This window comes from Kibdelosporangium banguiense (genome assembly GCF_017876405.1).
Lineage (GTDB): Bacteria > Actinomycetota > Actinomycetes > Mycobacteriales > Pseudonocardiaceae > Kibdelosporangium > Kibdelosporangium banguiense.
This window is the reverse complement of record NZ_JAGINW010000001.1, coordinates 6,420,294-6,477,040: the sequence shown is the minus strand read 5'-3', so window position 1 is coordinate 6,477,040 and position 56,747 is coordinate 6,420,294. Positions and strand designations below refer to the sequence as shown.

Below are 56,747 nucleotides of genomic sequence, written 5' to 3'. Positions count from 1 at the left end.
CACAGTAATCTTTCGACGCCGCGGACAGCCGGGTTTGGCCGCTCGGGGATACTGCCCGGTGTGATCGAGCACATCGGGATCAACACAGCTCAGGGCCGGTTCGACGCACTGGCCGCCGGTCCGGCCGACGGCCGTGGGGTGCTTCTGCTGCACGGTTTTCCGGAGGCGTCGCTGCAGTGGGAGCACCAGCTGGCGATCCTGTCCGGGGCGGGCTGCCGGGCGGTGGCGCCCGACCAGCGCGGCTACTCCCCCGACGTGCGGCCGGAACGGGCCGAGGACTACCGCATCGAGGACCTCACGCAGGACGTGCTCGACATCGCCGACGAGCTGGGCTGGCCGAAGTTCGACCTGGTCGGCCATGACTGGGGCGGCAACGTCGCGTGGCATGTCGCGGCTGAGCACCCCGACCGTGTCCGCACGCTCACGGCGGTCTCCACGCCGCACCCAGGCGCGTACGCCCAGGCCCTCAAGACCGATGAGGACCAGCAGCAACGCTCGTCCTACGTGCCCACGCTCCAGAACGTCCGCGGCGCGGAGAAGCAACTCCTGGCCAACAACGCGGCGGCCCTCAAGCAGATGTACGAGGGTGTCATCCCAGGTGACCACGTGCGTGAGTACGTCGAGCGGCTGTCCGAACCGGGCGCGCTGGCCGCCGCGCTGAACTGGTACCGCGGCGTCAAGTTCAGCGGCCGGACCGGGAAGGTGAAGGTCCCGACGCTGTATGTGTGGGGCACCGAGGACGTCGCTTTCGGGTCGGTCGCCGCGATCGGCACCGAGGAGTGGGTCGAGGGGCCGTATCGCTTCGAAATGCTCGAGGACATCTCGCACTGGCTGCCCGAGCAGGCCGACGAGGGCCTGAGCCGGTTGCTGCTCGAGCATTTCGTGGCCCATGGCTGACGTCGCGGGGCTGGTCCTGGCCGCGGGCGCGGGCAGGCGTTACGGCATGCCGAAGGCGCTGGTCCGGTTCGAAGGCCGGCTGTTCGTCGAGCGGGCAGTGCAGATACTGCAACAAGGCGGGTGTGCGCCCGTGCTCGCGGTGCTCGGCGCGCAGAGTGAGCAGGTCCGGGCCGAACTGCCGGATCTCAACGCGGTCGACAACCCGGACTGGCCGCAGGGCATGGGTTCGTCACTGCGAACCGGTCTCGACGCGATCACGGGTGACGCGGTTGTCGTGTTGCCGGTCGACACGCCGGGCATCCGGCCCGAGGCGGTCCGCCGGCTCGTCGCGCTCGCCGGCCGTGGCGCGTTGCTCCGGGCGAGCTATCACGGTGAGGCCGGCCACCCGGTGCTGATCGGCCGTGATCACTGGGAAGGCGTGTACGAGCTGGCGACCGGGGATGCGGGCGCTCGGGAGTACCTGCGCCGCAATCGGCCGGGACTTGTTGCCTGCGAGGACATTTCGGACGGCGCCGATGTCGACCGGCCCGGCGATCTGCCCGCCTGACGGGTCCTCTTGACGGGCCCTGCCCAGTGGTATAGACCATTGCGGGGCCTATGAGGAGGTACGTGAGCATGACGGCCGAATTCGGCGACCTGGTCAGAGATCACCTGACGAAGGTCGAGAAGCACAACGGCGACGCGCTGAACAACGTGGCCGAGCTGTTCCTCGGCAGCATCAAGGCGGGCGGCCTGATCCTGACCGGGGGCGCCGGGCACTCGCTGGCGGCCGTCGCCGAGACGTTCTACCGCGCGGGCGGCCTGTCCTGCGTGTACCCGCTGTACCACCCGGACATCCAGCCGCTGCACGGCGGCCGCGCCAGCACGAGCGCCGAGCGGCTGACCGGGCTGGCTGACGAGGTGTTCGCCCATGTCGGGCTGAGCGGCGACGACGTGCTGGTGGTCTTCTCCACCTCCGGCGTGAACCCGTACCCGGTCGAGCTCGCGATCGCCGCGCAGAACGCCGGCATGCCCGTGGTGGCCGTGACCTCGAGCGCGGCCAACGCCGTGGCGCCCCGGCGAGCCGACACGACGCTCGCCGAGAACGCCACGATCGTCCTGGACACCCTGGTGGCGCCCGGCGACTCCAGCTACCCGCCGGACAACCCGGTGACCTCGGCTCTGTCCACTGTAGCCAACGCGTTCCTCTGGAACGATGTTCTGGCCCGACTTTCGGACAAAGCCGCCGCCGAGGGCGTGGAGGTGCCGTTGTGGCGCAGCTCCAACGTCCCCGGCGGCGACGAGGCCAACCAGCGGTACCTAGACCTGTACGGCCCCCGGGTCCCGCAGCTCTGATTTCTGCGAGGCGAACTGGGTGTTGTGCAGGGCGGCGTACCGGCCGTCCTGGTTGAGCAGTTCGGCGTGGGTACCGCACTCGACGATCCGGCCACCCTCGACGACGAGGATCTGGTCGGCCGCGCGGATCGTCGACAGCCGGTGCGCGATCACCACCGCTGTACGGCCTTCCAGCGCGTGCACGAGCGCTTCCTGGACTGCGGCCTCGGATTCCGAGTCCAGGTGCGCGGTGGCCTCGTCGAGGATCACCACGCGCTGGTTGGCCAGCAGCAGCCGGGCGATGGTCAGCCGCTGGCGTTCCCCGCCGGAAAGCCGGTACCCGCGCTCGCCCACGACGGTGTCCAGCCCGTCGGGCAGTGACGCGATCAGCTCGGTCAGCCGGGCGCGCTCCAGCGCCCACGTGATCTCCTCGTCGGTCGCCGACGGCCGCGCGTAGGCGACGTTCGCGCGGATGGTGTCGTGGAACAGGTGCCCGTCCTGGGTCACGACACCGACGGTGTCCCTGATCGAGTCGAACGACAGATCGCGGACGTCCACCCCGGACAGCCGCACCGCCCCACTGTCCACATCGTACAGACGCGGAATCAGGGACGCGATCGTCGACTTGCCCGCACCGGAGGAACCGACCAGGGCGACCATCTGCCCTGGCTCGGCCCGGAAGCCCACGCCGTGCAGGATCTCCTGTCCGCCACGGGCATCCAGCGCGGCAACCTCCTCCAACGACGCCAGCGAGACCTTGTCGGCCGCCGGATAGGCGAAGCGCACGTCGTCGAACTCCACCGCCACCCCGCCGGTCGGAACCTCGACGGCGCCCGGCTTTTCCTTGATCATCGGCTGCAGGTCGAGCACCTCGAACACCCGCTCGAACGACACCAGCGCGGTCATCACATCGACCCGCACGTTGGCCAACGCGGTCAGCGGCGAGTACAAGCGCGTCAACAGCAATGCCAACGCGACCACAGTGCCGGGCGCGAGGTCCCCGGTGATCGCCAGCCAGCCGCCCAGGCCGTAGACCAAGGCCGTGGCGAGCGCCGACACGAGCGTCAGGCTCGTCATGAACCACCGGGTCGCCATCGCGTTCTTCACACCGATGTCGCGGACCCGCCCCGCCTTGGCGCCGAACTCCTCGGCCTCCATCCGCGGCCGGCCGAACAGCTTCACCAAGGTCGCGCCGGGCGCGGAGAACCGCTCGGTCATCTGGGTCGTCATCGCCGCGTTCAGGCCCGCCGCCTCACGCTGCAGGTCGGCCAGCCTGCGGCCGACCCGGCGGGCAGGCAGCACGAACACCGGCAGCAGCACCAGCGCCAGCGCGGTGACCTGCCAGGACAACGTCACCATCACAGCCAGCGACAGCACGAGCTGGATCACATTGGCGACCAGACCGGACAGTGTGGACGTGAACGCGCGCTGCGCCCCCATTACGTCGTTATTCAACCGGCTGACGAGCGCGCCTGTGCGGGTCCGGGTGAAAAACGCCACCGGCATCTGCTGGACGTGCCCGAAGACCGCCCGGCGCAGGTCGTAGATCAGGCCTTCACCGATGCGCGCGGACTGCCAGCGTTCGACCACACCGAGCCCGGCGTCCAGAATCGCCAGCGCGGCGATCAGCACCGCGAGCCAGACGACCAAAGAAGCGTCTTGCTTACCCACAATGGCGTCGACAACCCGCCCTGCCAGCAATGGTGTCGTCACTGCGAGCACCGCCGAGGCGACCGTGAGTATCAGAAAGGCGACAAGCAACTTCCGGTGCGGTTTGGCAAATCGAAAGACCCTCCGCAAAGTTCCTTTCCGCACACCCTTCGGCGCGTCCGCACTGCGCGCCGCACCCATCAACAGACTCCAGCTACCGTCCACAGCCACCTCTTCTCTCGGCGGAGTCAACACCCCTGCGGGCCGTCTGCTTCCCGATCGGTAGTCTTTTCGCTGTGGGCGATCGGGGACGGCGGGTTCTGGGGGCCGATATCGCCATCTACTCCGTATGTGCGGTGTTCGCCGTCGCGACGGCGTTGTGGTCGGAGTTCTACGGCTATCGGGTATGGGGAAACTTCGCGTCGGTGGCCTATCTGTTCGGCGCCGCGCACGCGGTGTGGCTGCTGATCCGGCCCACCGGGGTCGGTTGGTTCAGATCACGCTGGCTGCCGGTCGGCGCCGTGGCCGGGCTCGGCATGATCGTGCCGCTGGCGATCCTGGTGTTCCGCCGGCTGACCGGCACGGACTGGCTGATCACGCCGTGGTCGTGGGCTGCGCAGCCCGAGGTCTGGGTGATCGAGCGGTCGGCCCGGCTGCTGTTCAGCACCGGTACGCCCTATGTGGACATCGACACGCTCGGCCGGGCCGCGGAGGTCAACGACTACACCCCCTACGGCCCGATCATGGCCGTTTTCGGTATACCAAGGCAATTGTTCGGCGGTGCGCTGACCGACGCGCGGATCATGTTCGCGATCACGACCGTGGTCACCATCGGGCTGGCCCTGAAATTGCTTGCATGGCCTAAAGTTCCGCTTCGTGCCGCACATTTGGCCGTAGTCAGCCCGTTGACCGCGCTGACGTTCGCGGTCGCCGGTCCCGACCTGGCGATCATCGGCCTGATCGTGCTTTCCGGCGCGCTGGCGGCCCGCCGCAGGACCTTCTGGTGCGCGGTCGTGCTGGCGGTCGTGGTCAGTATGAAACTCAGTGCCCTGCCCGCCGTGGTCGTGATCGTGTTCTACGTGGTCACCACCAGGGCGAGCCGGGTGGAGCTGGTCCGGTTCTTCACCGCGATCGCCGCAGTCGTGGCCGTGCTGAACATCCCGGTGCTGATCGTCCATCCGGGAGCCTTCGTCGAACATGTGATCAAATTCCCGGCGGGCCTCGGGAGGATCACGTCACCCGCAGCAAGCCCGTTGCCAGGTCACCTGATCGCGAGCATCGGCCCGGTGGGGCACGTACTCGCCCTGGTGCTGCTCGGGCTCACCGCGTTGGCGCTCACCGTCTGGCTGTTCGTCACTCCGCCCGCGACCGGCTCGGACGCGATGGCAAAAGCCGCAATCGGCCTCGGCGCCGCGATCCTCATGGTTCCTGCCAGCCGATACGGCTACCTGGTCTACCCACTTGTGTTGTGGGGGGCCGCAATGACATTCGCGGTGGCCGAGCGGGCCGCGTCCCGGCCGGCCACCTCGCAGGATCCCGCACTCGGGCCCAAAGTCGGGGAGGCCCGGTAGAGAACGCTGGGATACGACAACCAGTGGCGTCGCTTACTTCTTCTTGGTCCGCGTAGCGCCACCACGCCCTCGAAGTTGAACGCCGGACTCGGACAGAACCCGGTGCACGAAACCGTAGGAGCGGCCCGTCGACTCGGCCAAAGCGCGGATGCTCGCGCCCTTTTCGTACTTCTTCTTGAGATCAGCGGCTAGCTTGTCGCGCGTACTACCTGTAATGCGCGCGCCTTTCTTGAGGTCAGCCACGTCTCCGCCTTCCGTAGCGAGTAACTAGGGTCACAAGCGACCCCTGCGCCCGCAATGATCGAACACGGAAGCGCGGAACGCCAGGCGAGTTGGAAAAATCATCTTGAAGTCGCCCACTCGCACTACTCCATCCGAGTGGATCACCGAAGATCAAGGCTCAGAAGTACGGGATTCAGGCCAACTGGACCAACTCGAGATAGTCTGCTGACCAATGATCTTCGGTACCGTCCGGTAGCAAGATCACGCGCTCGGGCTCGAGGGCTTCGACCGCACCCGGGTCGTGGGTCACGAGCACGACCGCGCCGGTGTACCGGCGCAACGCGTCCAGAACCTGTTCCCGGCTGGCCGGATCGAGGTTGTTGGTCGGCTCGTCGAGCAGCAACACATTGGCAGCGCTGGACACCAGACCGGCCAGGGCGAGCCTGGTCTTCTCCCCGCCCGACAGCGTGCCCGCGGGCTGGTCCAGCTGCTCGCCGGTGAACAGGAACGTGCCGAGCAGGGTGCGCAGCTGCTGCTCAGGGGTGTCCGGGGCGGCGTGCCGGATGTTCTGCCAGACGCTGGCCCCATGATCGAGGGTCTCGTGTTCCTGGGCGTAGTACCCCAGCCGCAGGCCATGTCCCGGTTGGACAGTGCCGGCGTCGGCCGGTTCCATCCCGCCCAGCAGCCGCAGCAGGGTGGTCTTGCCCGCGCCGTTGAGCCCCAGCACGACCACCTTGGAGCCGCGGTCGATCGCCAGGTCCACGCCGGTGAAGATCTCCAGCGAGCCGTAGCTCTTGCTCAGGCCCTCGGCGGTCAGCGGAGTCTTGCCGCACGCCGCGGGCTGCGGGAAGGTGATCCGGGCGACCTTGTCGGCCTGACGTTCCTGCTCCAGGCCCGACAGCAGCTTCTCGGCGCGTTTGGCCATGTTCTGCGCGGCGACGGCCTTGGTGGCCTTGGCGCGCATCTTGTTGGCCTGCTCCATCAGGGCGCCGGCCTTCTTCTCGGCGTTGGCACGCTCGCGGCGGCGGCGCTTCTCGTCGGTCGCGCGGGCCTCGAGGTACTTCTTCCAGCCCATGTTGTAGAGATCGAGCTCGCTGCGGTTGGCGTCCAGGAACCAGACCTTGTTGACCACCGCTTCCAGCAGCTCGACGTCGTGGCTGATCACCACGAGCCCGCCGTCGTGCGACTTCAGGAAGCCGCGCAGCCAGTTGATCGAGTCGGCGTCGAGGTGGTTGGTCGGCTCGTCGAGCAGCAGGATCGTGCTCGACTTGCCACCCGCGCCCGCGTCGGACGCGGCGAACAGGATCCGCGACAGCTCCACGCGGCGGCGCTGGCCACCCGACAGCGTGCGCAGCGGCTGCGCCAGCACCCGGTCGGGCAGGCCGAGGTTGCTGCAGATCCGGGCGGCCTCGCTTTCGGCGGCGTACCCGCCCAGCGCGGCGAAGCGCTCCTCCAGCCGGCCGTACTTGGTGACCGCGGCCTCCCGGGCCTTCTCGTCCACCAGCTCGGCCATGGCGCTCTGCGCCTTCTCCATCTCACGAAGCAGCTGGTCCAGGCCGCGCGCGGAGAGCACCCGGTCCTTGGCCGTCACCGAGAGGTCACCTTCGCGGGGGTCCTGCGGCAGGTAGCCGACCTCGCTGGTGCGGCGGACCGCGCCGCCGTACGGCTCGCCCTCACCGGCCAGGACACGCAGTGACGTGGTCTTTCCGGCGCCGTTGCGACCGACCAGGCCGATGCGGTCGCCTGGCTGAACGCGCAGCGTCACGTCGGACAGCAGAATGCGCGAGCCGGCCCGCAGCTCAAGATCGATTGCAGTGATCACCAGTAAGCTCTCCGTGAGTGGGTGGCTCGCGAAGTGGCGACCACGCCATCCGATTGTACTGACCCGGGCTAACGAGTTTCAGGCGTCCCGCACCACGATCTCCACTGACCGTGCCCGGCGGGCCGCCTCCTCGAGGGTCGAACGCCGTGGTTCTCCCACGTCGAGCACCCACGGTCGCGCCCGTTGGAAGATCTTAGCGAGCCGCCGGTCGGCCCGCAGAAGCTCCAGTGCGCGCTGGTCACCGCCGAGCACCACCGCGTCCACAGTGGATAGAACGGGGAGCAGGACCTCGGCCGCGTCCTGCGCGGCGGCCTGGAGTGCTTGCCGGGCTTGGCCTTCACGGCGACGGGCGAACCGCTGCTGCGACCACCCGCCGGCGGAGTTCCTGCCGTGCACCGGATTTACGGCCGGTACGCGAGAGCACGACCCGCTCCCCCTCAGCCACTCCCAGACTGTGCCCACCCAGGCGGACCAGCAGCAACGCGATCCGCCGCGGTCGCAGAACGTGATCGACGAACCCCGCCAGATCGGTGGCCGCCAGCGGCCCGAACGGCACCTCAGCGCTCGCTTCAGCGCCGTCGGCGGCTGTCACCCGGACGAGGTCAGGCGTGATCTCTGTGCCCGCGATACCGCCGTGCCGGGCGGCGAACCGGTCGTACCAGCCGGCCAGCCGCTCCGGCTCCACCTCGACCGCACGCCCGCCACCTGCGGTCATCCTGGTTCGGCTCACGCGCAGACGCTATCGGCACCGTGTATGAATTCGGCCATGAGCAAGCCGCTGCGCTCCCGGATGGAGCGAATCGGGGAATCGGCCAATGCGACCACCCTGGAACTGTTCTTCGACCTGGTCTTCGTGTTCGCCCTGACGCAGGTCACGGCCCTGATGGCCGAGACACCGACCTGGCACGGGCTGCTCCGGGGCACGTTGCTGCTCGCGGTGATCTGGTGGCCGTGGATCGGCTACTCCTGGCTGTCCAATTTGGTCAAGGCCGACGAGGGCACCGCCCGGGTGGCGATGCTCGTCGCGATGGCCGCGATGTTCCTGCTCGCTCTGGCCATCCCCGAGGCGTTCGACGACCTGCCCGGCGAGCTGGACGGCCCGCTGGTGTTCGCGTTCTGCTACCTGCTGGTGCGGGTCGTGCACCTATGGCTGTTCTGGATCGCCGCGGAGGACGACGAGGGCCTGCGCGCCCAGCTGCTGAGGTTCCTGCCGTCCGTGGTCGGCGGGACAATGCTGCTGGCGATCGCCTCGCAGACCTCAGGCGTGACGCAGACCGCGCTGTGGGGCGCCGCGGTGGTCGCCGACTACGGCGGGACGTACCTGAGCGGCACGAAGGGCTGGCGGCTGAACTCGGCCAAGCACTTCGCCGAGCGCTACGGACTGATCATCATCATCGCGCTGGGTGAGTCGATCGTCGCGATCGGTGTCGGTGTGACGCATCTGCCGATCTCGTGGCCGATCGTGGTGGCCGCGGTGCTCGGCCTGACGATCGCGGGCAGCCTGTGGTGGTCGTACTTCGACACGCACGTACTGCTCTGCGAGCGGGCCCTCACCCAGGCCGAAGGTGACGAACGGGTTCGGATGGGGCGCAGCGCGTTCACCTACCTGCACCTGCCGTTGCTGATCGGCATCGTGATGCTGGCGCTCGGGCTGAAGAAGGTCCTCGGGTACGTCGGCGGCGAGAAAGGCCACACGCTGGCCGATCCGCTGTACGGGCCGCCGCTGTGGGCGATGTACGGCGGGGTCTCGCTGTTCATGTTCGGCTACGCCGCCGTGGCCTGGCGCTGCATGCGCAACCTCAAGGTGCAGCGCGTGGTCCTCGGGGTCGTGCTGCTGGTGTTGGTTCCGCTGGTGTCGTACATGCCAGCGCTGGGCAGTCTTGGCGTCCTGACGCTGCTGCTGACCGGGCTGATCGGCTACGAGTGGGTCAAGTACCAGGAGTTGCGCGGCGCGATCCGGCACGCTGCCCACGAATGACAGAGGGGGTGGGCCGGGACACGGCCCGGCCCACCCCCATCATGATCAGCTGCCGGTCACGAAGCCCGACACGTGCAGGGAGAACGCACGGAGCGTGCCCGTGTCGACTCCTGCGGTGTCACGCACGTTCAGCGTCCAGGTGCCGTCAGCGGCACCGAGAACGTTGCTGAGCGCCGTCTCCGGCCGCCAGGTGCCGGTGTACGGCGCCAGGTCGGCACTGATGCCCTTGAACGGCGCGGCGGCGCGGTCGTCGAAGACGACCTTGCACATGTTGTTGCCGTTCGAGCCGCTGCCCGCGAACAGTGTCGCGGTCGCACCGGTCGGCGAGCGCAACGTGCCGACGAGATCGCCCACGAAGGTGTGGTCGATGCCGACGGTGGTGGCGCCTGCGTCAGTGGTGCAGGTGGTGCCATCGACCGAGAGCGTCACGCGGGATGCCGGACCGATTCCGCTGACCTGGACCGGGACCGTGACGCCCGTCGGGTCGTTGTCCGGGATCGCCAGCGGTGCACCCGCGTAGGCGAAGTCGTGCACAACGGTCGACGGCTGGCCGATCGACACCGGGAACCGGGCCGTGGTCGGCGAGGTGGCCCCGGAGTAGGTCACCTTGGCGTCCAGCAGCACGGGCGTGCCCAGCGGGTGGTTGGCCGGCACGGTCAGCGTGAAGGTGTTGCTGCCGGTCTGGCCCTTGTCGATCGTGCCGTAGAACTTCGAACGCGGCGAGATGGTCACACCCGCGGTCGGCGAGGTGAGCACGACGCTTGTCGAGGCGGCGATGCCGTCACCCCGGTTGGTCACCGGCAACGTCACCGTCGCGGTGTCACCCGGGTCGATGAACGCGCCACCGTCGTTGGCCCGCACGGTCGGGGCCTGTGCCTCGGCTAGCGGCTGCGGACTGGCGCCGGTGTAGGCCAGCACCCGGTCGGCCATGACGATGCCGTTGCCCGACCGGTTGTCGAACCCGGGCTTCTCCAGGTCGATCGCCGTGTTGATCAGCGCCTCCCGGACGTCGGCCGGGGCGAGGCCCGGGTTGCCCGACAGCACCAGGCCGGCGATGGCCGCCGCGTGCGGAGCCGCCGCCGAGGTGCCGAAGAACGTCTCGAAGTCCGGCACGGTCGTGGTCACGCCGTCGGCCGCGGTGATCTCCGGCTTCTGCCGCACCACACCACCGGTCGAGGACACGTTGCCCGGCGTGATGGCAGTGCCGTCCGCGTTGTAGATGATCCGGCGCGGGCCGTCCGAAGTGAACCGCTCCACCTTGGACGCTCCGGTGAACGCACCCGGGAACGGGCCCTTCGGGTTCGCCGGGTCACCGGGCTCCAGGTCGAACGGCAACGCCGTTGCCGCAGGCGCCGCGGCGACCGCGAAGGCGTCCTTCGCGGCGGCGTGGCCGAAGATCTCGCCCTGGGTGACGTAACCGGTCAGCACACCCGCGGTGTCCTTGAACCGGCTGCGCAGCGCCGACAGCGAGAGATACCGGTTCTCACCCTTGAACTTCACGATCGCCAGCCGCAGGCCGCTGCCGCCGAAGTTGGACGTGTTGACCCGCTCGTACGGATCCTGCGTACCGGTCTGGTAGTTCTGGCTGGCCGAGATGACGTTGCCGTTGCGGTCCAGCAGGTACAGGTCGTAGTCGTTGGCCGAGGCGCCCAGCGGGTCCGACCAGTTCAGCAGCACCGGCACACCGGCCGAGGACGCGTCGGAGATCGGCTCGTAGATCTGCACACCGCTGCTGCCGGCGAAGTTGTGGGCGGTGCCGCCCCACTTGCCGATCGACTGCCCGGAGTCGACGAAGTCGCCCTCCCAGTGCCCCGAGGTGCCGTCGCCGACGTTGCCCTCGTTGCCCGCCGAGGAGAAGTACAGCGCGCCTGCCGCGGTCACCTCGTTGACCGCCTGCGCGATGATCCAGTCCTGGAAGACCGCTTCCTTGAAGTAGACGACGTCGTCGACGATGATGTCGCAGCCGGCCACCGAGCGCAGCTTGCGGATGTTGTCGGCGAAGCTCGCGTCGGAGCGGAACGCCGTGGCGAAACCGAGTTCGGCGCCGGGCGCGAGGTCGTGGATGATCTCCAGCATCGCGGTGCCCTCGTCACCGCTGCCGGCCTCGCCGGGAAGCACGTCCACAGCGGGAAGTTCGCCCGCGGCCCGGGATGCGGACAGCGAGTCGACGCCGTCGGACAGGGCACAGATCTTCACACCGATACCCGTGACACCGTATTGCTGACGGGCCTTGTCGGCGTTGTGCGCGCGGTCGCCCTCACTGACGGCGTCACCGGCCTGGACCGAGGCCAGCGCGCGCTTGGTGCGCTCGGCGACCTGCTTGGCCTTCTCTTCCTTGGTGGGCTTCGGTTTCGCCGGCTTGGCACCAGGGCCGCCCGTCGGGGTGGCGAGCTGACGGGCGGTCATCGCGCCGACCGCGGGCTCGACGAGCTTGACGTCCTTGCGGCCCGCGATGCCCGCCAACGCGGCCACCGGTACCTCGGCCCGGATCGAGCCGACCGTCTCCGACACAGCCCGGATTCCGGCACCGATCTTGCGCAGGCTGTTGAGCAGGTCCTCGGACACAGTCGCCCGGATGTCGACCGTGACCCGGTCGGACGTGACACCCGTCTGCAGCGACGGCACCGCCGAGGCGACGCCACGGCCGGCCTTCGAACGGGCCGCCAGCACCAGCGAACTGTCCAACTTGGATTCAGCGGCGGACTGCGAGACCTTGACCGCCTGCAGGGCCTCGATCTGACGGTTGGCGTTGTCCGCGGCGGCCCTGCTCACCGATGTCTGATCACGATCCGGCGGTGCCGCCGCGGCAGGCGTGACGATGCTCAGCGCGAGTAACACTCCAGCTGACGCTGCTATGAATCTTCGATTCACCCGATTGGGTGCGCGCACTAGACCCCTCCAGCGTTGTTCGCGTGCCCTCACACACGCGACCGGTCCCGGTCAACCCGGGGTGCGCTGACGCTATGGCGCGAATCACTTGGGGAATATCAGCCGTCTGAGTGACTCCATTGCCACATGCAGTCACAGAACGAAATCAACTGACCAACGATCACCGCCGGAGGCGGACAAACCGTCCACGAAGGACCCGAACCAACTGGCAGGCGGTGACACAGCGAAGTCGATCAAGATGTCGACCGCCGAACAGCGCAACGCGTCTACTCCATCTCCGCACACTGAGGTGTGCCCCCAAAGTGGCGTTCGGAGCGTTCAGTGCTCCGAACGCCACTTTGGGGGCACACCTTTCAGGCCGAGGCGCCTATGCGACTACCTCATGACTTGATGAGTTGGATGTATTTGCTTCATCCATAGAGCCGTACCGAGACTGGATCAAGCATCGGAGAGGGACATCTCAGGCGGCCAGGCCTGGGCACCTCGATGCGGAGTCACCCGGAACGAGGAGAACAAGCGTGAACGGCATTGCCGGCAGGTCCTGGGCGTGGGCGCGGGTGGGCACACTCGCCCTGCTGTGGGGATCGACATTCCTCTGGATCAAACTGGCCCTGGCCGCGCTGTCTCCCGCTCAGCTCACCTTCGCCCGCTGCGTGCTCGGTGCGCTCACCCTGACGGCGTTCTGTTTCGGGACGCGTCAGCGCCTGCCCGGCGGGCGCCGGATCTGGGGACACCTTTTCGTCGCCGCGTTCTTCTGCAACGCGCTCCCCTTCTCCCTCTTCAGCATCGGCCAGCAGACCGTCAGCTCCGGCGTGGCCGGCGTGCTGAACGCGACCACTCCGTTGTGGACACTGCTGGTCGGGGTCGTGCTCGGCACCGAACGCGCGATCCGCCCGACCCGCCTGGGCGGAGTGCTGCTTGGCTTCGGCGGAGTCGTGCTGATCTCCGCGCCATGGCAGAGCGCCGGATCTGTCGGCTGGGGATCACTCGCCATCGTCGCCGCGGCGGCCAGCTACGCCATCGGCTTCGCCTACATGGGACGAAACCTTGCCGGCAAGGGCATCCCCACGATCTCGCTGTCCGCCGGCCAGCTCATCGCGGCGACGGCACTGACGGCGCTGACCTTGCCGACCGGCGGCCCGCCACCGGTCCACATCAGCCAGCAGGGCTTGATCGCCGTCGTCATCCTGGGGATCTTCGCCACCGGCATCACCTTCCACCTCACCTTCCGGATCATCGCCGACGAGGGCGCGACCAACGCCGCGACAGTCGGCTACCTGCTGCCGGTGGTCTCCGTACTGCTGGGCGCCATCGTGCTGGGCGAGGGATTCAGCATCCGGGTCGCCATCGGAATGGTCGTCGTGCTCATCGGCGTGGCCATGACCCGCCTGCGCAAGCCGACCGTCGAAATCCCGCAGCCCACAGAAAAAGAGAGCGTCCGTCAGTGACAACAGTGACCGTAAGCACCTGCCCAGCGCCGTCGTTACGGGCGGACGCCATCGTGATCGGTGTCGTCGAAGGGCCTCAGGGGCCACTGCTCGCGCCCGGCACGAAGGCGGTAGCGGAAGCGTTCGACGGCGCGCTGATCGAGATCCTCGCCAAGCTCGGCGTGACCGGCGCTCAGGGCGAGGCAGTCAAGCTGCCCTCCCCCAACGGCGTCGAGCCCGGATCCGCGGTACGAACCCTGGTGCGGCTGGCGGAGGATGCTGTTTCCTGGCCGACGGGCGAGCGCGAATGAGAATCCTGTACCAGGTCGACGCCTTCACCACGACGCCGTTCACCGGGAACGCGGCCGGTGTGGTCCTTGAGGCACAAGGCATGACGGACGCCGAAATGCTCGCCGTGGCACGCGAGCTCAACAACTCGGAGACGGCCTTCGTGCTACCGGCGGATGCCGCTGACCACGATGTGCGAGTGCGCTTCTTCACCCCCACGACGGAGGTTCCGACATGTGGGCATGCCACCGTCGCGGCGCACTTCACCCGCGCGGTCGAATACGGCCTGCCATCCGGCTCACTGGCGCAGAAGACAGGCAGCGGCCCGATCCAGATCGTTTCGACCGGACACTCCAAAGTCCTGGTGGAACTGCGGGACCACGCCGCGGTGGACACCTTGCGGCCGGATCCCGCCGCGTTGACAGCACTCAGCCATGAAGTGGGCAGCAACGGCTTCTTCGTCTTCACCCGTGCCACCGGCGACGCGAGCCTGCTCACCTGGTCGCGGATGTTCGCCCCGGCGATCGGCATCGTCGAGGACCCGGTGACCGGCAACGGACACGGCCCGCTCGGCGCATACCTGGTGCGGCACGGGCTCGTCCCGGCTCTGGACGGAAAACTCTCCTTCACCGGAAGGCAAGGGGAGGCGATGGGCCGGCCCGGCGATGTCCGCGTCACCGTCGAAACCCGGCCCGGCGACGAGCTTCATGTGTCCATCACAGGTGACGCGGCAACAGCGTTCCGGGCTGAACTGGCCGTCCCCCGGGTCAGGAGCTGACGGCGGCGATCAGGTTGGCGGCCGGTTGATCGGCTGCCACGCCCCGGACGTGGTTCATGACGTAGCCGAACGCCAGACCTGTCCCGGGGTCGGCGTAGCCGAGCGAACCGCCGAGGCCGGAGAACCCGAACGCGGACGGCGAGTACCAGGCGGCGTCCGGGGTGGGCAGGCCGAAACCGAGGCCCACCTGGAACGGCAGGCGAGTGACCAAATCCGGGCCGGCCGTGTGCTGGGTGGTCGCCGCCGTGAGCATGCCGGGAGTCAGGATGCGGTGGCCGATCAGCGCGGCGTAGAAGCCGGCCAGCGCTCGGGCAGTGCACATGCCGTTGGTGGCAGGCAACTCCGCGGCCTGCTCGTCAGGGTCGTTGTGATCGAACGGAGGCTCCACACAACTGTAGGCGCGCCGGGTCAGTGAGGCCGGGTCGGCGAACGCCGCGGCGAGTTCCCGCATCGGTTCGGGAATGTCGTCGAGGTTCATCGCCGCGGGCGGGGACTGCACCAGCCTGCTCGCCCGCTGCTGTTCGGCTTTGGGCAGGCCGATGTGGAAGTCGAGGCCGAGCGGCCCGGCGATCTCCTCGCGGAAGAACGTGCCCACACTGCGCCCGGACACCCGGCGGACGATTTCGCCGACCAGCCAGCCGAAGGTCAGCGCATGGTAACCGTGCTGGGTGCCCGGCTGCCAGAGGGGGCGTTGCGCGGCAAGCGCTTCGGTCATCGGGTGCCAGGCGAGGGCGTCGGCGCGGGCGACCGGCCGGTCCAATGCCACCAGTCCCGCCTGGTGCGTGAGCAGCCAGCGCACCGGCAGGTCCTGTTTGCCCTCGGCAGCGAACTCGGGCCAGTAGGTGGCCACGGGTGCGTCCAGATCCAGTTCGCCCCGTTGCACGAGCAGCAGTACGCAGGTCGCCGTCGCCGCTTTGGTGGTGGAGTAGACAACCTGCAGGGTGTCCCGCTCCCAGGGCCGGCCGGTCTCCGGGTCGGCGGTCCCGCCCCACAGATCGACCACCGGCCGGCCGTGTAAGTACACGCTTACCGCGGCGCCCACCTCCAAGCCGTCGGCGAAGTTCGCCGCGAACGCGTCGCGGACCGCTTCGAATCCGGCAGCGACCTGTCCGTTGATCTCAGGCATTCGAGTTCCTTCACGGTTTTGCGACGGCGAAATGGCACAGCTCGGCCATCTCACGGGTGTAGGCGGCCATGTCGAGATCCGGCGTGACGAGCAGGCGCAGCAGCGCACCGGAAAGCAGATCCCGGATGATCACCGCGACCGTGTGCGTGGGGAACTCGCGGAACTCCCCATCGCGCTGGCCGCGGGCCAGCACCTCCTCGATCCCGGCGAGCTCGGAAGTGTTGGGCGCGTCGAACCAGCGCTCCCGCGCCTCCGGATGGCCGTTGAGGATCTGCATCAACGCCCGCATGTACGAACGGTGCGTGTCGTAGAAGGCGATGCTCCCCTCCACAAACGACCGCAGCGCGTCAGCGGCCGTCGCGACGTTGTCGGCCCTCGGACGGATCAAGGCGCCCCCCGTGGCATAGACCTCGGCCACGACCTGCCCGATCAATTCATCCTTGTTGGCGAAGTGATACGAGATCAGTCCTGGACTGCTGAGCCCCGCCCGCTTCGCGATCTGCGCGAACGACGCACGCACATAGCCAAGCTCGGCGATGACCTCGATCGCGGCCGCGACGATCTGCTTGCGCCGGGCAGCCTCGGTGAACGTCAGACCACCCCGTTTAGGTTGCACAACCTAAAGTTAGTACACCCGTCAACCCAGATGGCCGCAGCCATCACACTCACGAGCTATCGACACCGAAGTGGGGCGCTGGTGAGGTGGGGTGCATGAGTCGGCTACGCCACGTAATGATCACGGTACTGACGGTCGCGGCCTTCTTGGTGCCGGCAGCGCCGGCCGTGGCCCGTCCGCTCGGCACAACCGAGTGTTCGGAAACCCTCTTCCAGGACGACCGGCGGCTGGGCCCCGAGGTCCTGCCCAACCGAGGCATCCTCGCCCACCAGTTCACCGGCTACCGCCGTACCGGACCACTCACCCAGCAACAGTTCTTCGCCCAATACTGGGACCCGGCCGCGGCCTGGTGGATCTACCCGCCCGCCGACGGCTACATCATCGGCCCCGACGGCAAACCGTTGATCAGCCGCACAAAACTCCAGCCCGGCTGGCTCATCGACCGCTACGGCAGCGAGTTCGGCCAATACCTCGCACCTCTCGGCTCCTCCTACGCCAGCCGCTCAATTCCCCCGCAGAGTCTCGTGAGTGTGCCCGCCGCCTACTGCAACTACCGCGCATACAAGGTCCTGAAACAGTTCACTGTGGACTCAGGACCGATCGCCCCATGGTTCGGCCAGCCCGGCCACGGCTGGCAGTTCCAGCTCAAAACCGAGCACGTACCCGGCGCTCCTTCACCTCTCACCGTGAAATGGTTGCTGGACAACAGCTACCTACAGAGGATCATCGGCCCCGCCTAAAGAACGAAGGCGTCGGACCAGGGTTGGGCGCCGCGGCCGGAGAGGGCGTCCAGCAGGGATACGGCTTGCTTGTCGGTCAGGGAGGCTACGAAGTCGATGACGGCGCGGCCGCGGGCCAAGGCGTGGACGGCGTCGCGGCCCTGTGGGGCTTCGCCTGTGGCGCCTATTAACACTGCGGGTTCTGAGCGGGCGAGGGCTTCGTATTCGGCTGTTGCCAGTTCGACCAGGTCGTGGAGGCGGCGGGGCAGGCGGTCGGCTTCGTGACGGTCGGCGAGCCACTGGTCGAGGGCGTCGACCAGGCTGGTCACCAGTCTGGCCTGGCCGCGCTGGTGCAGGGCCAGGTCTGGGCGCAGCAACACGAAGCGGCGGTGGACGAACTTCAGGACCTGGACTTCGTGCCACTGTTCGCGGCCCAGCAGAACGTGGCCGGAGCGGGTGGAGGGTTTGTCCACTACGGACATCTCCTCGACCAGGCGGGAGGTCCAGCGCATGGAGAAGCGGGCCACGGCTTGCTCTGCTTCGACGGAGCCGTCGAAGGGGGTGGCCAGCAGTTCGTCGACGAGTTCGGAGCGGACGCGGGCCACCGCCGCGTGGAAGGTTTCGTCGTCGACTGTCCAGGAGTCCTTTTCGTGCATCCGGCGGCGGAACAGTTCCAGTGAGCGGCCGGGCAGCCTTTCCTGGCGGCGGACCTCTTCGTCCGACAGCCAGGCCAGCGTTGCCGCGTTGGCTTGCCACTGGCCGAGTTCCGCTGCCACTGGGGCGTGCTGCAGGACTCCGATCCGATGGAAGTCCGTGATGTCGTGGATGGCGTACGCGATGTCGTCCGCAGTGTCCATTACGGACGCTTCGACGGTCTGCTGCCAGTCCGCGAGACGGCCCTCGAACGGCGCGCGGGCCTCTTCGAGGTCGTCGAGTTCCGTGACATATGCCGAGAATTTGCCGGAGCCTGTGCCTGGGGCCTCGGTGGGTTCGCCGGCGCCGCGTGGTGGTTCGGCCATGAAACGTGGGTGTGGCTCGGGGTGGTGCAGACGTGTCCACGGATACTTCAGCATTGCCGCGCGTACCGCCGCGGTCAGGTCCAGACCGACCGCGGATGGGCCGCCGACGTCGGTCGTGGTGACGATCCGGAAGGACTGTGCGTTGCCTTCGAATCCGTCGGCCAGGCCGAACCTGTGCCGGGCGAGCCTGTCCAGGACCTGCTCCCCCAGGTGCCCGAACGGTGGGTGGCCGAGGTCGTGGGCGAGCGCCGCGGCCTCGACGACATCCGGGTCGCAGCCGCCCAACGTGTCGAGCAACTCCGCGTATTCGGGGGTCGCGCGTAGCCGTTCCGCGATCGCACGCGCCACCTGCGCGACCTTCACGCTGTGGGTCAGCCGGTTGTGCAGCAGGCCGGAGCCGCTCGCGCTCACCACCTGGGTCACGCCGCCGAGCCGGGCGAAGAACGGCGACCCCGCGATCCGGTCACGGTCCACCCGGAACGGACTGGACGCAAGGTCGAACGCGCTCGCCGGCGCTCCGTGCGAACGCCGTTCCTCACGCGGATCACTCATGGGTGAAATCTACTCGCCAGGCTGCCGCCCGGCTGTTGGACACGCATATGGTCCAATCGGAGCATGCCCGATGTCCTGATCGCGGGCGCCGGGCCGTCGGGGTGGGCGCTCGCCGCGCACTGTTCCCGGCTTGGGCTGCAGACCGCGGTCGTCGCGCCCAGCCCGTTGCGGCCGTGGCCGGCGACATATGGACTGTGGGGCGACGAGCTCGCGATGCTGCCGCCGGACGTCACGGCCGCGGAGCCTACGGTCATCCATGCGTTCACGACCAAACCGCATGTCGTGGCGCGCAGGTACGCGATTCTCGACAATGAACGGCTCCTCGCTGCGCTCACCAAAAACGTCACTGTCCTTACTGGCCGTGTCGTCAGCACTACGCAGGACAGCGTGGAACTCGCCGACGGCCGGACGCTCAAAGCACGGACTGTCGTAAACGCAATGGGATCGCGTGGGGGTACGGCCGAACAGACGGCGTACGGAATCGTGGTTCCGGAGGAAGTCGCGGCACCGATTGTGGCACCTGGCGAAGCCGTCTTCATGGACTGGCGGTCCAATCACAACACTTTCCTTTACGCGATGCCGTTGGGCGGTGGCCGGGTCCTGCTGGAGGAGACGTCACTGGCCCGGCGGCCCGCCGCCGGCTACCGGATTCTCCGGCAGGCACTGGCCGAACGCCTCGCGCCGTACGGAATCCCCTTGGAAGGCGGGCAAATCGAGCGGGTCCGGTTCCCGTTGGACGTGCCACGGCCGAGACGCGACCGGGTGCTGCCATTTGGCGCAGCGGCGGGATTCGTCCATCCGGCGGCGGGTTACAGCGTCGGCGAGGCGTTCCGGCTCGCGCCGCGGATCGCCGCCGCGATCGCGGCGGGCGAGGATCCCTGGCGCACGCTCTGGCCGGGTCGCGCGCGAGTGGTCCATTTCCTGCGGCACCGCGGGCTGGAAACGTTGCTGTCACTCTCCGCAGCCGAGACAAGACAGTTCTTTCAGTTATTCTTTGACCTACCGCCCGACGCACAGCGTGGATATCTTTCCGGGCGGGACGATCCCGGCGCGACCACCGCCGCGATGCTCCGGATCTTCCGGAAAGCACCCGGACGGCTGCGTCTGAAATGCGCCAAATCGGTGATGGTCCGCGTCCACCATGTGAACAGTGGGTGACCGAATCTTCAAACGGGTGATTCTTTGGGCAGAATGGTGAGTGTGTCCGCGAGCCAAGAAGTGAGCTTCGCGTTCCAGCCGTTGCTCAGCACCCGCACCGGTCGCGTGATCGCCGTCGAGGCGCTGCCCATGCCCTCGACCGGCACGATCCACACGCTGTTGAAGGCCGCGAGCCGGGCCGGTCAGCTGACCCAGACCGACGTCGCGCTGGCCGGGCACGCCGTGCTCGCCGCAGAGGACCAAGACCCCGCGGTGCCGCTGCACATCAACGTGCTGGCGTCGACCGCCGCTCACCCAGACGACCTGTTGAAGTACCTGGCGCCCGCGCTGCGGCATTCCGGGCGGCACAGCCGGGACGTGACGCTGGAGATCGGTACGCCGTTCTGCCAGGCCCGCCGGGTGGACCTGCTGGCAGGCATCGCCAAGCTGCGGGCCGAGGGCTTCCGGATCGCGCTGGACGGCATCGGCGACGGCGACGTCCCGCTGGCGCTGCTGGCCGAGGCCGCGCCCGACATGATCAAGATCTCGTCCAAGCTGCTCGCCGGGCTGCCGGACGACCCCGCGGCGCTGGCCATGCTCGACGCGCTCGCGCATCTGGCCATCCGCACCGAGACCAAACTCGCCGCGGTCAACGTCGGCAACAACATCCAGCTCGTGGCCCTGAGCCGCCTCGGTGTGCGGGTGGCGCAGGGCGAGTACCTGGAAGACAGCATCGAGGACACGGGCCTGATGAGGGCGCTGGCCGAGGCCGCGGCCAACCGGGTGACGGCTGTGAAGCCCCCGCGCGTGACCGACTTCCTGAACCCCGCCATGATGCTGCCGGTCACCGCGACCGCCGACGAGGTCCGCGAGACGTTCGCCAACCGCCCTGACATCAACGGTGTCGTCCTGGTGGACGAGGCATGGCGCCCGCAGTGGTCCATCGACCGCAGCCGCTTCCTGCTCATCGTCGCCGGGCCGTACGGCCACGCGCTGCACGCGAAGCGAGGCGCGGCCAGGCACGCCGACAAACCACTGCTCATCGACCGCGAAGCGACCGGTATGGAGCTGCTGGAGCTGGTCGGCGACACCGACTGGGAGCGCACCGGTGACGACGTGGTGGTCACCGACGAGGCGGGCCGTTGTGTCGGTGTCGTCCGGGTGACCGAGGTGATCCGGGGCGTTGCCGACATGAAGGTCGAACAGGCCGCCTCGCTCAACCCGCTGACCAGGCTGCCCGGCACCGACGCGGTGGCCCGTGAGGTCGACCGGCGCATCCAGGACGGGCAGATGTTCGTCATCGCCTGGCTGGACGTGGACTCGTTCAAGACCGTGAACGACAGCCTGGGCTTCGCCGCGGGCGACGACCTGATCCGGGCGTTCGGCCGCACAGTGGCCGAGGCCGCGGTCAACATGCCCAGCGTGATGGTCGGGCACGTCGGCGGCGACGATTTCCTTCTGGTCACAGATCTGGACGAGATCTCGTCACTGGCGACCACGCTGCTGGACACGGAATGGTCTGCCGAGGGCATGCCGGTGACCGTGTCGCTCGCGTCATTGGTCTGCGGCACGAACAGCGTAACGTCGTATCGGGAGGCATCACAGCTGCTAGCGCCGCTGAAGCAGCAGGCAAAGGCCGTGTCCGGATCGAGCTGGGTACTCGGCCGTCCCGGCACCGACCGGGTGGACATCCTGCGCGGCCGGGCTGCGCCGAGGGGGCCTCAGCTCAGCTCCGCCTGAGACAACTCTTGGTTAAGTGCTAACGAACCCACACGAAAACCGATCAGTGTGGAAAAGGTTGGCACGAGCAGGAGGAGTTTTGGCCTGAACACGGGGCCATTCAGGGGGAGTAATGGACCGTTTGACCGACGGCTCCGACCTCGTCGAGGTACTCGGCGACTGGACGAGCACGTCAGCCGGGCGGGCGCCGCTGTACCGGCGGTTGGCTGAGGCTGTACGCCGAGCCATCCACGCAGGTGACCTGCATGCTGGAGAGCGGCTGCCGTCCGAACGTGATCTGGCACGGGCACTTGCGGTCAGCCGCGCGACCGTGGTGTCGGCATACGACGAATTACGCTCGATCGGCCTGGTCGACAGCAGGCGGGGCAGCGGCACCCGGGTGGTGCGGCCGCCGGGATTCCGCCCGAGCGTGGACGGCCGGTCGTTCGGCCGGGCGACACCGATCATCAACCGGCCGGCCGAGGGCCCCGGCGAGATCATCTCGCTGGCCAGGGCGTTCGACCCGGGTGCGCCGCATCTGCGGGGCGCCCTGCTGGACCTGGTGCACGCCGACTTACCGGCGTTGCTGACCGGGTCGGGCTATCACCCGGCGGGGCTGCCGGAGCTGCGTTCGGCCGTGGCCACGCACCTCTCGGCGACCGGCCTGCCGACGGAACCGAAACAAGTCGTGATCACCACCGGCGCCCAGCAGGCGATCGGCCTGATCACCCAGATGTACCTGCGCCGCGGCTGGACCGCGGTCGTGGAGACGCCGAGCTGGCCGGGCTGCCTGGACGTGTTCCGCGCGACCGGCGTGAAACTGGTCGGTGTGGAGCTGGACGCCGAGGGCATCCGGGCGGACCTGCTGTCGCGGGCGATGGCCGAACATGGGCCTGACCTGCTGTATGTGATGCCGACGTACCACAACCCGACCGGTGTGCTGATGTCCACGGCCCGCAGGCGGCGGATCGTGGAACTGGCCGCGCGGTACGCGGTTCCGGTGGTCGAGGACCACGCGTACTCTGTCGGCGCCGGTGAGGGCTTGCCGCCGCCGATCGGGGCGTTCGCGGGAACCGGTGCGGAGGTGCTGACGATCGGCTCGCTGGCGAAGTCCGTGTGGGCGGGGCTTCGCGTCGGCTGGGTCCGGGCGTCGATCGAGACCGCCGAGCGGCTGGCACGCCACAAGGCACTGGCCGACCTCGGCAGTCCGGTGCTGGATCAGGCGCTGGCCGCGCGGCTGCTGCCGCAGTTGCCGGAGCTCAACAGCGCACGTGCCGGTGAGCTGCGGGAACGGCTGGGGCGGGCCAGGGAACTGCTCACCCAGAACCTGCCGGAGTGGCGCTGGCGTACCCCGGACGGCGGCTCGGCGTTGTGGATCGAACTGCCCAACACCGATGCGCGGATCTTCGCGCAGGTCGCACTGCGGCACGGCGTGGAAGTGGTGTCAGGCGCGACAACGGACCCGTCCGGCGCGCACGACAGCCACATCCGGTTCCCGTTCGCCTACCCCGACGATGTGCTGACTGAACTGGTGCATCGGCTGACCAGGGCGTGGGCGGAGACGAGACGTTAACCAGGGATGACGAACCCCGATTCGTAGGCGGTGATCACAGCCTGGGTGCGGTCCCGGGCGTGCAGTTTGGACAGCACGTTGCCCACGTGCGTCTTGACTGTCTGCACACCGACGAAAAGCTGTTCCGATATCTCCACATTGGACAATCCGGTGGCCATCAGGCGGAGGACCTCCGCCTCTCGGTCGGTCAGCCCGGCCTCGTCGAGGCCGGACCGCCTGGGGTCACCGCCGTGCTGTGCCGCCAGTGCGCGGATCTTGGCCGGGAACAGCAGGGAATCCCCGGCCACCACGACCCGGATCGCCCGGATGATCTCGGTAGGCCTGGCCCGTTTCAGCAGAAATCCGTCGGCGCCCGCACGAAGCGCGTCGTAGACGTAGTCGTCGTTCTCGAATGTGGTCACGACGATGATCTTGGGCGGGTCCGGCATTCTCCGGAGAATGTGGCGGGTCGCCTGGATTCCGTCGACCGCGGGCATTCTGACGTCCATCAGCACGACATCCGGCAGATGCCCGGCCACCAGGTCAAGCGCCTCGGCGCCGTCCCCGGCCTCGCCGACCACCGTCAGATCCGGCTCGGCGTCGATGATCGCCCGCAGGCCCGCGCGGATGAGTTCCTCGTCATCGACAAGCACGACCTTGATGCTCAACCGATCTTCCCCGTTCGCAACGGTATCCACGCCTTCACCTGCCATGCCCCGGCCTGCGCCCCGGCCTCGATTCGTCCTCTCAGGACAGTGACCCGCTCTCGCATGCCCGCCAGGCCCCGCCCGCCCGGGCTCTTGCTCAGCTGCTGTCCCAAAGGGTTGCGCGCCTGGACTTCCAGGGCCTCGGCGGTCGCGTTGATCGTCAGGACGACAGTGACCTTTCCCGCGTGTTTCAAGGCATTCGTCAGGCATTCCTGCACGATCCGGTAGGCCTCCACGGACACCGCGAACGGCAGGTTCGCCAGGTCGCCGTCGATCCGCGGCCGGATCTCGATCCCGGCCAGCCGCATGGTGCCGATGAGCCCGTCCACGTCGGCCAGCGTGCGCCGCGGAGTCGTGGCCGGCTCGTCCTCCCTGAGCAGGCCGAGAACATGGTCCAGGTCGGCCAGGGCGCCCCGCGCGGCCTCCTCGATCGCCGAGAGCGCCTTGTGCGCGAACCGCGGGTCGTTGTCCAGCACGCGGCCCGCGGCGCTGGCCTGGATGGTGACCACGCTCAGCGCGTGGCCCACCGAGTCGTGCAACTCCCGCGCCAGCCTGTTGCGCTCAGCCAGTTGTTCGGTGCGCCGCTGCAGTTCGGCCAGGTGGTCGGCCGGAGTCGGGCCCAGCAGAATCTGCGAGAGCCAGGTCAGCAGCAGGCCCGCCCAGTTCACCACGTGGGTGAGGGCAACCGCGGCGATCACGCACACCACGGGCACCCACGCCGACTGCCAGCCTGTCGGCACCAGGATCCGCTGGTCCCCGAACTCCAGCCACCGTCCGGTGAACGGCGCGGCGAACGACAGCACGAGCCCGAGCGGAATGACCAAGGTCAGCACGCCGATGAAGCAGCCAACCAGGATGTGCACCAGAAACCATTGGCACGTCTTCCATCGCGCTTCGAGGTTCCCCGCAGGCACAGAGGCCTGCGCGGGCACCTCGGGCCCCAGCAGTTCACGCGCCGCCGTGCCCGTGACCACTCGTACTGCAGGGATAAACGACGTCCCCGCGGCCGATCCCAGCACAACGACCGCCATGGCCACCCCTACCACGAACGAATCCGTGGCCACCTCCCCAGGCAGTATCAGCCTCAGCACAGGCGGCACCACAGCCACCGCCGCCACCACGAACGGCACCACCAGCGTCGCCCCCACGACCAGGTACGTCCACCTGCGATAGGTGAGCTTGCGCCGCGCCGGGCCGAAAACCCGGCCGAGAACTCCCGCCACAGCCCGATCCTCACATGTCGCCCACAAGCGGTACTCACTCCCAGGGGTGAGCCGCCTCCCACCAGGGTCCTAACAACACCTGTTGTATTCGAGACAACAGATGTAGTCTCCAGTCATGTCGACCCGTCGCACCGACCTGCTGGACGCCGCGATCACACTGCTGGGTGAGCAGGGAGTCCGCGCACTGACCCACCGGGCCGTCGACGCCACGGCAGGCCTGCCCCCGGGCTCGGCTGCCAACCACTTCAGCACCCGTGACGCGTTGATCAAGGCGGTCGCCGAGCGGATCTCCGACCGTGAGCGGGCCCGCTGGGAGGAACTCGCCCCCACGGTGTATCCCACGACCCCGGCCGAACTGGCCGAGGTGATGATCATGTTGGCCCGTCAGTCGACCGGGCCGGACCGGGCGCTGACCCTGGCCCGGTACGCGATCCTCGGCGAGGCCGCCAACCAGCCCGGGCTTCGCGACCATTTCCTGTCGATCGGCTCCCGGGTGGACGCCTACTTCCTCAACTGGGTCCGGGCCGCCGGATCGCCGCGGCCAGAACGGGACGCTCCGCTGATCATGAACCACTGGACCGGGCTGGTGCTGCACCAGCTCGCCATTCCCGACCCGGCCTTCGCCGCGGCCGGGCAGATCACCGATCTCATGCACACCTTGGAGAAATCATGGACACCGACCAGGTCTGGCACGCGATCGACGCGCATCGGCTGAGTGTCGCCGGACTGCTCGACGATCTGTCCGAAGAGGACTGGAGCCGTCCGTCTCTGTGCGACGGATGGACTGTGCGTGACGTGGCCGCACACCTGACGCTGCAACAACTCAGGCCTGGCCGGATATTTCGCGAGGTCGCCCAGGCACCACGTCTGCTTGTCGCAGGCGGCGTGAACGCGATCACTCGCGAGCTGGCCAAGCAGCACTCAAGCGAGCCCACCGACCAGATCATTGCCGCGATACGCGCCACGGTCGGCTCGCGTGTGCACAATTTCGGTGTCACGCCCAAGGAAACGCTGATCGATATTCTCGTGCACAGCCAGGACATCGCTATCCCGCTGAACCGCCGCCTGGACATCCCGCCCGACGCGGCCGCGTTCGCGGCGACCCGGGCGTGGCGGCTTCGCCGTCTTTTCCGGACACACAAGAAGTTGAGCGGCTTCCGTCTCACGGCCACCGACACGGACTGGGCCGTCGGCGAAGGCACTCCGGTCACAGGGCCGATCACGGCGCTGCTGCTTGTCATCGCCGGCCGCCAGGTCGCGTTACGGCACCTCACCGGGAAAGGCGCCGCAACGCTGACTGAACGCGTTCTCACACCACGTCGGTAGTGTCCAAAGGCAGGCGGACCTGGAAACGGGTGTCGCCTGGCCGGGACTCCACGCGGACGTCGCCGTGGTGTTTGTTGACCACGATCCGCCACGTGATGTCCAGGCCCAGGCCGGTGCCCTGGCCGACGGCCTTGGTGGTGAAGAACGGCTCGAAGATCCGGTCCTTGACCTCCGGGGCGATGCCGGTGCCGGTGTCGCCGATCTCGACCACGACGAACGAGTCCTGCCGGAACGTCCGCACGGTCAACGTGCCCTGCTCGCCCATGGCGGCGACGGCGTTGTCGATCAGGTTGGTCCACACCTGGTTGAGCTCGGCGGCGTAGGCGGGCAACGGCGGCAACGAGCGGTCGTAGTCCTTCACGACCTTGATGGCGCCGATTTTCGAGGCGAGCATGACCAGCGTCGAGTCGAGCAGTTCGTGCACGTCGATCACCTGGAACGGCGCCCGGTCCATCTGGGAGTACTGCTTGGCCGCGCCGACCAAAGTGGACACCCGGGTGGTGGCGTCCTCGATCTCGTTCATCAGGGTCTCGGTCTCGACGGTGTAGCAGATCCAGCGCACCGCAGCCTCGGTGGCGGTCAGCGGGCACAGGCTCATCGCCTGGTCCAGCCACTCCACGTCCAGCCCGCCCGCGACCAGGACCGGCGCCAGGTCCCAGCCGTCGCGCACGCCGTGCTCCTCCAGCCAGTCGCTGACCTCGTCCTCGCGGTCGCTGGTCTCCATCGGCCCGAGCTTCGGCGCCTTGGCCACCCGCTCGACCGCGTTCTCCTGCAGCTTCACCAGACCCGGCAAGGCCTCCGGGTCGAGCGCGCCACTGGCCAGCATCGCGAGCTTGTGCCGCATCCCGGCCACACGCTCCCGCAACGCGGCCGTCGCCCGGACGGCGGCCGCAGCGGGGTTGTTGAGTTCGTGGGTCAGACCGGCCGACAGCGACCCCAGGGCGAGCAGGCGTTCCCGCTGGTTGACCACCCGGTTGTTGGTCTGCATGCCCAGATACAGGCCTTCCAGCAGGTGCATGGCCATCGGGAACCACTCCCGGATGGCCGGCCCGAACTCCTCGGACGGCAGCTGGAACATCCGGGTGTCGGTGATCGAGTCGACGGTGACCCCATAGGTCGTCTTCGGGCCGACGTCCGCCCGGAAATACGACTGCGTGGCGCCGAAATAGGACCCGCGGTGATCCGTCCTGTTGGTCTCGACGCGCTCGCCACCGATGGTGCGGCTGAGCGCGACGGTGCCTTCCAACAGCAGGAAGAAGCAGGTCGCGGGGTCGCCTTCGACGAGCACGGGCGTACCGGCCTTGCGGTGCTCGACCTGGCCATGCTCGACGAGCCACGCCAGCTGGTCGTCGTCGAGATGCTCGAACAGGAACAGCTCGCGGAGCTCGTCAGCAGTCAGCTTTTCGACGGTCATGATTTCTCCAGGTACCTGTGCACGAGCGTGACGGCCATCGCGCCCTCACCGACCGCTGAAGCCACCCGCTTCACTGAGTCTGCGCGCACATCGCCCGCAACAAAAACTCCGGGCACGCTGGTCTCCAGGTGGTACGGCGGACGGTCCAACTCCCAGCCCGCGGGCCGGCCACCCTCGGGGACGAGGTCCGGCCCGGCGAGCACGAAGCCGCGCTCGTCGCACAGCAGCGTTCCGGCCAGCCAGTCCGTGCGTGGCGCGGCGCCGATGAAGGCGAACAACCAGGACGCCGGCACCGTGGTCGTCTCACCGCTCTTGTTGTGCCGCAACGTCAACGTCTCCAGGTGGTCCTCACCCGCGCCCTCGGCCACCTCGGTGCACGTGAGCACCTCGATCTTGGGCTGGGCGGCGATCTGGTCGATCAGATAGCGCGACATCGTGTGGACGAGCGAGTCGCCACGAACCACCAGGAAGACCTTACGAGCGTGCCTGGCGAAGTACATCGCTGCCTGGCCCGCGGAGTTGGCGCCGCCGACGAGGTAGACGTCCTGCCCCTCACAGTTCGGGCCTTCCGTCGTCGAGGCGCCGTAGTAGACGCCCCGGCCCGTCAGATCGCCGAGCCCTGGCGCGTCGAGCGTCCGGTACGAGACACCCGTCGCCAGGATCACCGTGTGCGCCGACAGCTCCGAGCCGTCGTCGAACCGGACAACTCGGGCCGAGCCGCGTGGCTCCAGCGACACCACGTGCCGTGCGGTGAGCATCTCGACGTGGAACTTCTGCGCCTGCCTGCGGGCGCGCTCGGTCAACTGGCCGCCGGAGACGCCTTCCGGGAAGCCGAGGTAGTTCTCGATCCTGCTGCTGGTGCCTGCCTGCCCGCCGGTGGCCAGCCGCTCCACGAGCACTGTGCGCAGGCCTTCCGAGCCGCCGTACACCGCCGCGCCCAGGCCTGCCGGGCCGCCGCCGATGACGATCAGGTCGTAGAAGTCGCACGCCGGGGTCGTGCTCAGGCCCACCTTGGCGGCCAGTTCGGCGTCCGTGGGCTGCACCAGCGCCTCACCTTCGGCCGTCACCACGACCGGCAGGTCGGCGCCGTCGTGGCCGGCCGCGCCGAGCAGGCGCTTGGCTTCGCACTCGCCGTCGTCCAGCTCGTACCACCGGAACGGGACATTGTTGCGGGCCAGGAAGTCCCGGACCTCGTACGAGCGCGCCGACCAGCGGTGCCCGATCACCCGGACCTGCTGCACCGGCTGGCGGTCGGACTGCTGCCAGGCCAGCAGCAGGTCGTCGAGCACCGGGTAGAGCTTCTCCTGCGGCGGGTCCCACGGCTTGAGCAGGTAGTGGTCCAGATCCACGACGTTGATCGCCTGGATCGCGGCGTCCGTGTCGGCGTACGCGGTCAGCAGCACGCGCTTGGCGGCCGGGAAGAGGTCCATCGCCTCCTCCAGGAACTCGATCCCGCTCATCTGCGGCATCCGGTAGTCCGCGAGCAGCGCGGCGACCTCCTCGCCGCGCAGTTTGATCTCCCGCAACGCCTCCAGCGCCTGCGGGCCGGACTCCGCCCGGACGATCCGGTAGTCCTCGCCGTACTGCCTGCGCAGGTCGCGCGCCACTGCCCGGGACACGCTCGGGTCGTCATCCACAGTGAGGATGGAGGGCCGTGCGGCTGATGTCATGTCCATATCCAAGCACCAGTTCGCGGCAAGGCGTACTTTCGCTGCTGCTGACAACCACACGCGAAGGAGCGCCCTGTGACCTCGCCCGCTTGCCCGGACATCGCCTCCCTCGGCCCTGACCCGGCCCCCAGTACCCAGGAAGGCTGTGAGGACTGCCTGGCCACCGGCGGCCGCTGGGTGCACCTGCGGCTGTGCCTGGCGTGCGGCAAGGTGGGTTGCTGCGACTCCTCACCGGCCAAACACGCCAGCAAGCACGCCGCCGAGTCCGGGCACCCGGTGATCCGGTCGTTCGAACCCGGTGAGACCTGGCGCTGGTGCTTCGTGCACCAGACCATGGGCTGAATCCGGCTACTTTCGCAGCGCGTCGCGGACCGGCCGCCGTTTCGCGAGGTTTCAGCCGGGCGTGAATCCCCAACGAGTTGCCCACATAAGCCGCCAGCCTTTGCCAGGATCAAGCGACAGCTGGGTGGTTGGCGACTACAGGAGGGATGAGCATGCGGGGATTCAAGCGTGTACTGGCCGCGTCGGGCGTCGCGCTGGCGGCGTTCAGTCTGACGGGGACGTCGGCTGCGGTGGCCAGTCCGGTCGACGCGCTGGGGAGTTGCTCGGTCGACACCGACGGGCACACCTGGGCGTGGGCGAAGTGCGACGTCGACAAGCAATACCGGGTCGTTGTCGACTACTGCAGGGTTTCCTGCTCGCGGGAGTACGGTCCCTGGGCCTGGAAGCCGAACCGCTCGAACGTGAACTTCCCGACCGGTGGCACCATCATCCTCCAGGCGCCGGAGATCAGGCCGTGACGACGGGCCGAGGGCGAGTCCCTCGGCCCGTCGCTCAGTAGTCCCTGGGGTTGACGACGTGCACCGCGGCCTCTTCTGCTGAGGCCGCGCCGCCGTCTATGCCCACGTCGGACGCGTAGAGCTCGGCATCGGTGTCGGCGCCGAAGCCTTCGTTGGTGGCGACCAGGCGGCCCGCGCGGAAGTCGCCAACCTCGTCGTCGATCAGCTCACCGTCGGTGTCCTCGGAGTCGCCAAGACCGTCGTCGGATTCGTTGTCGAACAGGTCAGGGACCTCACGGGCCAGTCTGTGCCCAAGGTCCTCGCCTTCGGCCACTTCGCGTGCGGTGGTGCCGAAGCCTTCGATAGCACGAGCCCGCTCGGGCGGCGAGTAGCCCTCGTCGTACGGGTTGCGATCGTCCAAAGTGTCCTCGGGGTCCAGCACGCCGGTGTCGGCGTCGTCCTCGATGTCGTCGTGCATGGCGGCTCCCTTTCAAGCAGACATCCGCCAGAGTAGGCCTGTAGCGGCGCTCGCCGTCTGGCTGGGTGCTCGATCACGGCGTACTCGCTGGTCACTGTTGTGGGCGCGATCGTGCTGTTCATGATCTTCCGAAGCCAGCGGACCGGGGCAAGATCGCAAGAAAACATCAAGGGACACCTTCTACCGTCGCCAGGCGCCGGTTCCGGGACAGCCGGATACCGCGCTGACCGGAGGAGGGACTCATGAGGCTTGTTCGACGGACAGTCCACAGGGGAGTTGCATCTGGGATTGCCGCCATCGCCGCGGCGGCGGTGCTGGCCACACCAGCGGCGGCGAGCACGAGCGGCGTCCTCGCGAAGGAAGGTGCCTGTGCCATGGGGCAGACGCTGTGCAACACCACCTACGGAACCGGCAACAGCGTCGGGCAGATCGTAGCCTGGCGGAACACGAATGTGACCGGAGAGATCGGTTTCTTCGAGATCTTCGGACCCGGCAGCTACAAGAAGACCGGCCCCACCAACCGGGACGCGGACCACACCTTCGATGTCAACGCGTCTTTCCCGCGCGGCTCGCTGCTCTGCGTGACCTTCTGGCGCAAGAACACCAACGGCTCCTTCACCAAATACGGTGGCAGCAACGGCAACGCCTGCACCTCGACCCCGATCGGCTGACCGCGGCCGGACTTTCGTGTCAGGACCAGCGTTCGGTGAAAAGGTCGCTGCTCGGTGGGGAGCCGGGCGGTGGCCGGTCGCCTGGCTTGTGTCAACCTCGGGATCGAGATCAGGTCCAGTGCTCCCAACCGCACCTCAGGGGAACGTGACGCAAGCCAGCCATCGGTACGCACCGAGCTGAACCGCGCCAACCCAACGCGACCAGACATCAAAAATCCGGGGAGGCGGAACTGCCGGTCAAGTAGGCGCCCAGCCGTTCGATGGTGCGGCGGGTGATCTGGGGATCGCCGCACCCGTCCACCATCAGAATGTAGTGCTCAAGGCCGGAAGTATTGCCCCTCAACCACTCTCCGCATTGCTCGGGCGTGCCCACCGGACTGATCCCGAGCAGTTTCTCCATGTACCCGACCGGGTCGCGATGCCGCCGAGGCCGGGCATCCACTGGCACATAACCGGCGATACCCGGGCCGAGCCAGCCCGGCATGGCGGCACGCAACTCGGAAACCGCCTGCTCACGGGTGTTGGCAACATGTGCCAAGGCAGCGCCGACGTGTGGTGCAGGCCCGCCGCCTGCCTCCTGGTAGGCCTTGATCATCGCGGCTTTGTCCGCGTTGCCGAGGTCCATGCCCAGCAACATCGGCAGTCCACGCTGTGCGGCAAGCGCGACTGTGCCCTTCGACGTGCAGGCCACGGTCACACGCGGGCGCGCGACCGGCTGGGGAACCATCGGGACTTCACGGAACTCGAACCGGCCTGTACTGCCGACCACCGGCGACGTCAGGCAGTCCAGCAGCAGGTCGAGACTCTCGGCGAAACCGTGTTCCCACCTGTCCAGGCCGGTGCCGAACACCTCGAGGTCTCGCCACGGCCCGCCGCGCCCTACTCCCAAGTGGAATCTGCCACCGGACATCTGATCCAGCATGGTCACCTGCTCGGCGAGCATCACCGGGTGCGTTGTGGACAGTACGCTGACCGCGGTGCCGACCGTGATTCTTTCGGTACGCCCCAAGGCATGTGCGGCGAAGGTGATCGCCGACGGGCAGACGCCGTAGGACATGAAATGGTGCTCGGCCATCCAGGCGTCGTCGAATCCCGCCTGTTCGGCCCACACCACCGCGTCGGACGCACGCCGCAAAGCGTCACGGTCCGACTGCCCAGGGAAACGACCGGACAGCAGGAAAACTCCAAGCCTCATGTTCTCCCTTTCACGAGCGTCCGCCATGTCGACAGTGCTACGGTCCCCGAATGATCACCGGCATGCACGCGATCGTTTACACGCGAGAGGCCGAGCAGACGCGGGCCTTCTTCCGCGATGTGCTCGAGTGGCCGTCGGTGGACGCGGGTGGCGGCTGGCTGATCTTCAAGGCTCCCCCGGCCGAAGTCGCCGCGCACCCCACCGACGGCGACGGTACGCAGGAGCTGTACCTGATGTGCGACGACATCAACGCGACAGTCGCCGAACTGAAGGCCAAGGGCGTCGTATTCACCCAGGGCATCAGCGATCAGGGCTGGGGCCTGCTGACCGAGTTCGAGCTGCCCGGGGGCGGCAAAATGGGCCTTTACGAGCCGCGTCATCCGGTTGCGACCGAGATCGGTGCGTCTTCGTAGGTGGTTCTTACGGCGAAATGCAAGTCGGGTACCGCATACTGGACAGCGAGACATCCGATGTCTAGCGAGGGGTAGCCGTGGCGGTAACCGACGACGCGATACTGCGGGTCCGGGAAATGATCATGTCCGGCGAGCTGAAGCCGGGCGACCGGCTGCCGCGGGAGGCGGATCTGGCCGATCGCCTCGGCTTGTCGCGTAACTCGCTGCGGGAGGCTGTGCGCGCGTTGTCGCTGGTCAGGGTCCTGGATGTGCGTCAGGGCGACGGCACGTACGTCTCCAGCCTGCGTGCGGGCGAACTGCTCGGCGCGTTGTCGTTCGTGCTGGATCTGCACCGCAGCGAAGAGTCCGTGCTGGAGATGCTGGAGGTCCGCCGCATCCTGGAACCGGCCGCCACCGCGTCGGCCGCGCTCGTGGTGACCGAAGAGGACATCGAGGAACTGCGCAAGCTGTGCGACGCGACCGAACAGGCCGGGTCGGTGGAGGAACTGGTCGAGCACGACCTGCAGTTCCACCGCCGGATCGTCGCCGCGGCCGGTAACTCGTACCTCGCGCAGCTGATGGACACGCTCGCCGGCCCGACCGTCCGGGTCCGCATCTGGCGCGGCATCTCGCAGGGCGGGGCCGTCGACCGGACTGTGGCCGAGCACCGCGCGATCGTCGCCGCCCTTGAGGCACGGCAGCCCGAACTGGCCCGCTCGTGGGCAACTGTGCACGTCGCGGGCGTCGAGCAATGGCTACGTGACTTGGGATGACATCTTCCAACTAACTACCGATGGAGTCTGGTGCTCAGCTCTGTCGCGAGTTACTTTCCGGTAACCCTGCTTCTCCACCGGAAAGAGCTAGCGATGCGACGGATACTCGTTTTAGCCGTGACCGGATTGGCGGTGGCCGCGTTCGCCACACCCGCGCAAGCGGAGAGCGCGACCACACATCGAGCGGCGACAACCGCTGACGCAGCGAGGGCCGTAACGGCGTTCTGGACGCCGGAACGGATGCGTTCGGCCAAACCGCTCGATCTGATCAACGTGGCGCCGAAAGCCCTGAAGGACGTGGCCCGCGGCCTGCCTGCCGTGGTCCCGGGCGGCGTGGGGATCCAGTCGTTCCCCAACGGCGGCGCGGCATGGACCGGCGGCGGCGCGGTCGTCAACACCGCCGGCCGCGTTTTCTTCACCTACCAAGGCCGGACGGCCTCCTGCAGCGGTAACGCCGTGACGAGTGCCAACAAGAGCACAGTCATCACGGCCGGCCACTGTGTGAAGCTGGGCGGCGCGTTCCACACCAACTGGGCGTTCGTTCCCGCCTACAACAACGGAAACGCTCCCCTGGGCACGTGGACCGCGAAGAGCACGCACGCCACTCCGCAGTGGGTGGCCAGTGAGGACATCAACTTCGATGTCGGCGCTGCTGTGGTCAACCAACTGGGCGGCAAGAGCTTGACCGATGTCACCGGTTCCCAAGGCATCGCGTTCAACCAGGCCCGCGGCCAGAACATGTACTCGTTCGGCTGGTCGGCCGCGGCACCCTACGACGGCACGAAGATGATCTACTGCAGCGGCACGGTGTTCAATGACTTCCTGCTGTCCAAGGGTATCGGCATGACGTGCAACCAGACCGGCGGCTCCAGCGGCGGCCCCTGGTTCCTCAACTTCAACGAGGCCGCCGGCACCGGCACGCTGAACTCGGTGAACAGCTTCAAGTACAACTTCTTCGCCAACTGGATGTTCGGCCCGTACTTCGGCACCGACGCCCAGAACCTCTACAACTCGGTTCAGGGCGCCTAGGAGAAAACACCCGGTCAGCCCTCGTCCCTGCCACGGGGGCTGACCGGGGTCACCACGTGACCGGCAGCGTCTTCAGTCCACAGGAGACGGTCTGGGTGTCCCAGTCCGGTTCCTGGTCCTGCTCCGCCAGCCGGAGCGTGGGGAACATGGTCACCAGTGCCCGCAGGGCGGTGCACAGTTCGAGCCGGGCCAGTGGTGCGCCCAGGCAGAAGTGGATGCCCCGGCCGAACGACAGGTGCAGCCCGGCGTCCGCCCGGGTGATGTCGAGCCTGTTGGGGTCTGGGAACACCGCGGGATCCCGGTTGGCGACGTTCAGCACCGGGAATATCACCGACCCGGACGGCACGGCGACGCCCGAGAACGTGGTGTCCGTCGTGGCCACCCGCGGGAACGCCGCGTGCCCCAGACCGACGAACCGCAGCAGCTCCTCGACCGCCTGTGACACAAGGCCGGGGTCGGCCACGAGCCGGTCCCACTGCTCCGGATACCTGCTGAGCAGCACATAGACCGACTTCGTCAGCTGGCTCGACGTGGTCTCCTGGCCCGCGCCGAACAGCGAGAGCATGGTCATCAGCAGTTCGGGCTCGGTCAGCCGGTCGCCCTGGTCGCTGACCTCGACCAGCGCCGTGAGCAGGTCGTCACCCGGGTCCTGGCGTTTGCGCCCGATCAGGTCGAGCAGATATCCGGCCGCGTGCCCGGTGAGCTGGTCGAGTTCGTCGTCGCCGTGCTGGTTGACAGCGGCGTGCAGCCAGGCGTAGAGCGGTTCGCGTTCGCCCGCCGGGATGCCCAGCAGCTCACAGATCACCACCGCGGGCAGTGGATTGGCCAGGCAGGCCACCAGGTCCGCGGGTGCCCCCTTGATCACCATGTCGTCCAGCAGCTCGTCGACCACCAGCTCGGCCCGCGGCCGGAACCGCTCCACAGTCCGCGCGGTGAACGCCTTGGACACCAGCCGCCGCAACCGGGTGTGCCGTGGCGGGTCCATATTGGACAGAATGTCCGGTGACATCGCGCCGGGAACGAGCGTCGGCGCGCCCGGTGCGACACAGGCCTCACGGCTCATCATCGAATCACTCAGCGCCCGGCGGACATCGTCGTACCGGGTTGCCAGCCGGACATCGTGCCCGGTGGGAATCCGTACCCACGGCACCGGATCGACCGCCTGCATCTCGACAAGCCTTGGCACCGGGTCGAAGGACAACGGTTCGTCGAACGGGAACTGCTGGGTCACGCCTGCTCCTTCCACGCCAGCGGTAACGCCGTCAGCCCGCGCAGGGTGACGCCCTTGCGCCAGACCAGGTCCTGCTCATCGATCGCCAGACTCAAGCCGGGCAAGCGGTCCAGCAGAACGCTCAGCGACACCTGCAGTTCCAGCCGGGCCAGCTGCGCGCCCAGGCAGTGGTGGATGCCGTGGCCGAAACCGATGTGCGCATTGGGCTGCCGGGTGATGTCGATCTTGTGCGGGTCGGTGAACACACGCGGATCACGGTTGGCGGCCGTGCGGTCGGCGTAGATCGGTTCTCCGGCCAGCACCGTGCCGCCGGACAGCTGCACGTCCGCCACGGCCCACCGCGGAATGCCGACCGTCGCGGCCAGCGGCACGTACCGCATCAGTTCCTCGACCGCGGACGGCACCAGCGAAGGCTCCGCCAGCAAGAGCCGGAGCTGGTCAGGGTGGGTGAGCAGAACGTAGGTGAAGATCGGGATCTGGTTGGCGGTCGTCTCGTAGCCGGCCGAGAGCAGGCCCACTGCCAGCAACAGCAGCTCCTCCTCGGTGAGCCTGCCGTGCCCGTCCCGGGCGGCGACGAGCGCGCCCAGCAGATCGTCGGACGGCGTCTCGCGGCGTTTGCGGACCAGCTCGGCCATGTAGCCCATCAGGTTGCCGAGGCCCTCGTTGCGCTGCTCGGCGGTCAACGACTCCCCCGACACGAACGCACCCGCCCAGGCCCGGAAGTCCTTGCGGTCGCTCACCGGAATCCCGAGCAGCTCACAGATCATGGTGATCGGCAACGTCCGCGCGAAATCCGTGACCAGGTCGCCCGGTGACCCTGTTTCGATCATCCGGTCCACCAGCTCGGTGGCGATGGCCAAAGCCCTTGTCCGCAACCGTTCCACGCGCCGCGCGGTGAAAGCGCCGGTGACGAGCTTGCGAAGCCGCGTGAGATCGGGCGGGTCCATGTCCATCATGCCGCGCGGCGGCGTGGCCACGGAGGCACGCGGTTCTTCCCGTCCCAGACCCGCCGCACGACTGAAACGCGGATCGACCAGCACCGCACGCACGTCTTCGTGCCGTGTCACGAGCCACGCGTCGCCGCCGTACGGCAACCGCACCCGGCACAACGGTTCGTGCTCCCGGATGTGGTCGTAGATCGGGTCGAGGTCAAGGCGATGTGCTTCCGAAAAGGGATAAGACCGCACTTCGCAGTCGGTGGACACGGCCCGCATTCCAGTCCTTCCAGATCGCCGGGTGACTCCGCCAGAGTGCCGAGCGGTCCCGGCGGTCGTAAAGGCCGGCGTAACGCGGCGTAACGCGAACCTGGTGTGCGAACATCCGAGCTGTTACGTTCGTTTGTTGTGGTTGCCCGGTGCGCGGTGTGTCAGAGCGCCCTGCCGGAAAGGGCAGTACGCGCCTATTGCTCAAACGCGTGCCGACAACGGGCCTATCGCGCCAGAATGGCGCAGGCGGTGGACAAACCAGCGCCGCCCAGCAGCCGGATCGTCAGCAACCTTCCCGCTGAGCGGGACAGTTTCGTCGGCAGGCAGCACGAACTGATCAAGCTCGAGCGGCTGATGCGCAGACATCGGCTGCTTACGTTGACCGGCAGCGCGGGCGCGGGCAAAACGCGTCTGGCGATCGCCGCGGCCGGCCGGGTGCAACGAGCCGACACCGACCGGGTCCTGTTGGTGGAACTGGGATCGGTGACCGACGAGCAACTGCTTGCGCAGACAGTGGCGGCCGCGGCCGGGCTGACCGAGCACAGCGACGAACCGATCCTCGAGACGATCGTCGCGACACTGCGGACCATGCGTGTCCTGGTGGTGCTGGACAACTGCGAGCATCTGCTCGACGCGTGCGCCAAACTCGCCGACACCCTGTTGTCGCGGTGCCCCAGCATGCGAATTCTCGCCACCAGCCGGGAAGCCCTGCGAATCACCGGCGAGGTGACCGTCCGGATCGATGGCCTGGGTGTTCCGGATGACGGCAAGGACGCCAGTGTGAACGCGTTACGGCGTGCGGACTCCGTGCGGCTGTTCGTCGAACGCGCGAAAGAGATGTTGCCCGACTACAAGCTTCCGGCCGCCGAAGCGCACGCGGTCGCGGCCATGTGCACCCGGCTGGACGGCATCCCGCTGGCGATCGAGCTGGCCGCCCGCTGGGTCCCGGTGCTGTCGGCCGGTGAGATCTGCGCCCGGCTGGACAGCCGGTTCGACCTGTTGGTCATGGGCGGCCGGACCAGGCCCAACCGGCAGCGGAGCCTGCGTGAGGCGATCGACTGGAGCTACGAACTGCTGGCGCCAGGCGAACAACGCGCGTTACGCCGGCTCGCGGTGTTCGTCGGTGGCTTCGACCTGGAAGCGGCCACCGCGGTCTGTGGCCTGGACACCGACACGACGCTCGACATGATCTCCCGCCTGCAGGCCAAATCCCTGCTCACAGGCGCACGCTTCCGGTTGCTCGAGTCGATCCGGCTCTATGCCATGCAGCGACTGACAGACGCTGAGGAGACCGACAGCGCCTATGAAGCGCTCGCCAGCTGGCTCGCCGGTATGGCCGAAGCGTTCGTCACGACACCAATGTCGGTGCCACGCGAGATCCGCAGACTGGCGGCGACACAGGCCAGTACTTTGCGGGTCGTCTGCGAATGGACCGGGACCAGGTACGACGAGCGGCACGTGCTGCTCTCGACAGCCCTGGCCGTCGCACACGCCAATCTGGGTTTCCTGGCCGATGCCCGGAAAGTATTGCGGGAAGCGCTTGACCAGCCGCAAGGCGAACCCCGGCACCGCTGCGCTGCACTCGACCGGGCGGGGTGGTTCGCCGGATTCCAGGGCGACTTCACCGAGGGGATCGAACACGCGCACCAAAGCCTGGCCATCGCCCGTGATCTGGCGGACCCCGGGCTGATCACCAACTGCCTGACCACGTTGGCGTGCGTGCAGCAGATGGCCGGTGAACTGGATCTGGCCCTGCGGCACCGGACCGAGTGCGTCGAGACGGTCCGTGACCTTGATCAGCCGTTCGCGACCGCGACCTGCCTGGCACACCTGGCCTGGTCGTTGTCGCTGGACGGCGACCAGGAGCAGGCCTGGGTGCTGGCTCAGGAAAGCCTCGCGATCTGCCGGCGGCTCGAATCGGTGAACAAGGCCGCCGAGGCACTCAACGTGCTCGGCGGGATCGCACTGCGCAAAGGTGACCTGGACGTCGCCGAGAACGTCTTCCGGGAAGTGCTGCACACCAACTCGAAATATCCGCACAACCTGCCGAACGCGATCGAAGGGCTCGCCCTCGTCGCCGCAGGACGCGGTGAACAAGAACGAGCCCTCCGGCTCTACGAGGAGGCGCTGCCGATGCGCCGGGCAACCGGGGTCATCGGTGACCCGTACTGGCAGAGACAGGTCACCGATGGTCTCGGTCTGGCAGATCAGGTCCCGTAGACGTCGAACTCGAACAACGAATAGCCCCACGCCGTGGCACGGGCTGTGCCGTACATGCGGACGTAACGAGCGGTCGTCGCGGTGAACGAGATGTCGTCCACACCGCCGTCACTCGCGGTCTGGGTGTTCACTGTGGACCAGCTGGATCCGTTGGCGGACACCTCGATCCGGTACGCCCGGCCGTACGCGGCCTCCCACTGCAGCCGGACCCGGGAAACCTGGCGGTTCTGGCCCAGGTCGACCGACAACCACTGCGGGTCGGCGAACTGCGACGACCAACGGCTGCCGGTGTTGCCGTCGACCGCGTTTCCCGCGCCGTACGACGCGTTCTCGACCGTGGACGCCGTCGCCGGACGGCCGCGTGACAACAGCACCGGGCCAGGCTGGGTATCCGGGCTGCAGTCGCCCGGAACCATGCCTGCGACCCAGCGAATGCCGCCCAGCAGCGAGTTCCGGAAGTTCGCCTCGGCGTAGGACTGCTGCGTGTGACCGAGGCCGGTGTACCAGGATCGGCCGCCACGGTAGTTCTGGCACCAGATGATCGGGTGGTCGGCGCCCATGTTGCCGCCGGAGTACGTGGATTCGTCAAGTCTGGCCAGGATCCTGGCGCCGCCACGCGGGTTGGTCTGGTAGTTGTACAGCTCATCTGTCCGGACCCATGCCACCGGCAGATGCGAAGTGGACGGGTGCGTCCGGTCGTCCACGCGCACGGTCACCTGCTGAATCTGCGGATGCGAGTGGAAGTACGCGCCGACAAGGCCGCCATAGAACGGCCAGCCGTACTCGGTGTCCGCGGCCGCGTGGACACCAACATAGCCGCCGCCACCGGCGATGTACGACTCGAACGCGGTCTGCTGGGTGGCGTTCAGCACGTCACCGGTGGTGCTGAGGAACACCACGGCTTTGTAGTTGGCGAGATTGGCCGTGGTGAAAGCGTTTGCGTCCTCGGTGGCGTCGACCGTGAAGCTGTTGGCCGCACCCAGTTCCTGCAGTGCCTGGATGCCCGCGGGAATCGAGTCGTGCCGGAATCCGGCTGTCTTGGAGAAGACCATGATCCGGTACGGCGGGTCGGCCGCCTGGCTGACGCCGGTCATGAGTGAGAAAACAAGGGACAATGCAACAGCGATAGCAAGAGACGTCCTCCGTATCGTGTTATACACCGTAAACCTCCATCTCCCACAAAGAGTATCCCCATGCTGTGGCCCGGGCGGTCCCATTGACCCGGACATATCTGGCTTCTGCCGCGGCAAAGCCGATATCGTCGATCCCGCCGTCGCCGGTCGTGGTGGAGTACACGCCGTTCCACGTACTTCCGTTGGTGGACACCTCGATCCGGTACGCCCGGCCGTACGCCGCCTCCCAGTTCAGCCGTACTCGGGAGACCGACCGGGTCTGGCCGAGATCGATCGACACCCACTGCGGGTCGGCGAACTGCGACGACCAACGCGTGGCGGTGTTGCCGTCGGTCACGTTGCCTGGGCCGTAGGTCGCGTTCTCCGAGGAAGACGCGGTCACCGGGCGGCCCGCGGACAGCAGTCCAGGCTGCGGCGGGCCGGACCCGCCCAGCGTGAACTGGTCCACATCGAAGAGCGCACCCGCACCACCTGTGAAGACCAGGAACAACTTCGTGGTCCCGGCCGGGATGCCGGACAGATTCGCCGTCACGTTGACGAAAGTCTCCCAGCTGCCGGTGTTGGCCACCGCGACCGATCCGAGCAGCGTGCCGGTCTGCGAACCCGCCCGGACCTGCAGCGTACCTCCGGCACCGCCGGAGGAAACCCGGGCCGTCATGCTCGGAATACCTTGCAGCACATAGGGATCGAACGACACCCAGTCGCCGTTCTCGATGTTGCCGATGGTCCGGCCGCCGTTCGCGGCAGGCTTGTCGATGATCCCGACGCCCTGCATGGTCTTGAAGTGCTCGGCCTGGCGGGTCCTCGGCTGCGTCACCGACTGGGCGTGGGTTGTGATCGGTGGCTGGCCTCCGCCACCGTTGTCGGTGTACTCCGCGTCCCAGACGCCGAACAGGTTCGCGGATGTGTCGTGTTCACCGTCCAACGGTGTCGCAATGCTTCCGGTGCAACCATTTTGCGACGTGATCGCGTGACCGTGGCTGTCGTGGCCCAGGATGTAGGTCATCTTGACCCGGTTGCAGTCGATCGTGCCGTCCTCGGGGTCGGTCACCCGGATCCGGAACGGGACGGTGTCACCGAAGTTGAACACCTGGCCGTTGGCAGGCAACTCGACCACCACTGTCGGCGCGGTGTTCCCGATGTTGATGGGCACGCTCGCGCTCGCGGTCAGACCTGTGTTGTCGGTGACCGTCAGCGTTGCCGTGTAACTGCCGTTGGTGTTGTAGGTGTACGACGGGTTCGCGGCTGTCGATGTGCCGCCGTCACCGAATGTCCAGCGGTAGGTCAACGGTCCGCCGTCCGGATCGGACGTTCCGGCTGACGAGAACGTGACGGCCAGCGGCGCCGCACCGGACGTGCGGTTCGCACTCGCCGCGGCGATCGGTGCCCGGCCACCGGACGGGCGGTATTCGATGCGGTAGACGGCGGAGTTCGCGTCCCCGTTGAACCATCCTGTGCCGTAGTCCAGAACGTACAGTGCGCCGTCCGGTCCGAACTGCGCGTCCATGACCTGCGTGCCGGACCACGGGAACGGCTGGATCGTGCCACGGTTTCCGTTGGCCAGTACCTCGATGTCCTTGATCCAGCGGCGACCGAACTCGGTCGCGAACACGTGCCCGTCCAACGACTGCGGGAACTTCACCGCCGAGTTGAGGTTCGGGTCGAACCGGTAGACCGGCGCGCCCATCGGCGATTCCGAGCCGCCGCCGAACTCCGGCGGCGAACCACTGTCACCGGCGTACTTGATCCACGCCGGTGACGGCGCGGGCAACTGCTTGATGCCGGTGTTGTTGCGGGAGTTGTTGGTGGGGCCGCCCGCGCAGTCGTACTTCGCACCAGCGGTGTTGGTGTCGTAGTTGAACTGTGCGTACGTCTCGGTCGGGGTGTTCGAGCCTGTGCAGTAGGGCCAGCCGTAGAAGCCCGGCCCGGTGACCCGGTTGAACTCGACCTGGCCGCTCGGCCCGCGACTGGTGGTCGTGCCGGCGTCCGGACCGTAGTCTCCCAGGTAGACGATGCCGGTGGCCTTGTCGACATTCATCCGGTACGGATTGCGGAAGCCCATCGCGTAGATCTCGGGCCGTGTGTTCGCGGTGCCGGGCGCGAACATGTTGCCCGATGGGATCGAGTACGAACCGTCGGCGTTGACCCGGATACGCAGGATCTTGCCGCGCAGGTCATTGCTGTTCGCGGCACTGCGCTGGGAGTCCAGCGCAGGGTTGCGGTTGGGCCGGTCGTCCAGCGGCGCGTAGCCGTCGGCGAACGGATTCGAGTCGTCGCCTGTGGTCAGATACAGGTTGCCCGCCGCGTCGAAGTCGATGTCCCCGCCGACGTGACAGCACAGACCACGGCTCGTGGCGACTTCAAGAATGGTGCGGGCGCTGCCCATGTCGATCGTGAGATCGGCGTTCAACTGGTAGCGCACAAGCCGGTTGACGCCGTTGAACCGGGCGAAGTCGGCAGCGGTGCCCTGCACGGGAGCGTCACCGGCCGGTGTGGTCAGTGGCGGGGCGTGGAACAGGAAGACGAACCGGTTGCTGACGAAGGCAGGGTCCGCGGCGATGCCCTGCATGCCTTCCTCGTCGTGGGTGTAGACCGGGATGTTCCCGATCACCCTGGTGTTGCCGGCGGCGTCGGTGGCGCGGATCGTGCCGTTTCTGGCCGTGTGCAGCACGGTGCGATCGGGCAGCACCGTCATGGACATGGGCTCGCCCATCTCCGGCTCGCCCTTGGCCAGCGTCACCTGTTGGTAGTCGGCGGGATCGACCGGCGGGGCAGCGTCGCCGAGGCCCGCCATCGGCCCGACCGCCAGCATGGCCGCGAACAGCACCGCGGCGGCGAACAAGTATTTCGGGCGCGTGAAAGTCGCTGTGGGACCGGGAGTCACGGGTCTCCTTCCGAGATCGGCCCGTGCGGGCAGGGAAGGGCACGGCGGATCGGGCCGGCGCCGGCGGCGGGCGTGGTCCGGCATCCAGGCGAGAGAGCGCTCTCCCAGGCCCGAGTGTGACCCGGCCACCCCGCGATGTCAACGACAAGTTTCCGTTGTGAAAAAAGGAGTTCAGTTAGTTCGCGTACTAAATAAAGCTCTCTCGAAAGGAATCAGCGCGCGGAGCCGGGTCGCCGGTCGGCCAGGTGCCGCTCCACTCCGTCCAGCAGGCGGCCCATGCCGAACTCGAACAACCCATCCAGGTCCAGCTCCATATCGCTGGCGACCGCCCGATTCAGCAACGGAAAGTCGCCGGTGCCGACCATGACACGAAAGCCGGGCTCCAGGGTCTGCATCCACTCGTCGCTCGTGAGCCCCGAGTCCTGCTCGGCCTGGGCCTCGGCCTCGAAGGTGAGGGCCAGGCCGCGCACCTGGCTGAACAGTGTCGTGTGGATGTACATCATCTCCTGGATCGTCAGGCCCAGCCCGTCCAGCGCACGCAGCGCCCACTCGGTGTGCCGCATCCCGCTGAGGATCAGCTGCGGGCGGGTGACCGACAGGGCCACGGCGAGCCACGGGTGGCGGCGGAACCCTTGCCACTGCACACGGGAGCACAGTTCCAGCTGGGCCCGCCAGCCCTTGGGCGGCCGGACCGGCAGGGGGTCCTCGCCGAACGCACTGTCCATCATGGACACCAGCAACTCGTCCTTGCTGTTGACGTGACGGTAGAGGGACATCGGGGCCGCACCCAGTTCGGTCGCGATGCGCCGCATGGACAACTGCGCCAGGCCTTCGGCGTCGGCGATCCGGATGGCTGCCGCCACGATCCGCTCTCTGGTCAAGTCGGGGTCGCCCTCGTTCCGGCGCGTGACGCTCACCGGAACACCGGTCGGCCGGGCGGGTACAGCCGGGCCGGCGACTACCGTGCCCCGCCCCGGCAGCGACCGGGTCACCCCCTCGGCGTTCAGGGTCGCGAGCACCTTCGTCGCGGTGGCCAGGGCCACGCCCCACTCACGGGTGATGCCGCGCGCCGATGGCACCGGGTCGCCAGGCCGCAGTTCGCCAGCGGTGATGCGGGCCCGGATCTCATCGGCGATGCGCCGGTACGGCGGCTGAGTCATCGATCGGCCCTCCTCCCACCGTACTAGTACACCAAGCGGGCTTGACTAGTACACATACGGTGTACGCACAAGTGGAACATCGTACGTGTCGAGGGGGCACAGCAATGATCAACCGGACGGTACTGATCTCAGGCGCCGGTATCGGCGGACCGGCGCTCGCGTTCTGGCTGCGGCGGCACGGCTTCGCTCCGACGGTCGTGGAGGTCGCGCCTGCGCCCCGGCCCGGCGGGCACGCCGTGGACATGCGCGGCGCCGGGCGCGAGGTGATCGAACGGATGGGGCTTCTCGACGCGGTACGGGCCGAGCGCGTCGACGAACGCGGATTCGCCTATGTGGACAGTCGTGGCCGGTGGGGCGCCAGGATGCCGGCCGACCTGTTCGACGGCAAGGGGATGGTGGCGGAGATCGAGATCATGCGTGGCAACCTGACTCGCATCCTGTACGACGCCACACACGACGGCACCGAATACGTGTTCGACGACCGGATCACCGGGCTCACCGAGGATGGAGACGGCGTCAAGGTGACGTTCGCCAGCGGTACCGTACGGCGATTCGACATCGTGGTCGGCGCGGACGGGCTGCACTCCGGGGTGCGCCGACTCGCCTTCGGCCCGGAGCAGGAGTTCGTGCGGCACCTCGGCGGGTACATGGCCTACTTCACGGTCCCGGACCCGGGCAACCTGGACCACTGGTTCCTGATGCACGGCGCGCCGGGCGGCCTGGTCGCCGGGATTCGGCCGGAGAACGGCGGCACAGCCAAGGCGATGCTCAGCTTCACCTCCCCACCGCTGAACTACAACCGGCGCGATATGGCTGCTCAGCAGGAAATCCTACGCGCCAAGTTCACTGGGGCAGGCTGGCTGGTACCGCAGATCCTCGCCGCGATGCCGCACGCCGGGGACTTCTACTTCGACTCACTGAGTCAGGTCCACATGAGACAGTGGCACCAAGGACGGACGGTGTTGCTCGGCGACGCCGGATACTGCGGCTCGCCGCTGGCCGGACTCGGTACCGCGGTGGCACTCGTCGCCGCCTACGTGCTCGCCGGTGAACTGGCCACGACACCGGACGACCACGAGGCAGCGTTCGCCCGATACCACGACGAGATGCGCCCCTATGTCAAGCAATGCCAGACCCTGCCACCCGGTGGAATGAAAGGCTTCGCGCCCAACAGCGCGCTGATGATCCGGATGCGCAACCTCTCGATGACCATGATGACCCGCTGGCCAATGCGTGCGCTCGTCGCCAGGCAATTCCAGAAGGCCGACGCGATCACCCTGAAGGACTACCAACAGTGATCATGCCCGCCGGAACATCTGCTCAGGCAGGCCCGCGGGATCCCAGTCAAGCGTAGGCGGCAACGCACCCTCCATGGTCAGCAACCACCGCTTGACCTCAAGCCCACTCGCCCTCGTACCCCCGCTGTACCCACCCAAACCGTCATGCGACACAACCCGATGACACGGCACAACAACAGGAACGGGATTAGACCCCATGATCGCCCCGATCCCCCGCGCAGGCGCATCCGTCCCACTGCGCGCAGCAAGCTCCCCATACGTAACCGAGGCCCCAAAGTCCACAGTAGAGTAAAGTGTGCGCAGAACCTCCTGCTGCACCCGGGAAGTCCCCCGCCAGTCGATCTCGACGTCGAACCGCTCCCGCTTCCCGGCGAAATACTCAGCCAGCTGCGCCAGAACAGGCGCCACCCGCTCCGGCTCATCAACCACCGGCAGCTTGGCCCGGCTCTCCAGCCAGCTCACATCGGCCAGCCCAACCTCGCTCACAGCCACATACAGCCGCCCCACCGGCGTCCCCAGCGACCCGACCGCGACATCAGACACATTCATCACTACCTCTGACTATTGTTACTGACACACCCACTGTGCCGGACCGGACACCGCCTTGCTGGCGGATTTCGGACACCACACCGAACGCCCAGCGCCTGCGCCATCCAGGTGATCCCCGCGCGAACGGCCCTTTCGCGCGGGTTCACCTCTTGAAACACCCTGCTGATCTTGCTTCCCCGATAGACTGGACCAGGGACGCCCCCCGGAGAGGGTGGGGGCTGTTCTTCTTATGTAGGGCCGGGTTTCGCTGGGATTGGTGCGTGAAGGCGGGTGGCAGGGTCGGCCTACTCTCCGGCTGGGATCAGGCAGAATACGTGGCCCTCGGGGTCCGCCAGGACTGTCCATTCGGCACCGCCGGGCTGGAACTCGGGTTTGGTGGCGCCGGCGGCGAGTAGTTCCTTCTCCGCGACCTCGATGTCGGGGACCTCGAAGTCCAGGTGCATGTGCTTGGCTGGGTCGGGCCAGCCGGCGGCGTTGTATCCCTCGACGTGCTGGAAGGCGAGCTGGACTGGGCCGCCGGTCAGGGACGCGAAGTCGTCGCCGCTGGAGGCGATCTTCCAGCCGGTCACTGTTTGGTAGAACGCGGCGAGCTCGGCGGGGCGCGCGGTGTCGATCACGATTGTCGTCAGTGTCATGCCGGGAAGTCTGGGCCTCCGGCCGTCTCAGGTCTTGAAGATTCTTGCAACGGCCGTGGGTGTTCGGCCCACGTGTACGCGGATGGTCCGGCACAGGTGTGCTTGGTCTGCGAAGCCGAGGTCGGCGGCGAGCCCTGCCAGGTCCTGCTCCCCTGCCTCCAGTCTGTCGAGCGCGCGCCCGACTCGTACGCGATTGCGGTACTGCGTCAGCGAAATCCCGAGTTCACGCGTGAACGCGCGGCTCAGCCGGTACGGCGAGACGTCCAGCAGCTCGGCGAGCGGTAACAGGCCGCCGGGGTCGGCTGCCTGAATCGCCTCGCGTGCTGCCGCAAGCAGCATCCGGTCCCGGGACCCGGCCGGCACGGCCGACTTCCCGGCGATCACCAGCAGCCCGAGTAACTCCTCGACCACGCCATAGTCCACATCCTGCGCCTGCACAGCCTTCAGCAACCGCCGATGCGCGAGTTCTAGCCGCGCGTCCACGTACAGGGCCGGGTCAGCCGGGGCACCGCCACGCCATAACTCCGGACCGACCTCGACAGACGTGCACACGTCCCCGCCCGCCGGATGCGCGAACCGCTCCTCTGCCCCAGGAACGGTCACATACCCGACCGTGGGGTCGACATCGACCACCTGTCCGCGCGATTGCCACCCGAACCGCCCGCGCCTGGCCAGCACGAACCCGAACCCTGTCCGCGGCTCCGGACTCGACCAGCCCACGTGGTCGTCCCAGCAGGTCACGGCCCGGATCGTGAACCCGGGCCTGCGCGCCAGCAGCGTTGTCGTCCGCATACCGGAGACGCTAGACCAGCCCACCGACAAAAAAGCTCAACAGGACGGCCGCAGAGGCACCGACGTCACGGGGGCAGGCGCGGTCGGCACAGTGGTCGATGGGCACAAAACCGGTGGTTGTTCGCCGGTCAGCGACGTCACAGCGATGATCGTGATGACTGCGACGGTGACGACGGCGGCAAGTCCGACCAGGACAACCGGAAAGATCTTTCGTGGCACCGAGGGCGGGCCGGCGGGGGCACTGCTGTCCGGCTGCAAGGACGCTGACGCCTCGACGGTGAACTGCTCCTCGTCGGTCAGGAAACGCCGATACGTGTCCAATGCCGCCTGTAAGGACTGATCAAAGTCCACTTCAGACGGTTGAACGGCGTCCGGGCTGACGAACCCGTGCAGCAGGTGCAGCGGGCGGCTGTGCTCGTCACGAGGTGCGTCTTCAGTGCCGATGTCGGGGCCGGTGACCGTGTGCTCCGACCATACGACCGTGAGCTTGCGGCCGCCGACAGTGGTGACGACGGTCCGCGGCCCCGATCCGGCGATGTCCTCGAGAAAGCCGTACTGCGAGATCAGGAAGTCCGGTGCGAGCAGCACTCGATAGCCACTGCGGCGCCCCCGGGCGACGAGGAACGGCCAGGTTCGCATGTCAGTGCTCACTCCTCAGCCGGGATGCGGGCAGTTTGGCCTCCAGCATGGTCACCTGCGCCTGCATGGCCTGCACGACCCGGCGCCGGGCCTGGACGATCTCCTCGGCCTGCCGGTCGGCTTCGCTCAACGCCGCCATCCGGCGCTGGTAGTGCGTATCGGGCCGGGCCCGGGCGTCCATGAACAACGCCACGCCCGCTTCACCGATCAGACCGCCACCTATCGAGGAGGCGAGCACTCTCGCTGCCTTGTCGGCCAGGAACGCGCTCAGCGACCGCACCGCCTCCGCCGGCGACATCCGGGTCTGCCGGTGCATCTCGGTCATGATCGCCTGCCGGGTGGCGTAGTCCAGCGACAGCTCCACCTGGTTGAGCACGTCCGGCACCACCGCCGCCAGCGCGACCTCCACATTGGCCGGCTGGAAGTGGCCGTCGGGGCGTTTGTGGATCATCCCGTTGCGCAGCTCGGCGAAGTCGTGCCCGACGGCGGTCACCGGGATCAGCCGGACGATGCGCCGCGCGCTGTGCACGTTCACCAGGTCGCGGAACCCGTCGATGCCCATCAGCAGCGTGTGCACCAGTTGCAGCCGGGTGTTCTCGTCGGCGTGCAGCTGGTCGAGCACGTCCCACTTGGTGATCACGAAGACGACCGGGGCCCGGGTGGACAGCAGGCAGTGGACCATGGCGTCGAGGGTGGTCTGCAGGATCGACCGGCCGCGCCGGTCACCCTGGTAGGTCTGCAGGACACGCAGGCCGTCGATGATCGCGACGACCGCGTCGGCCTGCGCCACCGAGGTCAGCAGGCTTTGCTGCGCGGTCGATCCCGGCGCGTCCGGGTCGGTGAGCAGCTCCCCCGGGTATTCCAGGTATCCGATGTCCAGTATCGGCTTGGCCTCGCCGCCGATGCCGGTCAGAACGCTGAACTCGAACTCCCGCATCTCACCGCGCGTGGTGCCGCGGGGCCAGTCGTCGGTACTGGCGACCTCCCGGTACCACTTGTTCAGCTCGATCAGCTGCACGTACGGCACTCGCAGGAAGTACCCGCGGTTTCCCGGCACCTGCAGCCGCCGGTAGACGCTGGTCAGCAGCAGGGTCTTGCCCGAGCCCTGCAGGCCGAGTGTCACCACCCGGAACTTCGGTATCGCCGGTGTGGCCACGACTGCCTTGTCCCGCTTGGAACTTCCGCGCCTGCGGCGCCACAACACCACCGACGTCACCACCAATCCCAGAACGATCAACGCCACGACCGGGCTCGAGTTCATGACCCGGAATGCTCGTCGCGCGCGGGACCGGAATCATCAGGGCCAGCCCTGATGGCAGGACTCGCGCCGGGCGTCATCGTTGGTCGGAATCCGAAGGGGAGGACGACAATGGCCGCACATTGGGGAACATTCAACAAGAACTACGACCACCGGACTTGCCTGTCCATGAGCTCGACCGCGGTGTCCGACTACGCCCTGCAGATCTACGACAACGCCTGGGACGGCGACTACATCGTGATCGGCGGCGGCCGGGGCGACCTCGTCGTCCAGGTCACCTGCGTGCCGCAGGGCGGGAACAACACCTGGATCGCGGTGACCGCATGGGCGTCCGACTCGGGCGCCGCCGAACAGGCACGCAACACCATCAGGGAGCAGATCGTGCGGATGGTCAACATCGACTGAGCTCCGCGGGCACCGGACTGCGTCCAGCCGTAACACGATTGGGCGCAGTTCGGCCGGCGGTCCGCCTGCCCCGTAACGCCGAGCCGCTCGGTACCGAGATGCCGAGTGCCCGGTAGAGCGAGGCGAGGTCGGCTGTGGACGAGCGGCACAGGGGCAGGGTGCTGCACGCCGTTGTGGTGATCGGCGTGTTCCTTGGCGTTTGCGCGGTTCTGTTCAAAACGCGGGACGGTTCCCATCCGGTGGCCGACGTCGTGCTGACCGGGCTCGTCGGGTTGCTGTTTCTTGGCGCGGGAGTGTTCGCCCACCGCCGCCGTCCGGACAACAACACCGGCTTGCTGCTGGTCGCGGTCGGCGTGGCCACGTTCGCCGAGGATCTGCAACTGTCCCGCGATCCCGTCACGCACACGTTCGGCCTGCTGGTGGCGCACGTGGCGTCGCCGATGATCGTCCACCTTGTCCTGGCGTTCCCGAAAGGACGGCTGAGCACCTGGCCGGCCAAGGGGCTCGTGATCGCCGCGTATCTGGCGGCGCTCGGCCTGGGCCTGCTCAGAACCCTGTTCGGTGGTTCCCTGCCGGCCGGTCCGCGCAACCTCCTGGCGATCACGCAAACGTCCACCCTGGCCATCGCGGTGAGCCAGGTACTGGAATTCTCCGGCGCGTTGATCGCCATCAGTATCGTGATCGTGTTGTGTCACCGATGGCTGACCGGCACGTCCAGCACCCGGCAGATGCTGGCCCCGGTTCTCGGGGTCGCCCTTGCCGGTGCGACCGCGTCCGCGGTGGCCAGTCTGCTCGGCCCGCAACATGCGGACTACGCGATGGTTCTGACCGGAGCCAAGATCGCACTCTGCTTGTGGCCGTTGGCATTCGCAGTGGGCGTCCTGCGCACGGGACCGCGCCCAGCAGCGGTGACGGATCTGCTTGTCGCCCTGCGCGATCCGCTCACCCCGGGGCAGTTACGCGACCTGCTGGCCCAGACGCTGCGTGATCCGTCACTGCGGCTGTGGCTGTGGCATCCGCCGACCAGGACCTTCCGTGACGTGGACCGCGCGCCGGTCGACACCGAGGCCCAGCGGGACCTGGTGACCTATGTGGACTATCACGGCCGCCGGATCGCCGCCCTGGTCAGCCGCGACACGTCCTGGGAGGACCAGCGGCTGCTCGGGGCCGTCGGCATGATCGCCGGTCTCGTTGTGGACAGCCAGCTGCGGGCCGAGGAGGAACAGGATCGGCTGGCCGAAGTGCGGGCCTCCCGGGCACGACTGCTCGAACTCGCGGACGCCGAACGGCAACGCGTCGAACGTGACCTGCATGACGGTGCGCAGCAACGACTTGTAGCCGTCGCCTTAGGCCTTCGCCTTGCCCAGCAACGGCTTGGCACCGGAACTGAGGAACTGGCCGCCTTGCTCAACGCCAGCGTCGACGAGGTGGACGCGGCCATGGCGGAGCTGCGTGACCTGGCCCGCGGCATTCATCCCGCGATCCTCACGCAGGCCGGTCTGGTCCCGGCAGTGGCCGCGCTGGTCGAACGCACCCCGTTGCCGATCGAGCTGTCGGCTTCCTCGGTGCCACGGCTGCCGGCCACGATCGAGGCGACCGGCTACTTCGTCGCCGCCGAAGCGGTGACCAACGCGCTCAAACACTCAGGAGCGGAGCTCATCGAGGTGGAAGTGGCTCTGGACAACGGATCTCTGTACGTGCGTGTCACCGACGACGGAGCAGGCGGCGCCGATCTGTGTGCCGGTTCCGGCCTGCGCGGGTTACGCGACCGAGTGCAGGCGATCGGCGGCGACCTGACGATCACCAGCGTCAGCAGCAAAGGCACGACCGTCGAAGCAGCGATCCCAACGGGCGGTGGCCATGGCTGAACTGACGGTCGTCCTTGCCGACGATGCCATCCTCATCCGGGAAGCTCTCGCTGACGTGCTGCGGCGAGCGCAGTTCCGGATCTGTGCCCAGGCCGGTGACGCCGAAGGGCTCTGCGACGCCGTCGAAACGCACCGACCTGACGTCGTCGTCGCCGATATCCGGATGCCGCCGACCCATCAGCTGGAAGGCCTGGTGGCGGCGATCGACATCCGCCGCAGGCACCCCGGCATCGGTGTCCTGGTGCTGTCGCAGCACCTGGAGACCCAGTTCCTGCCGACGCTGCTCGACGGCAACCCGCGGGGCGTGGGCTACCTGCTCAAGGAACGCGTAACCGGAATCGGCACGTTCGTGGACGCGGTCCGGCAAGTCGCCACCGGCGGCTGCGTGATCGATCCCCAGGTGGTCGCCCAGCTGATGCGCGTGCGGCGGCGTGCCGACCCGCTGGCCAGGCTCAGCGACCGCGAACGGGAGATCCTCGCCCTGATGGCCCAGGGACGGTCCAACCAGGCCATCTGCGATCAGCTCGTGCTCACCAAGAAAACCGTCGAGACCCACATCCGCAACATCATGCTCCGGCTCGATCTGCAACCCGAGCCTGACGACCACCGCCGCGTCCTCGCGGTCCTCACATATCTGCGCCCCTGGAGCGAAGACACCTACCGCGCGACACTCCCCCCGCACTGACCTCAACCGGTCTGCCTAGGGGTATGGCTACACCTAGGCCATATTTGCTATGGCCGCCCGATGTGGCCGGGACATATCTTGATCTACAACAACCGATTGCAAGAGGGGGACCCAGGGTGGCCGGGCTGAAGGCGACCGCCACGCCCGCCTTCAGCCCGAGCCTCACGCCTGCTGGGGCGCCAGGGCGAAGGCGATCTCGCCGTCGTTGTTGCGCTGGACGTCGAGCACCTTGTCGTCAAGGAATTCGGCGGCGCCCTGTTCGAGGAACACGTGCGCGCCGTTGTCGGCTGTGACGACCTTGTCACCCTGTTCTGGCTGCCTGGTCACCGCGAGCGCCAGCTGGGCACTGGCGTCGTCGGCGGTCCTCAGGCTGAACCGCAGTCCACCACCATCGGTCTCCTGCTGACCGTCCTGGCTGGTCAGCGCCTCGATGGCCTGTGCTGCGGCATCCGTGACTGCGAGCATCTCGGCTCCTTCCGGTTGAGGTGTCGCAGTCCCCAACGTATGGGTTGAGCGCGCCGCCCGCAGATCAGGCATGTGACCGAACGTCGAGCAGCATGTCCACGCCACTGATCGACAGCACGTTGCCTGCCGGGCTGCTCGGCGCCGCCACGACGCGCAGCGAACGGCCCGCGTCACCGATCCGCCTGCCCTGCTCGGTAAGCACACGAAGTCCAGCACTGCCAAGGGCTGTCACGTCGTCGAGGACGAGCGTGATCGGCAGCCGGCCACCACCTCGGGCCGCCTCAAGCAAAGCGCTGCGCAGCCGGGCCGCCGAACTGCCGTCGAGCGCCCCGGATACCGTGAGCCACAACGAATCCGGCGCCGACATCGAGTCGATCCGAAGATCTTCGAGAGATTCGTCACGGGCCGGCGCGACCCGCGTCGCGCCGGTGCGCACCGGCCGGCGGACGACTTTGGACATCTCCACCACAGTGCCCTTGGACGTGCTCGACAGCCGCATGGTGTCCATCGACTCACGCATCATCAGCATGCCGCGGCCCCGGAAACCCGGTTCGTCGTCAGGCGTCTTCCAGGCTCCGGTGTCGGACACGACCGCCTGCAGGCAGCCGAACTCGTCCAGCGACGCCTCGACGCTCACAGTGCCGCCCTGCGAGTTGTACGCGTGCTCGATGCTGTTGGTGACCGCTTCGATCACGCTCAGCTCGACCGCGACCAGGTCGTCCTCCATCAGCCGCAGATCGCTGAGCCACCGCCCCAGCTCGCGCCGGACGTCGGTGAGCTTGCGCGGATCAGCCGGGACCGACAACATCAGCGGCTCGACGAACGGCAGCAGCACGGTCACCGCCAGCAGACTGGCGTCGTCGTGCGGCGCGTGGCTGTTCTCGATCAGCTGCAGCCCGCCCTGGCAGATCCGGTCGGCCAGGGCCCGCGGCCCGACACCGTTGAACCGCACCACTTGCCCGGAGCACGCGGCCAGCTCGCCGATACCCTCCACAATGGTCCGGCCGGGACGTTCCACCGCGCCGTCGGAGTACAGCACGATCGTCTCGCCCGGCAGCAGCACGTCCTCGGCGAACATGAAATCGCCCTGGCCGAACGCCAGCGGCGGCCCGCTCGGCTGCGGCAGCACCCTGGTGTCGCCGTTCCCGCTGACCACCAGGGGCGGCGGGTGACCCCGCGTGCAGTATTCGAGTGTTCCGGTCTGTCTATCGAGGATCGCGACACAGATGGTGGTGCCGCGCGCCTCGGGGGCGCTGCGGGCGAACGTGTCCAGCGCGGTCATCAGCTCGTTGAGCTGGCCGCCCATCAGCATCCGTTCGGCGACGATCGCCCTGAGCTGGCCCATGATCGCCGAGGCTCGCGGGCCGTGCCCGACGACGTCGCCGACCACCAGGCCCAGACGCCGTCCCGGCATCGGGACGACCTCGAACCAGTCACCGCCCGCCGCGTCGTTCGCACCGGCAGGCAGGTACGCCGCCGCCATGCTGATCTCGGGCAGTACCGGCAGGCCATGCGGCAGAACCGCCAGTTGGAGGTCGAGGGCGACCTCGTGCTCGTTGCGCCGGAACGGAGGCGGCTGCGCCGACAGGTCCACGGCCTGCGCGATGAGGCCCGTGACCACGCCGTACGAGTCGATCACCGGCATGACCGTGACCAGGGCCGACGGCTCCTCCACAGAGAGCGTGCGGCCCTCGCGGTAGACCTCGTCCAGCATGTCGAGCAGACGGGTCCCCGGCAGGGCATTGCCTGCCAGCCGGACCGGCATGCCGATCAGGTCGAGATCGCCCACGCTCGCGCGCGCCGCGCGGTTGGCCGCCACCACGATGTGCTCGGGCCCGTCGAGCATCCACACCACTGCGGGCAGATGCTCGAACGCCCGTGCCACATCGGCCGGATCGCCCCCGATACCGCGTCCCACGAGAGGATCGCCTCCCTTGCCGGGCGATGCCCACGCCCCGGGAGGCTTTACCCCAGATCGCGACGCCCTAAACCTGACCGACAGCTACACCATGTCAGTTCCCGCTGACGGCGTAGCCCACACCTGCCAATGGCTCAGCGAGTCAGTTTCAGGACGTCCACGCCGCGGACGTTGTCGGCGACGTAGACCAGGCCCTTGTGCCAGGCCGGGTACCACGAACGGCCGTCGCCCGGACGGTGGTAGGCGATCTGACGCGGGTTGGTCGGGTCGCTGATGTCCAGGAACCGGGTGCCCTGCGCGTAGAACGACTGGACCAGGATCTTGCCCTCGACGTCGAAGTAGTGCGCCGAGCAGTCGCCGGTGACCGGGTCGCTGCCCTCCTGGCCCGCGACGCTCCAGCTGCCGATGGTCTTGAGCCGGAACGGCTTGTCCGGAGTGGAACGCCAGCCTTCGCCGTTGTACGAGCCCTTCAGCGAGGCGATGACGAGGATGCCGTCGGCCGCGCAGCCGTCGAGGAAGCTCTCCTCGGTGACGTACACGAGGTCGCCGTCCTTGCCCCAGCGTGGGTGGTCGCCGCCGTCCTTCGTCCGCTTGCCCACCGGGCGGTAGCTGTTGTGCATGAACTTCGACGCGGCCGTCAGCTCCGAGACACCACCACCGGCGTACGGCACGGGGTCGGTCGCGGTCGCCCGGCGGAACTTGCCCGTCGTCGGGTCGCGGTGCCAGCCCTCAGTCCAGTAGCCACGCACACCACCGCGGCCGGACGACCAGGCGATGCCCATGTCGTCGACCTGCACGTCGTGCGCGTAGTCGGTCTTACCGTCGTTGCGGTAGAGGTCGATCGGGTTCGGGAAGACCTTCGGCTTGCGCGGGTTGCGCATGTCGGTCACCCAGATCGGGCGGCCGCCCCACTCCGCGGGCTGGCTGTCGGCCTTGGCCGGGCCGCCGCTCCAGACATACTGGCAGTTGTTGATGCAGCTGGTGGTGTGGCCGGCGGGGACCTTGACGTAGCTGATGATCTCCAGCTTGTCCGGCCGCCTGGCGTCGACGGTGTAGATACCGGACTCGCCGGTATTCGTCGTGCCGCCGTAGGCCCGCGGGTCGCGCGCCAGGAAGATCAGCTTGCGTTCCGGGTCGGCCTCGGTGTCCTCGCCCTGCCAGAACCCGGGCAGGTCGACCTTGCCGATCAGCTTCGGCTTGCGCGGGTTGTCGATGTCGTACGACTTGAGCCCGAACGTGCCCGAGACGAACAGGACGTCCTTGTGGCCGTACTTCAGAAACCGCACCGAAGTGGCCCCGGCGGCGTCCGGAAGGTTGGCGATCTGCTCGACATTCTTGACCGCGCTCGTCGCCGCGGCATTCTTCGCGGCGGCCGCACCATGGCCGGCATGTGCGGCACCGGACGGGTTCCCGACAACCTCGTCACCGCAAGCAGCAGCGGGAACCGTGCTGACGAACGTCAGCGCGAC

51 protein-coding genes and 1 pseudogene (1 of these 52 only partly in view) are annotated in these 56,747 nt (G+C 67.8%); 25 read left to right on the top strand and 27 right to left on the bottom strand.

Annotated features, from left to right (window positions below; genetic code table 11):
• The first annotated feature begins 60 nt into the window (after positions 1-60).
• From JOF56_RS30480 to JOF56_RS30470, 3 genes are all read left to right on the top strand, one after another.
• A complete protein-coding gene (locus JOF56_RS30480) occupies positions 61-897 on the top strand; it encodes an alpha/beta fold hydrolase (protein WP_209642916.1) in 837 nt (278 codons plus the stop codon).
• Positions 890-1,444, top strand: a complete 555-nt coding sequence (locus JOF56_RS30475; protein ID WP_209642915.1) for a nucleotidyltransferase family protein — start codon at positions 890-892, stop codon at positions 1,442-1,444. Before JOF56_RS30480 ends, JOF56_RS30475 begins: the two co-directional genes overlap by 8 nt.
• A 68-nt stretch (positions 1,445-1,512) precedes the next feature.
• Positions 1,513-2,232 carry a sugar isomerase domain-containing protein gene (locus JOF56_RS30470; RefSeq protein ID WP_209642914.1) on the top strand — a complete coding sequence of 240 codons (720 nt, stop codon included), beginning with the start codon at positions 1,513-1,515 and terminating at the stop codon, positions 2,230-2,232.
• Here JOF56_RS30470 and JOF56_RS30465 read toward each other — a convergent pair.
• Positions 2,197-4,062 (bottom strand): ABC transporter ATP-binding protein, encoded by a 1,866-nt coding sequence (locus JOF56_RS30465; RefSeq protein ID WP_209648572.1) that lies wholly within the window; start codon positions 4,060-4,062, stop codon positions 2,197-2,199. The two genes, JOF56_RS30470 and JOF56_RS30465, sit on opposite strands and share 36 nt — an antisense overlap.
• Positions 4,063-4,157: 95 nt before the next feature.
• Here JOF56_RS30465 and JOF56_RS30460 point away from each other — a divergent pair, with 95 nt between their 5' ends.
• Positions 4,158-5,432 carry a glycosyltransferase 87 family protein gene (locus tag JOF56_RS30460; RefSeq protein WP_307855324.1) on the top strand — a complete coding sequence of 425 codons (1,275 nt, stop codon included), beginning with the start codon at positions 4,158-4,160 and terminating at the stop codon, positions 5,430-5,432.
• A 33-nt stretch (positions 5,433-5,465) separates the two neighbouring features.
• Here the strand turns inward: JOF56_RS30460 and JOF56_RS30455 are convergent, their stop codons facing one another.
• The 3 genes and pseudogenes from JOF56_RS30455 to JOF56_RS30445 all read right to left on the bottom strand — a co-directional run bounded on the left by JOF56_RS30455 (position 5,466) and on the right by JOF56_RS30445 (position 8,206).
• The gene (locus JOF56_RS30455) at positions 5,466-5,675 is read right to left on the bottom strand and encodes a helix-turn-helix domain-containing protein (RefSeq protein WP_033391619.1); all 210 of its coding nucleotides are present in this window, start codon (positions 5,673-5,675) and stop codon (positions 5,466-5,468) included.
• A 172-nt stretch (positions 5,676-5,847) separates the two neighbouring features.
• Positions 5,848-7,476 (bottom strand): ABC-F family ATP-binding cassette domain-containing protein, encoded by a 1,629-nt coding sequence (locus tag JOF56_RS30450; protein WP_209642913.1) that lies wholly within the window; start codon positions 7,474-7,476, stop codon positions 5,848-5,850.
• Positions 7,477-7,554: 78 nt separating this feature from the next.
• Positions 7,555-8,206 (bottom strand): annotated as a pseudogene (locus JOF56_RS30445) (acVLRF1 family peptidyl-tRNA hydrolase).
• A 36-nt stretch (positions 8,207-8,242) separates the two neighbouring features.
• On the opposite strand from JOF56_RS30445, the gene JOF56_RS30440 reads away from it, so the two are divergent.
• A complete protein-coding gene (locus JOF56_RS30440; protein WP_209642912.1) occupies positions 8,243-9,454 on the top strand; it encodes a low temperature requirement protein A in 1,212 nt (403 codons plus the stop codon).
• Positions 9,455-9,499: 45 nt separating this feature from the next.
• Here JOF56_RS30440 and JOF56_RS30435 read toward each other — a convergent pair whose 3' ends face one another.
• A complete protein-coding gene (locus JOF56_RS30435) occupies positions 9,500-12,292 on the bottom strand; it encodes a S8 family serine peptidase (protein ID WP_307855323.1) in 2,793 nt (930 codons plus the stop codon).
• Between the two features lie 569 nt (positions 12,293-12,861).
• Here JOF56_RS30435 and JOF56_RS30430 point away from each other — a divergent pair.
• Genes JOF56_RS30430 through JOF56_RS30420 form a run of 3 tightly spaced genes read left to right on the top strand, consistent with a single transcriptional unit; the run spans position 12,862 to position 14,836 of the window.
• Positions 12,862-13,791, top strand: coding sequence for a DMT family transporter (locus tag JOF56_RS30430; RefSeq protein WP_209642910.1), 930 nt, complete (start codon positions 12,862-12,864; stop codon positions 13,789-13,791).
• On the top strand, positions 13,788-14,081 hold the full coding sequence (locus tag JOF56_RS30425) for a macro domain-containing protein (protein ID WP_209642909.1): 294 nt from the start codon (positions 13,788-13,790) through the stop codon (positions 14,079-14,081). Before JOF56_RS30430 ends, JOF56_RS30425 begins: the two co-directional genes overlap by 4 nt.
• On the top strand, positions 14,078-14,836 hold the full coding sequence (locus JOF56_RS30420; protein ID WP_209642908.1) for a PhzF family phenazine biosynthesis isomerase: 759 nt from the start codon (positions 14,078-14,080) through the stop codon (positions 14,834-14,836). Before JOF56_RS30425 ends, JOF56_RS30420 begins: the two co-directional genes overlap by 4 nt.
• Here JOF56_RS30420 and JOF56_RS30415 read toward each other — a convergent pair.
• Entirely contained in the window at positions 14,826-15,962 is a 1,137-nt protein-coding gene (locus JOF56_RS30415; RefSeq protein WP_209642907.1) for a serine hydrolase domain-containing protein, read from the bottom strand. The two genes, JOF56_RS30420 and JOF56_RS30415, sit on opposite strands and share 11 nt — an antisense overlap.
• A 10-nt stretch (positions 15,963-15,972) precedes the next feature.
• Entirely contained in the window at positions 15,973-16,578 is a 606-nt protein-coding gene (locus JOF56_RS30410) for a TetR/AcrR family transcriptional regulator (RefSeq protein ID WP_209642906.1), read from the bottom strand.
• A 95-nt stretch (positions 16,579-16,673) separates the two neighbouring features.
• On the opposite strand from JOF56_RS30410, the gene JOF56_RS30405 reads away from it, so the two are divergent.
• Positions 16,674-17,318 carry a TNT domain-containing protein gene (locus tag JOF56_RS30405; RefSeq protein WP_209642905.1) on the top strand — a complete coding sequence of 215 codons (645 nt, stop codon included), beginning with the start codon at positions 16,674-16,676 and terminating at the stop codon, positions 17,316-17,318.
• On the opposite strand, the gene JOF56_RS30400 is transcribed toward JOF56_RS30405, so the two are convergent.
• Complete coding sequence (locus JOF56_RS30400) at positions 17,315-18,868, bottom strand: deoxyguanosinetriphosphate triphosphohydrolase family protein (RefSeq protein WP_209642904.1); 1,554 nt, start codon at positions 18,866-18,868, stop codon at positions 17,315-17,317. The two genes, JOF56_RS30405 and JOF56_RS30400, sit on opposite strands and share 4 nt — an antisense overlap.
• Before the next feature lie 63 nt (positions 18,869-18,931).
• Between JOF56_RS30400 and JOF56_RS30395 the strand changes: the two genes are divergently transcribed.
• From JOF56_RS30395 to JOF56_RS30385, 3 genes are all read left to right on the top strand, one after another.
• Positions 18,932-20,026 (top strand): lycopene cyclase family protein, encoded by a 1,095-nt coding sequence (locus tag JOF56_RS30395; protein WP_209642903.1) that lies wholly within the window; start codon positions 18,932-18,934, stop codon positions 20,024-20,026.
• 42 nt (positions 20,027-20,068) lie between these two features.
• Complete coding sequence (locus JOF56_RS30390) at positions 20,069-21,745, top strand: GGDEF domain-containing protein (RefSeq protein WP_307855322.1); 1,677 nt, start codon at positions 20,069-20,071, stop codon at positions 21,743-21,745.
• Positions 21,746-21,857: 112 nt separating this feature from the next.
• A complete protein-coding gene (locus JOF56_RS30385; RefSeq protein ID WP_209642901.1) occupies positions 21,858-23,297 on the top strand; it encodes an aminotransferase-like domain-containing protein in 1,440 nt (479 codons plus the stop codon).
• Here JOF56_RS30385 and JOF56_RS30380 read toward each other — a convergent pair.
• Together JOF56_RS30380 and JOF56_RS30375 are read right to left on the bottom strand one after the other, a co-directional pair.
• Positions 23,294-23,944 (bottom strand): response regulator transcription factor, encoded by a 651-nt coding sequence (locus JOF56_RS30380; RefSeq protein ID WP_209648570.1) that lies wholly within the window; start codon positions 23,942-23,944, stop codon positions 23,294-23,296. The two genes, JOF56_RS30385 and JOF56_RS30380, sit on opposite strands and share 4 nt — an antisense overlap.
• Positions 23,941-25,206 carry a sensor histidine kinase gene (locus JOF56_RS30375; RefSeq protein ID WP_209642900.1) on the bottom strand — a complete coding sequence of 422 codons (1,266 nt, stop codon included), beginning with the start codon at positions 25,204-25,206 and terminating at the stop codon, positions 23,941-23,943. Before JOF56_RS30375 ends, JOF56_RS30380 begins: the two co-directional genes overlap by 4 nt.
• Before the next feature lie 115 nt (positions 25,207-25,321).
• On the opposite strand from JOF56_RS30375, the gene JOF56_RS30370 reads away from it, so the two are divergent.
• The gene (locus tag JOF56_RS30370; protein ID WP_209642899.1) at positions 25,322-25,921 is read left to right on the top strand and encodes a TetR/AcrR family transcriptional regulator; all 600 of its coding nucleotides are present in this window, start codon (positions 25,322-25,324) and stop codon (positions 25,919-25,921) included.
• Entirely contained in the window at positions 25,876-26,532 is a 657-nt protein-coding gene (locus JOF56_RS30365; protein WP_209642898.1) for a maleylpyruvate isomerase family mycothiol-dependent enzyme, read from the top strand. The genes JOF56_RS30370 and JOF56_RS30365 overlap by 46 nt, the downstream gene beginning before the upstream one ends.
• Here JOF56_RS30365 and JOF56_RS30360 read toward each other — a convergent pair.
• Together JOF56_RS30360 and JOF56_RS30355 are read right to left on the bottom strand one after the other, a co-directional pair.
• Positions 26,516-27,946 (bottom strand): ATP-binding protein, encoded by a 1,431-nt coding sequence (locus JOF56_RS30360; protein WP_209642897.1) that lies wholly within the window; start codon positions 27,944-27,946, stop codon positions 26,516-26,518. The genes JOF56_RS30365 and JOF56_RS30360 overlap by 17 nt on opposite strands.
• Positions 27,943-29,616 carry a response regulator gene (locus tag JOF56_RS30355; protein WP_209642896.1) on the bottom strand — a complete coding sequence of 558 codons (1,674 nt, stop codon included), beginning with the start codon at positions 29,614-29,616 and terminating at the stop codon, positions 27,943-27,945. Before JOF56_RS30355 ends, JOF56_RS30360 begins: the two co-directional genes overlap by 4 nt.
• Before the next feature lie 75 nt (positions 29,617-29,691).
• Between JOF56_RS30355 and JOF56_RS30350 the strand changes: the two genes are divergently transcribed.
• Together JOF56_RS30350 and JOF56_RS30345 are read left to right on the top strand one after the other, a co-directional pair.
• A complete protein-coding gene (locus JOF56_RS30350; RefSeq protein ID WP_209642895.1) occupies positions 29,692-29,958 on the top strand; it encodes a UBP-type zinc finger domain-containing protein in 267 nt (88 codons plus the stop codon).
• Between the two features lie 152 nt (positions 29,959-30,110).
• On the top strand, positions 30,111-30,416 hold the full coding sequence (locus tag JOF56_RS30345) for a hypothetical protein (RefSeq protein ID WP_209642894.1): 306 nt from the start codon (positions 30,111-30,113) through the stop codon (positions 30,414-30,416).
• 34 nt (positions 30,417-30,450) lie between these two features.
• Here JOF56_RS30345 and JOF56_RS30340 read toward each other — a convergent pair whose 3' ends face one another.
• Positions 30,451-30,873, bottom strand: coding sequence for a DUF5709 domain-containing protein (locus tag JOF56_RS30340; protein WP_209642893.1), 423 nt, complete (start codon positions 30,871-30,873; stop codon positions 30,451-30,453).
• A 242-nt stretch (positions 30,874-31,115) separates the two neighbouring features.
• Between JOF56_RS30340 and JOF56_RS30335 the strand changes: the two genes are divergently transcribed.
• Positions 31,116-31,544, top strand: a complete 429-nt coding sequence (locus tag JOF56_RS30335; protein ID WP_209642892.1) for a hypothetical protein — start codon at positions 31,116-31,118, stop codon at positions 31,542-31,544.
• A 208-nt stretch (positions 31,545-31,752) separates the two neighbouring features.
• Here JOF56_RS30335 and JOF56_RS30330 read toward each other — a convergent pair whose 3' ends face one another.
• A complete protein-coding gene (locus tag JOF56_RS30330) occupies positions 31,753-32,739 on the bottom strand; it encodes an LLM class flavin-dependent oxidoreductase (protein ID WP_209642891.1) in 987 nt (328 codons plus the stop codon).
• A gap of 50 nt (positions 32,740-32,789) precedes the next feature.
• Here JOF56_RS30330 and JOF56_RS30325 point away from each other — a divergent pair, with 50 nt between their 5' ends.
• The 3 genes from JOF56_RS30325 to JOF56_RS30315 all read left to right on the top strand — a co-directional run bounded on the left by JOF56_RS30325 (position 32,790) and on the right by JOF56_RS30315 (position 34,933).
• On the top strand, positions 32,790-33,152 hold the full coding sequence (locus JOF56_RS30325; RefSeq protein WP_209642890.1) for a VOC family protein: 363 nt from the start codon (positions 32,790-32,792) through the stop codon (positions 33,150-33,152).
• Positions 33,153-33,229: 77 nt separating this feature from the next.
• Positions 33,230-33,904: a FadR/GntR family transcriptional regulator gene (locus JOF56_RS30320; RefSeq protein WP_209642889.1), complete on the top strand. Its 675-nt coding sequence runs from the start codon at positions 33,230-33,232 to the stop codon at positions 33,902-33,904.
• Between the two features lie 93 nt (positions 33,905-33,997).
• Positions 33,998-34,933, top strand: a complete 936-nt coding sequence (locus JOF56_RS30315; RefSeq protein ID WP_209642888.1) for a trypsin-like serine peptidase — start codon at positions 33,998-34,000, stop codon at positions 34,931-34,933.
• A 49-nt stretch (positions 34,934-34,982) separates the two neighbouring features.
• Here JOF56_RS30315 and JOF56_RS30310 read toward each other — a convergent pair whose 3' ends face one another.
• Positions 34,983-36,164: a cytochrome P450 gene (locus JOF56_RS30310; protein ID WP_209642887.1), complete on the bottom strand. Its 1,182-nt coding sequence runs from the start codon at positions 36,162-36,164 to the stop codon at positions 34,983-34,985.
• Positions 36,161-37,369 carry a cytochrome P450 gene (locus JOF56_RS30305; RefSeq protein WP_307855321.1) on the bottom strand — a complete coding sequence of 403 codons (1,209 nt, stop codon included), beginning with the start codon at positions 37,367-37,369 and terminating at the stop codon, positions 36,161-36,163. Before JOF56_RS30305 ends, JOF56_RS30310 begins: the two co-directional genes overlap by 4 nt.
• Before the next feature lie 237 nt (positions 37,370-37,606).
• Here JOF56_RS30305 and JOF56_RS30300 point away from each other — a divergent pair, with 237 nt between their 5' ends.
• Positions 37,607-39,589, top strand: a complete 1,983-nt coding sequence (locus JOF56_RS30300; RefSeq protein ID WP_209642885.1) for an ATP-binding protein — start codon at positions 37,607-37,609, stop codon at positions 39,587-39,589.
• Here the strand turns inward: JOF56_RS30300 and JOF56_RS60800 are convergent.
• From JOF56_RS60800 to JOF56_RS30285, 3 genes are all read right to left on the bottom strand, one after another.
• On the bottom strand, positions 39,577-40,683 hold the full coding sequence (locus JOF56_RS60800) for a ThuA domain-containing protein (protein ID WP_209642884.1): 1,107 nt from the start codon (positions 40,681-40,683) through the stop codon (positions 39,577-39,579). The genes JOF56_RS30300 and JOF56_RS60800 overlap by 13 nt on opposite strands.
• Before the next feature lie 58 nt (positions 40,684-40,741).
• Entirely contained in the window at positions 40,742-43,606 is a 2,865-nt protein-coding gene (locus JOF56_RS30290; RefSeq protein ID WP_209642883.1) for a PQQ-dependent sugar dehydrogenase, read from the bottom strand.
• 212 nt (positions 43,607-43,818) lie between these two features.
• Positions 43,819-44,766 (bottom strand): TetR/AcrR family transcriptional regulator C-terminal domain-containing protein, encoded by a 948-nt coding sequence (locus JOF56_RS30285; RefSeq protein ID WP_209642882.1) that lies wholly within the window; start codon positions 44,764-44,766, stop codon positions 43,819-43,821.
• Between the two features lie 104 nt (positions 44,767-44,870).
• On the opposite strand from JOF56_RS30285, the gene JOF56_RS30280 reads away from it, so the two are divergent.
• On the top strand, positions 44,871-46,064 hold the full coding sequence (locus tag JOF56_RS30280; protein WP_209642881.1) for an FAD-dependent monooxygenase: 1,194 nt from the start codon (positions 44,871-44,873) through the stop codon (positions 46,062-46,064).
• On the opposite strand, the gene JOF56_RS30275 is transcribed toward JOF56_RS30280, so the two are convergent.
• The 5 genes from JOF56_RS30275 to JOF56_RS30255 all read right to left on the bottom strand — a co-directional run bounded on the left by JOF56_RS30275 (position 46,065) and on the right by JOF56_RS30255 (position 49,940).
• Positions 46,065-46,607, bottom strand: a complete 543-nt coding sequence (locus JOF56_RS30275; RefSeq protein WP_209642880.1) for a methylated-DNA--[protein]-cysteine S-methyltransferase — start codon at positions 46,605-46,607, stop codon at positions 46,065-46,067.
• A gap of 290 nt (positions 46,608-46,897) precedes the next feature.
• Positions 46,898-47,248, bottom strand: coding sequence for a VOC family protein (locus JOF56_RS30270; protein ID WP_209642879.1), 351 nt, complete (start codon positions 47,246-47,248; stop codon positions 46,898-46,900).
• 27 nt (positions 47,249-47,275) lie between these two features.
• On the bottom strand, positions 47,276-48,040 hold the full coding sequence (locus JOF56_RS30265) for a helix-turn-helix domain-containing protein (RefSeq protein ID WP_209642878.1): 765 nt from the start codon (positions 48,038-48,040) through the stop codon (positions 47,276-47,278).
• A gap of 36 nt (positions 48,041-48,076) precedes the next feature.
• Complete coding sequence (locus JOF56_RS30260; protein ID WP_209642877.1) at positions 48,077-48,679, bottom strand: hypothetical protein; 603 nt, start codon at positions 48,677-48,679, stop codon at positions 48,077-48,079.
• A 1-nt stretch (position 48,680) separates the two neighbouring features.
• Complete coding sequence (locus tag JOF56_RS30255) at positions 48,681-49,940, bottom strand: hypothetical protein (protein ID WP_209642876.1); 1,260 nt, start codon at positions 49,938-49,940, stop codon at positions 48,681-48,683.
• Positions 49,941-50,048: 108 nt separating this feature from the next.
• Here JOF56_RS30255 and JOF56_RS30250 point away from each other — a divergent pair, with 108 nt between their 5' ends.
• The 3 genes from JOF56_RS30250 (at position 50,049) to JOF56_RS30240 (ending at position 52,895) form a co-directional block, all read left to right on the top strand.
• Entirely contained in the window at positions 50,049-50,342 is a 294-nt protein-coding gene (locus JOF56_RS30250) for a hypothetical protein (protein WP_209642875.1), read from the top strand.
• 134 nt (positions 50,343-50,476) lie between these two features.
• Positions 50,477-52,210, top strand: a complete 1,734-nt coding sequence (locus tag JOF56_RS60240; RefSeq protein ID WP_209642874.1) for a sensor histidine kinase — start codon at positions 50,477-50,479, stop codon at positions 52,208-52,210.
• Positions 52,203-52,895 (top strand): response regulator transcription factor, encoded by a 693-nt coding sequence (locus JOF56_RS30240; RefSeq protein WP_307855320.1) that lies wholly within the window; start codon positions 52,203-52,205, stop codon positions 52,893-52,895. The genes JOF56_RS60240 and JOF56_RS30240 overlap by 8 nt, the downstream gene beginning before the upstream one ends.
• 162 nt (positions 52,896-53,057) lie before the next feature.
• On the opposite strand, the gene JOF56_RS30235 is transcribed toward JOF56_RS30240, so the two are convergent.
• From JOF56_RS30235 to JOF56_RS30225, 3 genes are all read right to left on the bottom strand, one after another.
• Complete coding sequence (locus JOF56_RS30235; protein ID WP_209642873.1) at positions 53,058-53,360, bottom strand: iron-sulfur cluster biosynthesis family protein; 303 nt, start codon at positions 53,358-53,360, stop codon at positions 53,058-53,060.
• Positions 53,361-53,424: 64 nt separating this feature from the next.
• The gene (locus JOF56_RS30230; RefSeq protein WP_209642872.1) at positions 53,425-55,278 is read right to left on the bottom strand and encodes a SpoIIE family protein phosphatase; all 1,854 of its coding nucleotides are present in this window, start codon (positions 55,276-55,278) and stop codon (positions 53,425-53,427) included.
• A 134-nt stretch (positions 55,279-55,412) separates the two neighbouring features.
• Positions 55,413-56,747, bottom strand: the 3' portion of a protein-coding gene (locus JOF56_RS30225) for an LVIVD repeat-containing protein (protein WP_307855319.1). 42 nt of this gene lie beyond the right edge of the window; the window shows 1,335 of its 1,377 coding nt (coding positions 43-1,377); the start codon falls outside the window, past its right edge; its stop codon occupies positions 55,413-55,415.

Bases quoted from the DNA above. Each gene is read 5' to 3' on its own strand.
- JOF56_RS30475 (WP_209642915.1), top strand. From the start codon at position 890: ATGGCTGACGTCGCGGGGCTGGTCCTGGCCGCGGGCGCGGGCAGGCGT.
- JOF56_RS30470 (WP_209642914.1), top strand. From the start codon at position 1,513: ATGACGGCCGAATTCGGCGACCTGGTCAGAGATCACCTGACGAAGGTC.
- JOF56_RS30465 (WP_209648572.1), bottom strand. From the start codon at position 4,062: ATGGGTGCGGCGCGCAGTGCGGACGCGCCGAAGGGTGTGCGGAAAGGA.
- JOF56_RS30440 (WP_209642912.1), top strand. From the start codon at position 8,243: ATGAGCAAGCCGCTGCGCTCCCGGATGGAGCGAATCGGGGAATCGGCC.
- JOF56_RS30420 (WP_209642908.1), top strand. From the start codon at position 14,078: ATGAGAATCCTGTACCAGGTCGACGCCTTCACCACGACGCCGTTCACC.
- JOF56_RS30415 (WP_209642907.1), bottom strand. From the start codon at position 15,962: ATGCCTGAGATCAACGGACAGGTCGCTGCCGGATTCGAAGCGGTCCGC.
- JOF56_RS30405 (WP_209642905.1), top strand. From the start codon at position 16,674: ATGAGTCGGCTACGCCACGTAATGATCACGGTACTGACGGTCGCGGCC.
- JOF56_RS30400 (WP_209642904.1), bottom strand. From the start codon at position 18,868: ATGAGTGATCCGCGTGAGGAACGGCGTTCGCACGGAGCGCCGGCGAGC.
- JOF56_RS30395 (WP_209642903.1), top strand. From the start codon at position 18,932: ATGCCCGATGTCCTGATCGCGGGCGCCGGGCCGTCGGGGTGGGCGCTC.
- JOF56_RS30385 (WP_209642901.1), top strand. From the start codon at position 21,858: ATGGACCGTTTGACCGACGGCTCCGACCTCGTCGAGGTACTCGGCGAC.
- JOF56_RS30370 (WP_209642899.1), top strand. From the start codon at position 25,322: ATGTCGACCCGTCGCACCGACCTGCTGGACGCCGCGATCACACTGCTG.
- JOF56_RS30365 (WP_209642898.1), top strand. From the start codon at position 25,876: ATGGACACCGACCAGGTCTGGCACGCGATCGACGCGCATCGGCTGAGT.
- JOF56_RS30360 (WP_209642897.1), bottom strand. From the start codon at position 27,946: ATGACCGTCGAAAAGCTGACTGCTGACGAGCTCCGCGAGCTGTTCCTG.
- JOF56_RS30355 (WP_209642896.1), bottom strand. From the start codon at position 29,616: ATGACATCAGCCGCACGGCCCTCCATCCTCACTGTGGATGACGACCCG.
- JOF56_RS30345 (WP_209642894.1), top strand. From the start codon at position 30,111: ATGCGGGGATTCAAGCGTGTACTGGCCGCGTCGGGCGTCGCGCTGGCG.
- JOF56_RS30340 (WP_209642893.1), bottom strand. From the start codon at position 30,873: ATGCACGACGACATCGAGGACGACGCCGACACCGGCGTGCTGGACCCC.
- JOF56_RS30335 (WP_209642892.1), top strand. From the start codon at position 31,116: ATGAGGCTTGTTCGACGGACAGTCCACAGGGGAGTTGCATCTGGGATT.
- JOF56_RS30330 (WP_209642891.1), bottom strand. From the start codon at position 32,739: ATGAGGCTTGGAGTTTTCCTGCTGTCCGGTCGTTTCCCTGGGCAGTCG.
- JOF56_RS30325 (WP_209642890.1), top strand. From the start codon at position 32,790: ATGATCACCGGCATGCACGCGATCGTTTACACGCGAGAGGCCGAGCAG.
- JOF56_RS30315 (WP_209642888.1), top strand. From the start codon at position 33,998: ATGCGACGGATACTCGTTTTAGCCGTGACCGGATTGGCGGTGGCCGCG.
- JOF56_RS30300 (WP_209642885.1), top strand. From the start codon at position 37,607: ATGGCGCAGGCGGTGGACAAACCAGCGCCGCCCAGCAGCCGGATCGTC.
- JOF56_RS60800 (WP_209642884.1), bottom strand. From the start codon at position 40,683: ATGACCGGCGTCAGCCAGGCGGCCGACCCGCCGTACCGGATCATGGTC.
- JOF56_RS30285 (WP_209642882.1), bottom strand. From the start codon at position 44,766: ATGACTCAGCCGCCGTACCGGCGCATCGCCGATGAGATCCGGGCCCGC.
- JOF56_RS30280 (WP_209642881.1), top strand. From the start codon at position 44,871: ATGATCAACCGGACGGTACTGATCTCAGGCGCCGGTATCGGCGGACCG.
- JOF56_RS30270 (WP_209642879.1), bottom strand. From the start codon at position 47,248: ATGACACTGACGACAATCGTGATCGACACCGCGCGCCCCGCCGAGCTC.
- JOF56_RS30265 (WP_209642878.1), bottom strand. From the start codon at position 48,040: ATGCGGACGACAACGCTGCTGGCGCGCAGGCCCGGGTTCACGATCCGG.
- JOF56_RS30260 (WP_209642877.1), bottom strand. From the start codon at position 48,679: ATGCGAACCTGGCCGTTCCTCGTCGCCCGGGGGCGCCGCAGTGGCTAT.
- JOF56_RS30255 (WP_209642876.1), bottom strand. From the start codon at position 49,940: ATGAACTCGAGCCCGGTCGTGGCGTTGATCGTTCTGGGATTGGTGGTG.
- JOF56_RS30250 (WP_209642875.1), top strand. From the start codon at position 50,049: ATGGCCGCACATTGGGGAACATTCAACAAGAACTACGACCACCGGACT.
- JOF56_RS30240 (WP_307855320.1), top strand. From the start codon at position 52,203: ATGGCTGAACTGACGGTCGTCCTTGCCGACGATGCCATCCTCATCCGG.
- JOF56_RS30235 (WP_209642873.1), bottom strand. From the start codon at position 53,360: ATGCTCGCAGTCACGGATGCCGCAGCACAGGCCATCGAGGCGCTGACC.